At 66.4% G+C, this 46,808-nt stretch carries 47 protein-coding genes and 4 pseudogenes; 23 read left to right on the top strand and 28 right to left on the bottom strand.

The window, feature by feature from the left end:
* Positions 1 to 3: 3 nt before the first annotated feature.
* The 5 genes from VQ02_RS38780 to VQ02_RS22645 all read left to right on the top strand — a co-directional run bounded on the left by VQ02_RS38780 (position 4) and on the right by VQ02_RS22645 (position 5,953).
* The gene (locus VQ02_RS38780; RefSeq protein WP_083469381.1) at positions 4 to 360 is read left to right on the top strand and encodes a hypothetical protein; all 357 of its coding nucleotides are present in this window, start codon (positions 4 to 6) and stop codon (positions 358 to 360) included.
* Positions 361 to 440: 80 nt separating this feature from the next.
* Positions 441 to 836, top strand: coding sequence for a FixH family protein (locus tag VQ02_RS22660; RefSeq protein ID WP_048446484.1), 396 nt, complete (start codon positions 441 to 443; stop codon positions 834 to 836).
* Positions 833 to 2,287: an efflux RND transporter periplasmic adaptor subunit gene (locus VQ02_RS22655; protein ID WP_048446483.1), complete on the top strand. Its 1,455-nt coding sequence runs from the start codon at positions 833 to 835 to the stop codon at positions 2,285 to 2,287. Before VQ02_RS22660 ends, VQ02_RS22655 begins: the two co-directional genes overlap by 4 nt.
* Positions 2,284 to 5,457, top strand: a complete 3,174-nt coding sequence (locus VQ02_RS22650; protein ID WP_048446482.1) for an efflux RND transporter permease subunit — start codon at positions 2,284 to 2,286, stop codon at positions 5,455 to 5,457. Before VQ02_RS22655 ends, VQ02_RS22650 begins: the two co-directional genes overlap by 4 nt.
* 19 nt (positions 5,458 to 5,476) lie before the next feature.
* On the top strand, positions 5,477 to 5,953 hold the full coding sequence (locus tag VQ02_RS22645; RefSeq protein ID WP_048446481.1) for a DUF411 domain-containing protein: 477 nt from the start codon (positions 5,477 to 5,479) through the stop codon (positions 5,951 to 5,953).
* Positions 5,954 to 6,269: 316 nt separating this feature from the next.
* On the opposite strand, the gene VQ02_RS22640 is transcribed toward VQ02_RS22645, so the two are convergent.
* The gene (locus tag VQ02_RS22640; protein WP_048446480.1) at positions 6,270 to 6,671 is read right to left on the bottom strand and encodes a MerR family transcriptional regulator; all 402 of its coding nucleotides are present in this window, start codon (positions 6,669 to 6,671) and stop codon (positions 6,270 to 6,272) included.
* A gap of 100 nt (positions 6,672 to 6,771) precedes the next feature.
* Here VQ02_RS22640 and VQ02_RS22635 point away from each other — a divergent pair, with 100 nt between their 5' ends.
* The 4 genes and pseudogenes from VQ02_RS22635 to VQ02_RS35960 all read left to right on the top strand — a co-directional run.
* Positions 6,772 to 8,964, top strand: coding sequence for a heavy metal translocating P-type ATPase (locus VQ02_RS22635; protein ID WP_048446479.1), 2,193 nt, complete (start codon positions 6,772 to 6,774; stop codon positions 8,962 to 8,964).
* Positions 8,964 to 9,476 carry a signal peptidase II gene (gene lspA / locus VQ02_RS22630; protein WP_048446478.1) on the top strand — a complete coding sequence of 171 codons (513 nt, stop codon included), beginning with the start codon at positions 8,964 to 8,966 and terminating at the stop codon, positions 9,474 to 9,476. Before VQ02_RS22635 ends, lspA begins: the two co-directional genes overlap by 1 nt.
* Positions 9,477 to 9,564: 88 nt before the next feature.
* Positions 9,565 to 10,632, top strand: a complete 1,068-nt coding sequence (locus tag VQ02_RS22625; protein WP_048446477.1) for a L,D-transpeptidase family protein — start codon at positions 9,565 to 9,567, stop codon at positions 10,630 to 10,632.
* 35 nt (positions 10,633 to 10,667) lie between these two features.
* A pseudogene (locus VQ02_RS35960) lies at positions 10,668 to 10,862 on the top strand (cytochrome c biogenesis CcdA family protein); the annotation flags it as partial.
* Positions 10,863 to 11,203: 341 nt separating this feature from the next.
* Here VQ02_RS35960 and VQ02_RS22620 read toward each other — a convergent pair.
* From VQ02_RS22620 to VQ02_RS22600, 6 genes are all read right to left on the bottom strand, one after another.
* The gene (locus tag VQ02_RS22620; RefSeq protein WP_048446476.1) at positions 11,204 to 11,605 is read right to left on the bottom strand and encodes a type II toxin-antitoxin system VapC family toxin; all 402 of its coding nucleotides are present in this window, start codon (positions 11,603 to 11,605) and stop codon (positions 11,204 to 11,206) included.
* 1 nt (position 11,606) lies between these two features.
* Positions 11,607 to 11,849: a type II toxin-antitoxin system VapB family antitoxin gene (locus tag VQ02_RS22615; RefSeq protein WP_048446475.1), complete on the bottom strand. Its 243-nt coding sequence runs from the start codon at positions 11,847 to 11,849 to the stop codon at positions 11,607 to 11,609.
* A 128-nt stretch (positions 11,850 to 11,977) separates the two neighbouring features.
* Positions 11,978 to 12,151, bottom strand: a complete 174-nt coding sequence (locus VQ02_RS38340) for a hypothetical protein (RefSeq protein WP_167350782.1) — start codon at positions 12,149 to 12,151, stop codon at positions 11,978 to 11,980.
* Positions 12,152 to 12,435: 284 nt separating this feature from the next.
* Positions 12,436 to 12,870 (bottom strand): hypothetical protein, encoded by a 435-nt coding sequence (locus VQ02_RS38775; protein ID WP_048446474.1) that lies wholly within the window; start codon positions 12,868 to 12,870, stop codon positions 12,436 to 12,438.
* On the bottom strand, positions 12,860 to 13,114 hold the full coding sequence (locus VQ02_RS22605; protein ID WP_048446473.1) for a type II toxin-antitoxin system Phd/YefM family antitoxin: 255 nt from the start codon (positions 13,112 to 13,114) through the stop codon (positions 12,860 to 12,862). Before VQ02_RS22605 ends, VQ02_RS38775 begins: the two co-directional genes overlap by 11 nt.
* Before the next feature lie 63 nt (positions 13,115 to 13,177).
* Entirely contained in the window at positions 13,178 to 13,564 is a 387-nt protein-coding gene (locus VQ02_RS22600) for a hypothetical protein (protein WP_048446472.1), read from the bottom strand.
* Between the two features lie 292 nt (positions 13,565 to 13,856).
* Between VQ02_RS22600 and VQ02_RS35950 the strand changes: the two genes are divergently transcribed.
* Positions 13,857 to 14,795, top strand: coding sequence for an IS110 family RNA-guided transposase (locus tag VQ02_RS35950; RefSeq protein ID WP_245239822.1), 939 nt, complete (start codon positions 13,857 to 13,859; stop codon positions 14,793 to 14,795).
* Here the strand turns inward: VQ02_RS35950 and VQ02_RS40080 are convergent.
* Positions 14,771 to 14,989 (bottom strand): hypothetical protein, encoded by a 219-nt coding sequence (locus VQ02_RS40080; RefSeq protein ID WP_167350781.1) that lies wholly within the window; start codon positions 14,987 to 14,989, stop codon positions 14,771 to 14,773. The genes VQ02_RS35950 and VQ02_RS40080 overlap by 25 nt on opposite strands.
* Before the next feature lie 152 nt (positions 14,990 to 15,141).
* Here VQ02_RS40080 and VQ02_RS22590 point away from each other — a divergent pair, with 152 nt between their 5' ends.
* Both VQ02_RS22590 and VQ02_RS22585 read left to right on the top strand, forming a co-directional pair.
* Positions 15,142 to 16,281 (top strand): acyltransferase family protein, encoded by a 1,140-nt coding sequence (locus VQ02_RS22590; protein ID WP_048446491.1) that lies wholly within the window; start codon positions 15,142 to 15,144, stop codon positions 16,279 to 16,281.
* A 282-nt stretch (positions 16,282 to 16,563) separates the two neighbouring features.
* Positions 16,564 to 17,874 (top strand): IS4 family transposase, encoded by a 1,311-nt coding sequence (locus tag VQ02_RS22585; protein WP_048446490.1) that lies wholly within the window; start codon positions 16,564 to 16,566, stop codon positions 17,872 to 17,874.
* 27 nt (positions 17,875 to 17,901) lie between these two features.
* Here VQ02_RS22585 and VQ02_RS22580 read toward each other — a convergent pair.
* Positions 17,902 to 18,513, bottom strand: a pseudogene (locus VQ02_RS22580) (transposase); the annotation flags it as partial.
* A 63-nt stretch (positions 18,514 to 18,576) separates the two neighbouring features.
* On the opposite strand from VQ02_RS22580, the gene VQ02_RS22575 reads away from it, so the two are divergent.
* Together VQ02_RS22575 and VQ02_RS22570 are read left to right on the top strand one after the other, a co-directional pair.
* Positions 18,577 to 19,059, top strand: coding sequence for a hypothetical protein (locus VQ02_RS22575; protein WP_245239821.1), 483 nt, complete (start codon positions 18,577 to 18,579; stop codon positions 19,057 to 19,059).
* Between the two features lie 233 nt (positions 19,060 to 19,292).
* Positions 19,293 to 19,781 (top strand): hypothetical protein, encoded by a 489-nt coding sequence (locus VQ02_RS22570; RefSeq protein WP_048446470.1) that lies wholly within the window; start codon positions 19,293 to 19,295, stop codon positions 19,779 to 19,781.
* A 113-nt stretch (positions 19,782 to 19,894) separates the two neighbouring features.
* Here VQ02_RS22570 and VQ02_RS22565 read toward each other — a convergent pair whose 3' ends face one another.
* Positions 19,895 to 20,344, bottom strand: coding sequence for a thermonuclease family protein (locus VQ02_RS22565; RefSeq protein ID WP_157080758.1), 450 nt, complete (start codon positions 20,342 to 20,344; stop codon positions 19,895 to 19,897).
* Between the two features lie 485 nt (positions 20,345 to 20,829).
* Here VQ02_RS22565 and VQ02_RS22560 point away from each other — a divergent pair, with 485 nt between their 5' ends.
* The 9 genes and pseudogenes from VQ02_RS22560 (at position 20,830) to VQ02_RS22525 (ending at position 32,215) form a co-directional block, all read left to right on the top strand.
* Positions 20,830 to 22,362 carry an ISL3 family transposase gene (locus VQ02_RS22560; protein WP_083469379.1) on the top strand — a complete coding sequence of 511 codons (1,533 nt, stop codon included), beginning with the start codon at positions 20,830 to 20,832 and terminating at the stop codon, positions 22,360 to 22,362.
* A 139-nt stretch (positions 22,363 to 22,501) separates the two neighbouring features.
* Positions 22,502 to 22,789, top strand: a complete 288-nt coding sequence (locus tag VQ02_RS22555; protein ID WP_048446469.1) for a type II toxin-antitoxin system TacA family antitoxin — start codon at positions 22,502 to 22,504, stop codon at positions 22,787 to 22,789.
* Complete coding sequence (locus VQ02_RS22550) at positions 22,786 to 23,292, top strand: GNAT family N-acetyltransferase (protein WP_048446468.1); 507 nt, start codon at positions 22,786 to 22,788, stop codon at positions 23,290 to 23,292. Before VQ02_RS22555 ends, VQ02_RS22550 begins: the two co-directional genes overlap by 4 nt.
* A gap of 660 nt (positions 23,293 to 23,952) precedes the next feature.
* The gene (locus VQ02_RS22545; RefSeq protein WP_048446467.1) at positions 23,953 to 25,029 is read left to right on the top strand and encodes a replication initiator protein A; all 1,077 of its coding nucleotides are present in this window, start codon (positions 23,953 to 23,955) and stop codon (positions 25,027 to 25,029) included.
* Between the two features lie 1,728 nt (positions 25,030 to 26,757).
* Entirely contained in the window at positions 26,758 to 27,987 is a 1,230-nt protein-coding gene (repA, locus tag VQ02_RS22540) for a plasmid partitioning protein RepA (protein ID WP_048446466.1), read from the top strand.
* The gene (gene repB / locus VQ02_RS22535) at positions 27,984 to 28,994 is read left to right on the top strand and encodes a plasmid partitioning protein RepB (protein WP_048446465.1); all 1,011 of its coding nucleotides are present in this window, start codon (positions 27,984 to 27,986) and stop codon (positions 28,992 to 28,994) included. The genes repA and repB overlap by 4 nt, the downstream gene beginning before the upstream one ends.
* A gap of 89 nt (positions 28,995 to 29,083) precedes the next feature.
* Positions 29,084 to 29,202: pseudogene (locus tag VQ02_RS37460) on the top strand (IS5-like element ISMra2 family transposase); the annotation flags it as partial.
* A 1,243-nt stretch (positions 29,203 to 30,445) separates the two neighbouring features.
* The gene (locus tag VQ02_RS22530; RefSeq protein ID WP_053080506.1) at positions 30,446 to 30,940 is read left to right on the top strand and encodes a LexA family protein; all 495 of its coding nucleotides are present in this window, start codon (positions 30,446 to 30,448) and stop codon (positions 30,938 to 30,940) included.
* 15 nt (positions 30,941 to 30,955) lie between these two features.
* Positions 30,956 to 32,215: a Y-family DNA polymerase gene (locus VQ02_RS22525; protein ID WP_048446464.1), complete on the top strand. Its 1,260-nt coding sequence runs from the start codon at positions 30,956 to 30,958 to the stop codon at positions 32,213 to 32,215.
* A 43-nt stretch (positions 32,216 to 32,258) separates the two neighbouring features.
* On the opposite strand, the gene VQ02_RS39815 is transcribed toward VQ02_RS22525, so the two are convergent.
* The 18 genes and pseudogenes from VQ02_RS39815 to VQ02_RS22455 form a co-directional block, all read right to left on the bottom strand.
* Positions 32,259 to 32,390, bottom strand: a complete 132-nt coding sequence (locus VQ02_RS39815) for a hypothetical protein (RefSeq protein WP_280818961.1) — start codon at positions 32,388 to 32,390, stop codon at positions 32,259 to 32,261.
* Between the two features lie 71 nt (positions 32,391 to 32,461).
* The gene (locus tag VQ02_RS22520; RefSeq protein ID WP_048446463.1) at positions 32,462 to 32,686 is read right to left on the bottom strand and encodes a hypothetical protein; all 225 of its coding nucleotides are present in this window, start codon (positions 32,684 to 32,686) and stop codon (positions 32,462 to 32,464) included.
* Between the two features lie 274 nt (positions 32,687 to 32,960).
* Complete coding sequence (locus tag VQ02_RS22515; RefSeq protein WP_048446462.1) at positions 32,961 to 33,326, bottom strand: hypothetical protein; 366 nt, start codon at positions 33,324 to 33,326, stop codon at positions 32,961 to 32,963.
* 94 nt (positions 33,327 to 33,420) lie between these two features.
* A complete protein-coding gene (locus VQ02_RS37455; RefSeq protein ID WP_157080757.1) occupies positions 33,421 to 33,708 on the bottom strand; it encodes a hypothetical protein in 288 nt (95 codons plus the stop codon).
* 198 nt (positions 33,709 to 33,906) lie between these two features.
* Positions 33,907 to 35,187, bottom strand: a complete 1,281-nt coding sequence (gene repC / locus VQ02_RS22510) for a plasmid replication protein RepC (RefSeq protein WP_048446461.1) — start codon at positions 35,185 to 35,187, stop codon at positions 33,907 to 33,909.
* A 403-nt stretch (positions 35,188 to 35,590) separates the two neighbouring features.
* Positions 35,591 to 36,919, bottom strand: coding sequence for a hypothetical protein (locus VQ02_RS22505; protein ID WP_048446460.1), 1,329 nt, complete (start codon positions 36,917 to 36,919; stop codon positions 35,591 to 35,593).
* Between the two features lie 14 nt (positions 36,920 to 36,933).
* Complete coding sequence (locus VQ02_RS22500; protein WP_048446459.1) at positions 36,934 to 39,207, bottom strand: DotA/TraY family protein; 2,274 nt, start codon at positions 39,205 to 39,207, stop codon at positions 36,934 to 36,936.
* Between the two features lie 10 nt (positions 39,208 to 39,217).
* Positions 39,218 to 40,216, bottom strand: a complete 999-nt coding sequence (locus VQ02_RS22495) for a hypothetical protein (protein ID WP_048446458.1) — start codon at positions 40,214 to 40,216, stop codon at positions 39,218 to 39,220.
* Positions 40,213 to 41,223 carry a hypothetical protein gene (locus VQ02_RS22490; protein ID WP_048446457.1) on the bottom strand — a complete coding sequence of 337 codons (1,011 nt, stop codon included), beginning with the start codon at positions 41,221 to 41,223 and terminating at the stop codon, positions 40,213 to 40,215. Before VQ02_RS22490 ends, VQ02_RS22495 begins: the two co-directional genes overlap by 4 nt.
* A complete protein-coding gene (locus tag VQ02_RS22485) occupies positions 41,220 to 41,987 on the bottom strand; it encodes a hypothetical protein (RefSeq protein ID WP_048446456.1) in 768 nt (255 codons plus the stop codon). Before VQ02_RS22485 ends, VQ02_RS22490 begins: the two co-directional genes overlap by 4 nt.
* Complete coding sequence (locus VQ02_RS39390) at positions 41,984 to 42,445, bottom strand: hypothetical protein (protein WP_048446455.1); 462 nt, start codon at positions 42,443 to 42,445, stop codon at positions 41,984 to 41,986. Before VQ02_RS39390 ends, VQ02_RS22485 begins: the two co-directional genes overlap by 4 nt.
* Before the next feature lie 51 nt (positions 42,446 to 42,496).
* Positions 42,497 to 42,841: pseudogene (locus tag VQ02_RS39385) on the bottom strand (M23 family metallopeptidase); the annotation flags it as partial.
* An 89-nt stretch (positions 42,842 to 42,930) separates the two neighbouring features.
* Positions 42,931 to 43,329, bottom strand: coding sequence for a hypothetical protein (locus VQ02_RS35940; protein WP_083469376.1), 399 nt, complete (start codon positions 43,327 to 43,329; stop codon positions 42,931 to 42,933).
* The gene (locus VQ02_RS22475) at positions 43,326 to 43,985 is read right to left on the bottom strand and encodes a hypothetical protein (protein WP_245239820.1); all 660 of its coding nucleotides are present in this window, start codon (positions 43,983 to 43,985) and stop codon (positions 43,326 to 43,328) included. The genes VQ02_RS35940 and VQ02_RS22475 overlap by 4 nt, the downstream gene beginning before the upstream one ends.
* Positions 43,986 to 43,999: 14 nt before the next feature.
* On the bottom strand, positions 44,000 to 44,245 hold the full coding sequence (locus tag VQ02_RS22470; RefSeq protein WP_048446453.1) for a hypothetical protein: 246 nt from the start codon (positions 44,243 to 44,245) through the stop codon (positions 44,000 to 44,002).
* Positions 44,242 to 44,874 (bottom strand): YcbK family protein, encoded by a 633-nt coding sequence (locus VQ02_RS22465; RefSeq protein WP_048446452.1) that lies wholly within the window; start codon positions 44,872 to 44,874, stop codon positions 44,242 to 44,244. Before VQ02_RS22465 ends, VQ02_RS22470 begins: the two co-directional genes overlap by 4 nt.
* The gene (locus tag VQ02_RS22460) at positions 44,855 to 46,036 is read right to left on the bottom strand and encodes a type IV pilus twitching motility protein PilT (protein ID WP_048446451.1); all 1,182 of its coding nucleotides are present in this window, start codon (positions 46,034 to 46,036) and stop codon (positions 44,855 to 44,857) included. The genes VQ02_RS22465 and VQ02_RS22460 overlap by 20 nt, the downstream gene beginning before the upstream one ends.
* 4 nt (positions 46,037 to 46,040) lie before the next feature.
* Positions 46,041 to 46,808 (bottom strand): type IV secretory system conjugative DNA transfer family protein (locus tag VQ02_RS22455; RefSeq protein WP_048446450.1); only part of this gene is annotated, 768 nt, incomplete at its 5' end.

The following is a 46,808-nucleotide window of genomic DNA, read 5'->3' as shown; positions in this document are numbered from 1 at the left end:
AAAATCCCGGAGCGGTTCAGTTTGGCCTTGGCTCCGGTGACCGCGTCTGTGGCCGCCGCCAGCCCAGGCATGTCCGCGGCTGTGGCTTCTCATAACCTGAGCCCGGCGGAGCCGACTGATGCCATGGCCGCACTGGCCATGGACGACATGCCATGCTGCCCGCCCGACAAACCCGTGATGCCGGACTGCCAGAAGAGTTGCCCCCTGGCCGCCCTATGTCTGGCGAAGCTGGCCCCAGCCCTGCCGGCCATCGCGGGGGTTCCTGTCCCGGCGGCGCGCGCGCAGGTCCCGCCCTGGTGGATGTCCGCCGATTACCGCAGCCTGGCGCCGCCGCCGCCGTCTGAACCGCCCCGCGCCTGAACCTGAGAGCGCCGGCCATTGCGCTGGTCCATTCTGCGCGTCCACGCGTGGTTTTTCTCGTGTTCAGGAGACTTTTTGCCGTGACAACCTCCCCTTTTGCGCGTGCGGCTGCAGCCGCGCTGCTCGGCGTGGCGCTGACCGGCGCGGCCCGGGCTGACATCAAGGATTATGAGTTTCAGCTCGTCAAAAACGAGATCAAGCAGGGCGACGCGATCCTTGACGTACGCCTGGTCGACCAGCGTACCGGCAGGCCGGTGCCGAACGCGGTGATCTTCGCTACGCGCCTCGATATGGCGCCCGACAGCATGGAGGAGATGACCACCCGGATTGAGCCACTGCCGTCGCCGGAGCCGGGCGTCTACCGTTTCAAGGCCAAGGTGACGATGGCCGGCGGCTGGCGCCTTTCGCTCGGGGCCAAGGTCCAGGGTGAAACCGGCACGGTCGACAACAAGCTGGTGCTGAAAGCCGTCAAATGAGCCGGTCGGCCTGGCTGGCCGCGACCCTCGCCGCGCTTGCGGCGGGGGGCGCTGGCTATTGGGCGGGGCACGGGCGCCCGTCCGTTACAGTGGTTCTCGAGCGTGCCCGCACGGAACTTGGGTTGTGGTTGCCGCCCGCGGTCGCGCCGGTGCCGCCGACAGCGGCGCCGCGTGGTCCGGTGGTCTACTATCAGGATCCGGATGGCCAGCCGGTCTATCGCCTGGAACCAGCCCGGACGCCGGACGGCCGCGACTTCCGGCCCGTCCAGGCCAGCGAGGATGTTCGGTTCGACACGGACGACGATCCGACCCCCGTAAGCGCTGCAGAGCCGGTCGCCGCAGCCGGCGGCGCGTCCCGCAAGATCCTCTACTACCGCAATCCGATGGGCCTGCCGGACACCTCGCCGGTGCCCAAGAAGGACAGCATGGGCATGGACTACCTGCCGGTCTACGCCGGCGAGGAGAGCGACGGCAGCACGGTCAAAATCTCCCCAGGCAAGATTCAGCGGACTGGCGTGCGCACGGCCACCGTCACCCGGCAGGTGGTCCACCGCCCCCTTCGTGTGCCCGGCACGCTGCAGCTCGATGAGCGCCGGGTGACCGTTGTGGCGACCCGCTCGGACGCCTTTGTCGACCACGTCGCCAGCGTTACGACTGGCGACCGCGTGCGCAAGGATCAGCCCTTGGTCGCGGTCTATTCGCCCGAGATCAACGCCGCCGCCGCGCAGCTGATCGCCAACCCGGGGTTCGACGGCTCGCGCCGGCGGCTGCAGAACCTCAATGTGCCCGACGAAGTGATCGCCGAGATGGAGCGCACCCGCCGGGTGCCCATGGCGATTTCCTGGACCGCGCCACGCGACGGTGTGGTCCTGCAGCGCGCCGCCATCGAGGGTATGAAGGCCGCTGCCGGCGACACGCTGTTCCGGATTGGTGACATCAGCCTACTCTGGGTGCTGGCCGACGTGCCCGAGTACGACCTGGGCAGCGTGAAAATCGGCCAGTTGGTCACGGTGCGAGTTCGCGCCCTGCCCGGGCGCACGTTTACCGGCAAGATCGGGGTGATCTATCCCCAGGTGAACCGTGACACGCGGACGACCCGCGTGCGTATCGAGCTGCCCAACCCAGACAGTGTGCTGCTGCCGGAGATGTATGCCGAGGTCGAGATCGCCACGGGCAGTGACACCCCGGTGATTGCCGTGCCCGAAGATGCCGTAATCGATACTGGCACACGCCAAGTGGTGCTGCTCGACCAGGGAGACGGGCGGTTTGAACCGCGTGAGGTCACCCTCGGCGCCCGCGGAAATGGCGCCGTCGAAGTTCGCAAAGGCCTTGAGGCCGGCGCGCAGGTGGTGACGGCTGCCAACTTCCTGATCGACGCCGAAAGCAACCTCAAGGCGGCATTGCAGAGCATGGCCGCACCGCCAGCCCAGACCGTGGAGGGCACGCCATGATCGCGCGTGTGATCGCTTGGTCCGCCAGGAACCTAGTGCTCGTGCTGATCGGTACCGTGTTCGCGGTGGTGGTTGGAGCCTACGCCCTGCGCACCCTGCCGCTGGACGCCCTGCCCGACCTCTCGGACGTACAGACGATTGTCTACACGGAGTACCCCGGCCAGGCGCCGCAGGTGGTCGAGGACCAGATCACCTACCCGCTGACCACGGCCATGCTGACCGTACCCCGCTCCAAGGTGGTGCGCGGGTTCTCATTTTTTGGCGTGTCGTTCGTCTACGTGATCTTCGAGGACGGTACTGATCCCTACTGGGCACGCTCACGCGTTCTCGAGTACCTCAGCACGGCCGCCAGCCGCCTGCCGACCGGTGTGACGCCCGGCCTGGGTCCGGACGCCACCGGCGTCGGCTGGGTCTATCAGTACGTGATCCTGGCCAAGCAGAAGACCCTGGCTGAGCTGCGCTCGCTACAGGATTGGGTGGTCCGCTTCGGCGCCTCTCGGGCCGAAGGGGTGGCTGAGGTCGCGAGCGTCGGCGGCTTCGTCAAGCAGTACAACGTGGTGGTCGATCCCAACCGTCTGCGCGCACTTGGCATTCCGCTGACCAAACTGCGCGAGGCGATCCGCGCCAGCAACGCCGATGTGGGTGGCCGAACGGTTGAGCTGTCCGAGTTCGAGTTCATGGTCCGCGGCCGGGGCTACCTCAAAAGCCCGGCCGATCTGGACAGTATCGTCCTGAAAACCGAGGGCGGTACGCCACTGCGACTGCGCGACGTGGCTCGGGTCGAGCTCGGCCCCGATGAACGCCGCGGCCTCACCGAACTCAACGGCGACGGCGAGGTAGCAGGTGGGATCATCCTGCAACGCTTCGGCGCCAACGCACTCAGTGTGATCGAAGGCGCCAAACAGCGTCTGGCCGAGATGGCCAAAAGCCTGCCCGCCGGGACCGAGATTGTCTCAGTCTACGATCGCTCGCAGCTGATCAACGCCGCCATCGATACCCTGAACCACACGCTGATCGAGGAGAGCGCCATCGTCGCGCTGGTCTGCGTGATCTTTCTGCTCCACCTCAGAAGTGCCCTGGTGGCGATCCTGATGCTGCCGGTGGGGATCCTGATGGCGCTCGGCGCCATGCGCTTCTTGGGCATCGGGGCCAACATCATGAGCCTGGGCGGCATTGCCATCGCGGTCGGCGCGATGATCGACGCGGCAATCGTGATGATCGAGAACGCCCATAAGCACCTGGAGCGGGCGACGGCGGACCAGCCGCGCACGCAAGTGTTGATTGCCGCCGCGGCCGAGGTCGGTCCATCGTTGTTCTTCAGCTTGCTGGTGATCACGGTTTCGTTTCTGCCGATCTTCACCCTGGAGAGCCAGGAGGGACGACTGTTCGGGCCGTTGGCCTTCACCAAGACCTTTGCCATGGCCGCGGCAGCACTCCTGTCGATTACGCTAGTGCCGGCGCTGATGGTGCTGTTTGTGCGGGGCCGGATTGTCCCGGAACACAGAAATCCCCTTAATCGCCTGCTGATCTGGCTCTACCGGCCGGTGATCCGCGGCGTGCTGCGCGCCCGCCTGCTGACCCTTCTGCTGGCGGTTGTGGCGCTCGGCGCTACTGTCTGGCCGGCCCGCCAGCTCGGCACCGAGTTCATGCCCGAGCTGAACGAGGGCACGCTCATGTACATGCCGACCACCCTGCCCGGCGTGTCGATCACCAAAGCGGCCGAGCTACTGGCGACTCAGGACCGGATCATCAAGAGCTTTCCGGAGGTGGCTTCAGTCTACGGCAAAGCCGGCCGGGCGAACACGGCGACTGACCCGGCACCCACCGAGATGTTCGAGACGATCATCAACCTCAAGCCAAAGGACCAGTGGCGAGCGGGCATCACGCTGGCGAGCCTAAAAGCCGAGATGGACCAGGCTTTACAGTTTCCGGGAGTGTCGAACGCGTGGACCCAGCCGATCCGCGCGCGCATCGACATGCTGGCGACCGGCATTCGCACGCCGGTCGGGGTCAAACTGTTCGGCACGGATCTGGCCGCAATGGAAACCGTTGCCCGGCAGATCGAAACGGTGATCCGGTCCGTCCCAGGGACAGCCAGCGCCTATGCCGAGCGGGTGATCGGCGGCTATTTTCTCGACATCACCGCGGATCGCGAGGCTTTGGGCCGCTACGGCCTGATGGTCGGCGACGTGCAGGACGTGATCGCCATGGCGCTGGGCGGTGAGAGTGTCACCACCACGGTTGAGGGCCGCGAGCGCTACACCGTCAATCTGCGCTACCCACGAGCCTATCGCGCCAATCCCCAGGCGATCGCCCAGGAGGTACAGGTGCCGCTGCCGGGCGGCGGCACCGTGCCGCTCGGCGAGGTGGCTAAGGTCCAGTTGACCCGAGGGCCGACTTCGATCCGCACGGAGAACGGTCAGCTTGCGGTTTACCTGTTCGTGGACATCAGCGGGCGTGATCTCGGCGGCTACGTGGCCGCGGCCCGTCAGGCGGTGGCGCAGGAGGTCAAGCTGCCGCCCGGAATGAGTGTACAGTGGAGCGGACAGTTCGAGTACCTGGAACGGGCCGAGGCCCGCCTGCAGATCGTTGTACCGTTGACGCTGCTGGTGATTTTCCTGCTGCTCTACCTGAATTTCCGGCGTCTGACCGAAACCCTGATCGTGATGCTGTCGCTGCCGTTCGCGCTGGTTGGCGGTGTCTGGCTCCTGTGGTGGATGGGGTTCAACCTATCAGTCGCGGTGGTGGTCGGTTTCATCGCCCTGGCGGGCGTCGCCGCCGAAACCGGCGTGATCATGCTGGTCTACCTCGACCACGCCCTGACCGAGATCCGGGTGGTGCGACAAGCGGCCGGCCACCCGCTCACCCGCGACGACCTGCGCCATGCGATCATGATCGGCGCGGTCGAACGGGTGCGTCCCAAGATGATGACTGTGGTGGCGATCATGGCCGGGCTGCTACCCATCCTCTGGAGCACAGGTGCGGGCTCGGAGGTGATGCAGCGCATCGCCGTGCCGATGATCGGCGGGATGGTCTCCTCGACGGTGCTAACCCTGGTGGTGATCCCCGCGGTCTACGCTCTGGCAAAAGGACAAAGACTGCCCCCGGCCGGCGCGGACCGCGCGGGGACGAACGATGAGGCGTTGCGGCTGCCGCAGGCGGCCGAATGAGAGCGAATGGGAGTTGACGATGAGGAACGACATGACGCCATCCCGACGTACCGTACTTATGGGTTTGGCGGCGGGGCTAGGGCTCGGACGGGCGGCCCTGGCGCAAGGGCTGCCCACGGTCGCGGTGACCAAGGATCCAACCTGTGGCTGCTGTGAGAGGTGGGTTGTGCACCTGCGCGAGGCTGGCTTCACCGTGACGGTGGCAGAGGCGCCCGTGAACCCGCTCAAGATCCGCCTTGGGGTGCCTCGCGAGCTGGCCTCCTGCCACACCGCGCAGGTCGGCGGCTATGTGGTCGAGGGGCACGTGCCGGCCGGCGCGATCAAGCGCCTCCTCGTGGAGAAGCCTAAGGGCAAGGGGCTGGCGGTACCGGGCATGCCAGCGGGATCGCCCGGCATGGAGATCGATGGTGTGGAGCCGGACACCTACGATGTCGTCCTCTTCGGGTCGGAGGTCAGAAGCGTCTTCGCCCGGTACCGCGGCGCGGATTTAGCCTGAGATCCGCAACGTGAACCGGGGCGTGTCACATTGCCTTCGACCCGGACTGCGATTTCCATTAGGCTCGACGGATTGAAATAGTCCGAGAACTGCAAAGGGCTGATGATGCGTACGGAACTCCATTCCTGGGGTCAGAGGAACGCAGGGCGGCGGCGACGCGTCAGGCCCGCTGTTCAGGCGGCCGCGCGTCGCGCGTTCATCAAGGCGACAGTCATCATCCTCGCTGTCGCCTGCTGCGGAGTAGTTGCCAAGGGACTGTTCGTGAGCCGGGTGCTGATGACCCCCTACGTCGCTCGCTGACCCGGACCCAGACCTCTCACGCGGGTTCACCCAGCGGCGACAGGGTCTCGATGATGCGGCAATCGGCGACCGACCCGCAGCCGCATTGGCCGATGACCTCGCGCAGTTCCGAGGCGAGCCGGGTCAGGTCGGCCAGCTTGCGCTCCACATCGGCGAGATGCGCGCGGGCGATGGTGTCGACTTCGCCGCAGGAGCGCTCCCGGTCGTCCGCCAGAGCGAGCAGGTCCCGGATCTGCTCCACCGTGAAGCCCAGGGCGCGACCGCGGCGGATGAAGCTCAGCCGGCGCAGGTGCTCGGGCCCATAGAGCCGGTAGTTCCCGCTCGATCGCGCCGGCGGGGGCAACAACCCGACCTTCTCGTACCACCGGACCGTTTCGACACGGGTCTGCGTGGCCTCCGCGAGGCTGCCGATGGTCATGGAAGAGGCGGTGCGCACGGTCTTGACCCTGTAGCGACTACAGGGTGCATGTAGGGGGCATTCCCAGTCCGGACCAGGAGCCCGGCGAACGGAGTACACCATGAACCAGGTCGCCGGCGCGGACCGCACAGCCCTCTCAACGAACGGTCCGCAGGCCCTGCGCTACAGGGTCAAGGGCATGGACTGTCCGACCTGTGCCGGGAAGATCGAGACCGCCGTTTCCCGGCTGCCGGGCGTCGCGGAGGTTCGTGTGAACTACGGCAGCCAGGTCCTCGACCTCGCGCTCGACGAGGCCTCGACGCCGAGGACCGAATTGGAGGGGCGGATCGAGCGCCTGGGCTACGGCGTGGCGCCGCTTCCGACAGCCGCGGACCTGGCCATGGCGCAAGCCTCGGGCGGTGCCCCGCCCGCCGGGACCGAGGAGCCCGAGCCGCCGCTCTGGCGAAGCCGGAAGGCGCTACTGGGCATCCTGATCAGTGCCCTGTTCGCCGCCGGCTTCCTGGTCGAGCGGATCGCGCCGGGCTTGGCGGGCGAGTACGCCTACTGGCCAGGGGCGCTCGTCGGCCTCGCCTATTACGGCCGCCGCGCGGCCGTAGCGGCGTTCGCCGGCACGCCTTTCTCCATCGAGATGCTGATGTCGGTCGCGACCGCGGGGGCGCTTGCCATCCACGCCGCCGAGGAGGCCGCCATCGTCGTGCTGCTCTTCACGATTGGCGAGATGCTGGAGGTCGTGGCGGCGGGACGGGCGCGAGCGGGCATCAAGGCGCTCGCCGCCCTGGTGCCGAAGACCGCTCGCCTCGTCGACGAGGCCGATGGCACCATCCGCGAGGTGGCCGCCGCGTCGTTGGCTATCGGTCAGGTCGTGGTCGTGCGGCCGGGCGACCGCGTGCCCGCCGACGGGGTGATCACCGACGGCGCATCGAGCCTCGACGAGTCCCCCATTACCGGCGAGTCGGTCCCGAAGCCCAAGGAGGTCGGCGACCCTGTCTACGCCGGCAGCGTCAACGCCGATGGCGCGCTGCAGGTCCGGGTTACCAAGACGGCGGCCGACAACACCGTCGCCCGCATCCTGCACCTCGTCGAGGAGGCGCAGGCGTCGAAGTCGCCCACGGCGCGCTTCATCGACCGGTTCAGCGCGGTCTACACGCCCATCGCGTTCGTGTTCGCGGCCGCGGTGGCAGTCGTGCCGCCGCTGCTCGGCGCCGACTGGGGTACCTGGATCTATCGAGGCCTGGCGCTCCTCCTCATCGCCTGCCCCTGCGCGCTGGTGCTCTCGACCCCGGCGGCCATCGCCTCGGGACTGGCCGCCGGGGCGCGGCGCGGTCTGCTCGTGAAGGGCGGCGCCGCGCTGGAGGTTATCGGGCGGGTGCGCACGGTCGCGTTCGACAAGACCGGAACGCTGACGGCGGGACGGCCGCGGGTCTCGGATATCCTGGTCTTTGCCCCGGACGCGTCAGAGCGGTCGCTTCTCGGGTTGGCCGCCGCGGTCGAGAGCGGAAGCAGCCATCCTATCGCCCGAGCCATCCTCGACCGGGCGAGCGCGGACGGGGTGCCGCTGCGCCCGACGCGGGACGCCCGCGCCATCCCCGGCAAGGCGGTTCAGGCCACGGTGATGGGTCAGACGGTGCTCGTCGCCTCCCCGCGCCACGCCGCCGAGAGCACGCGGCTCGGCCCCGAGGCCGAGCGCGCGGTCGCGGACCTGGAAGCCCATGGCAAGACGGTGGTCATCGTCGTCCGCGGCGCCGAGGCATTGGGCGCCATCGCCGTCCGAGACGAGCCCCGCGCCGACGCGGCGGCCGGCATCTCGGCCCTTCGGAAGCTCGGCGTGCGCAGCGTGATGCTGACCGGCGACAACCGGCGCACGGGCGAGGCGGTCGCGTCCGAACTCGGGCTCGACGTGAAGGCCGAGCTCCTGCCCCAGGACAAGCTCGCCGAGATCGCGGCCCTGAAGGCGGCGGCTCCGGTAGCGATGGTCGGCGACGGCATCAACGACGCGCCGGCCCTCGCTGCCGCCAGCGTCGGCATCGCGATGGGCGGCGGCACCGACGCGGCCCTGGAGACGGCGGATGCGGCAGTGCTGAACGACCGGGTGGGCGACGTGGCCGCGCTGGTCTCCCTCTCGCGGGCGACCCTGGGCAACATCCGCCAGAACGTCGCGATCGCCCTCGGCCTGAAGGCGGTGTTCCTGGTGACGACCATCGCCGGCATCACCGGCCTCTGGCCGGCCATCCTGGCCGACACCGGCGCGACCGTCCTGGTGACGGCCAACGCACTCCGTCTCCTGAGGGCGTGATGATCTCCAAGTCAGGGTGGGGCGGCCGGGCCGCGATCGTGGCCGGGGTAGCAGTGGCCGCCGCGGCCATCGACCTCGGCGCAAAGGCAGCGGCCGAGGCGTGGCTGGAGGAAGGCGCCGTCAGGGGCGCGCTGCCCTTCATCGACCTGAGTTTGTCGTTCAACCACGGCATCAGCTTCAGCCTGTTCCCAGCGCACGATCCGTCCTCCCTGGCGCTGCTCCTCGCCATCCAGGGCACGCTCACCTGCCTCGTGGCCGGCTGGGCCCTGGCCGCGAGCGGCGGGCTCGAACGCATCGGGCTGGCCGCGATAGCGGGCGGGGCGGCCGGCAACTTCGTCGACCGGCTCATGGACGGTGTCGTCACGGACTACCTCGACCTGCACACCGGCAGCATCCGCTGGTTCACCTTCAATCTGGCGGACGTCTGGATCTCGACGGGCGTGGTGCTGCTCCTTCTCGACGGACTTCCCCTGTGGCGGGGACATCGCAGAGTCGGAGAGCCGATCCCGTGAGGGCCCCGATTGCACCCAACCGCAGCCGCAGCAACCTGTCATCAATCCTTCGAGCCCAGCCTCGAAGGCCGACCTCGGCGAGGCCGACATGCTGAAGACGACAACGCTTGGTCTGATCCTTCTCCTGGCGCTGTCCGCCTGCCAGGACGGCCAATACGCGGCCTCGACGCGCCACCTCGCGCCGATCCCGCCGGCGACCCTGGCCCTGATGTCGACCAAGGGCGTCTCGCCAGCGGATCCGATCTTGATGCGGGCCTACAAGAAGGAGTCCGAGATCGAGCTCTGGAAGCGCGGCGAGGATGGCAAGTACGCCCTCCTGAAGACCTATCCAATGTGTCGCTGGTCGGGCCAGCTGGGACCCAAGATCCGGGAGGGGGACCGGCAGGCGCCGGAGGGCTTCTACGCGGTCACGCCCGCGTCCATGAACCCGAATTCGAGCCTCTATCTCTCGTTCAACCTCGGGTACCCGAACGAATACGACCGCTCCCTGGGACGCACCGGTGCGCACCTGATGGTGCACGGCTCCTGCTCGTCGCGGGGCTGCTTCGCGATGACGGATGAGGCGATCTCCGAACTCTATGCCGTGGTGCGGGAGGCCTTCGCGGGCGGCCAGCGCGCCGTGCAGTTCCAGTCCTACCCGTTCCGCATGACGCCTGAGAACCTGGCCCGGCATCGGCAGGACCCGAACATCGCGTTCTGGAAAAACCTCAAGCAGGGGTCCGACCGGTTCGAGGTCACGAAAGCCGAGCCGAGCGTCGGCGTCGCCGGTGGCCGTTACGTGTTCGATGCCGGCGACGAGGCCACGGCCGGCGCGGTCGCGCGGAGGCAGGCGGACGACGAGCGGCAAGTCGCCGCCCTCGTGGCGGGAGGGACGCCCGCCGTCCGGTTGGTATACGAGGACGGTGGCCAGCACCGGTCGTTCCGGGAGACCATGATCGCGGCCGGAGGCGGTCTCGGCGAGGTGAGCCGCCCCGAGGCCCTGGCCGCAGGGCCGCGTGAGGTCGCCATGCCGGCCTCGGGCCCGGTTGCCGTCGCCGGCAAGCGCGAGCCGGTCCGGGGTGCGGTGGCACTCAAGCCGGCGGGGCCCGGCAGGACCGAGGCGGAGCGCCAACGCCTTTTGAAGATCTTCGCCGCGGCAGGGTCCGGTCAGGAGTGACGATCCTGCGTCCGTGCCTCGGCCGGGCTGAACCGATGGCTGTCGATGCCTCAAGCGTGGGCTTCCTGGCGGCCTTTGCGGCTGGCGCCGTGTCGTTCCTGTCGCCCTGCGTGCTGCCCCTCGTTCCAGGCTACGTGTCTTACGTCGCGGGCCAGTCGGCTGTCGGCGAGCGCGACAGCCTTCGCACGCTCGGCCTGAGCCTTTGCTTCGTGCTCGGGTTCACGACTGTGGATCGACACCGAAGTGGTACCCTGGGCTGGAACAGGAGCAAGCCCTTGGAGCTAAATTGGAAATACGTCTCTAGGCGGGGTCCCGATCGGCGCCGATCGGGACCCCGGCCGGAACCAATTTTTTGATTTTTAGTCAATGGTTTAGGCAGGTTTTTTGGTGAGGGCCGCTTCGGTGCCGATACACAGCCATCACACGCAAGGAGTGCCGACCATGATGCTCAAGGGCTTCTCGTATCTGATGATCGGTGTGCTCGTCGGCGGGCTGGCCATGACCGCCTTCGGCACGGCCACTCATCTCCTCGGCCTGTAGCTGATCGAGCCGAGGAACCGTCGATCAAGCGTCAAAGTGCGATCCTCAGGTCTGTATGGATGAAATCACGGCCTTTGAAGAGGATAGGGGAGCGGTAGTAGGCAGCGCACGCATAGGACAGGCAATCGGCGAAGTTGAGTTGCGCCGGATGGCCCCGCCCCTTGCCATAGATATCAAAAGCATCGACCGCTCTGCGGGCGATGGCGTCGCCAATCGAAACGACACTGATCCCGGCCGCAGCCAGGAATGCGTCGTACATCTCCTGTGCGACGCTGACCGGCACGCCAAGGATCCGCGCCAGATTGATCGTCGCTTCCAGACGAACATGCGGCGCGGTTTCCCGGCGCTTGGCGGCCTCGATACAGGCGAGGAAGCTCGCCGCCTCGGGCTCGTCAGCCAGGATAGCGACGACAGCGGAAGTGTCGATGAACACGTCAGCGCGTCCAGAGTGCGTCGCGTTCCGCCTCGCTCAACGGGGGAGCGGGCGGCCGGTCCGCCTTCGCCATGGCCGCAGCTCGGATCGCGGCCACGCGATCGGTCAAGGGCACGGCCTCTTCTGCGCGCTTGATCTCACGCTGCAAGGCGAGTTTGATGGCTGCGGTGAGATTGGGTGCGCCGCTCGTCCTCATGACGGTCTCGGCGAGGGTTCGAACCTCCTCATCCCTGATGCTGAGCATAGCGGCCTCCCGTCCATACAACTTCTGTATATGCGTATTGGCATCGACCGTCCATACAATACGGACGGAGCATCTTTCGCGACGCCGTGCGGGCGGCAAGGCATGCGGCGCCCTGCCCGACGCGAGGATCACTCCTCCCCGTGGAGGTCGAACTCGGTGACGACGTCGGCCGGGTCGCCCTCGAACTCGTCGGAGGTGACGACGCCGTAGCCGGCCTCGGAGCGGAACACGGTGACCGGGACCATCAGGGAGGCCGCGAGGCTGTGGGCGTAGCGGTTCGCGAGGGTGAGATCGGTCGCCATCGGGGTCTTTGCTCCGGCTGGAGCGGGGGCGATCCCCGCTCGACAGCGGCCCCTAGAGGCCGAGAGCGGCCGCGATCACCGCGTAGGCGAAGCCGAAGCGGCCGCCCGCGAAAGCGGAGCGGACCCCTTGCGGGTTGATCGGACAAGGCCGCGACGGCCTATCGGGGTGGCGGACGAGAGAGCGGGGTCGTCCACGCCGGCGCGGGCCTGACCACGACATGCCAGCGATATCGAAAGCGATGTCACGCCCCTCGGCCGGTCTGCCTGGCACGGTCGCGGGGGGATCAGCGCTCGCGCGGAACCATCCGGAGCTGGCGCGCGCGGATCGCCTCGCCCATCGTCCGCAGCACGACCCGCATGAAGGCAGGGCTGAACCGGCCGTAGGCGTAGCGAAGCGGATGCGTCTCCAGCGGGACCAAGTGATACGAGCCCGGCATCACGTCGCTGTTGGCCTCGTCGAGCATGATCCAGCAGGGGCGGTCGCCCGGCAGCTTGAGGCGCCGGCGCTCGATTTCCGGGACCGCGACAGCGGACCGGCCGGGCAAGGGCTCCTGGGTCGTGATCGGGAACACCACCACGGCGCCTTGGCCGACGTCCACCGGCACGACGAGGCAGACCGGCCGGTCCTTGCGCCCTTCGATCTCGCCGCGGTCGTGCTCGCGCGGCCAAAGGAAGCTGTAGCGGACGACGAGGCCGGTTTCCGGAGGTTCAGTCGTCACCGCCGTGCTCTCGTTCGTAGGCGTCGGCGGCCCGAAGGAGGCCGTCACGAAGGTCGTCCGGCATGGTGTCGAGGGTGAAGGCGCGGCGCGGGTCGCTCGGGCCGCGCAGGGCCTCGTAGTGCTCCAGGCTCATCAGGACGAACCGCGGCTTGCTGCGCCGGGTGATGACCACGGGCGCGCGTTGGGCTGCGTCGGTGACCTCGCCAACCTGTTTGTTGAGATCGGCGGTCGAGAAGGTGCGCATGGAAGGCCTCCAGATCCATGAAATCCATATAACATGGATCTTGCAGAGTTTGATGGGTCGGGCTCACAAGTCGAGATCCTCCTGGAGGAAGCGGGCCGGGATCGCTTCCTCGGCGCCCTCCCATACGATGCGGCCGCCCTGCCAGATCGTGACGTAGCCGCCGCCCTTCGGCATTGGCGCCGGCGGTGCTGCCTGGAAGTTCCGGCAGCCGAACTCGCCCACCGTGGCCGAGAAGGCGGGCCTTGGATTGTTGCCGATCAGGACGCGGTCGCAGGCGCCGGTCGGGCGCCGGACACGGCGGCGGGAGTGGCCGAGGCGGAACGCCTCGTAGGCCTGCCGCTCGCCCTCGGGCGGCGGCCTCCAGTGCCGGCAGTGCTTGCACTGGCCCGGACGTGTCCCGACGGGCTCCTCGAGCGCCGGTCCGCCGTTGTGTCCGAAGCCTCCCGTCACGACCGGTCCTCCCGCGAGGGCGCTAGCGCCAGCCAGGCCCGGAGGTCCTGGCGCATCCGGCCGATCTGGTCGTTGATGACGGTGACGCCGTGTCCGCGAAAACGGAGGACGATCAGTTGGAGCCTCCTGTCTGTCGCGGTTGATCTACTCTGCGCCCGCGGACGGCATCCCGCGAGCCTCCAGGGTGTCTGAGCCCAGTTCCCGGATCGGGAGCCGTCCGCGCCATGAAGCATCAGCCTGAACAGTTGATTGGGACAGCTTCGGCCGATCCCGCAGGACAGGAGCAGGGATCATGATGCAAGACGCCTTCGTCGGAGTTGATGTCGCCAAGGACTGGCTCGACGTTCACCATGTACTCAGCGGCGCACGCCGGATCGCAAATACAGCTGCCGCAGCACGAAGCTTCGCCGCTGCATGTGCAAAGCAGGGAGCATGGGTCATCTTTGAAGCAAGCGGTGGTTATGATCGCGTGCTGCGTGATGCTCTCGAAACTTGCAATGTCCGGTTCAGTCGCGTGAACCCGCGACAAGCTCGCGATTTTGCCCGGGCCATGGGAGTGATCGGGAAAACCGATCGCGTCGATGCGCGTATGTTGGCAGAGTTAGGGATACGGCTGCGGCCTGCACCGACACAGCCCCTCGCCGCAGCCCGACGCGCCCTTCAGGCCCAGGCGACCCGCCGTCGCCAACTCGTCGAGATCCGCAAACAGGAGGCCACAAGGCTCCAGCAAACAGCTGACCGCCAAGCCCGCGCTGACATCGTGAGCTTGATTGCGGTTCTCGATCGCCGCATCGCGAAGGTCGAGGCGCAGATCAATGACCTGATCAAAGCCGATCCAGAACTCCGCCCTCTCAACCAGCGCCTTCAAACCGCTCCGGGTGTCGGTCCGATCGTTGCCGCGACATTAATCGCTGAGCTGCCTGAACTCGGGCAGCTTGATCGCCGTAGCATCGCTGCCCTGGCGGGCTTGGCACCGATCGCGCGTGACAGCGGCAAGCGTGTCAGCCCACGCAGCGTCGGCGGTGGCCGGCCAATTGTCCGAACAATCCTTTACCTCGCAGCCCTGCAGGCCTCGCGGCGGTGTGCCGTATTCCGAGACTTCCGCCAGCGCCTCCAGTTGGCCGGAAAACCGACCAAGGCGGCACTCACCGCTACTGCCCGCAAACTGCTTGTCACGCTGAACGCCATGCTCGCCAACGGTACCGATTATACCCTGGCCGCCGCGATCTGATTACAGTTGCCGGGAAACCCGGGGCGGTTCACCCGCGTCACCGCGCCAGCGAGTTCCACTGCCTCCTCCACGAGATCGAGGCGGCGGTGCCGCCCGACCTTGATGTGCATCTGGTACTCGGCGACGCACAAGACCAAGCTGATCCGCGATTGGATGCGCACGAAGCCCGACGATTTCCACGCCGCGACGCGCATGACGCGGACGCGGACGCGGCGGGACTCGAAGCGGAGCTCCCGGTGAGACGGTAAACGCGGTCTTGCCGATCTCCGCGCGGTTCGAGTGGACGGCCCGGGGCTGATCTTTACGTCTCCCTGCGAGGTTGGTGCCAGCCCTCATGGAGACGCCGATGTCCGCCCGCTCCAACACCGAACCCGCCGCCTCGGTCCGGCCGGACGATCCGGTGCGCCCGCTCACCGCGGCCGACACCGGCCGCCTCGCCTGGGTCGACGTCGCCAAGGGCATCTGCATCATCCTGGTGGTGATGATGCACTCCACCCTCGGGGTCGGCGAGGCGATGGGGGGCGAGGGCTTCATGCATCACATCGTGGAGTTCGCCAAACCGTTCCGGATCCCCGACTTCTTCCTGCTCTCGGGGCTGTTCGTCGGCCGGGTGGTCGACCGCGACTGGCGGCTGTTCGCCGACCGGCGCATCGTGCACTTCGCCTATTTCTACCTGCTGTGGCTGGTGCTCCAGTCGGCGGTGAAGTACGGCCACATCACCGAGGGCGCGGGGCCGGGTGCCTTCCTCGCCCACCTCGCCTTCGGGCTGGTCGAGCCGTACTCGACCCTGTGGTTCATCTACCTCCTGGCGGTGTTCTCGGTCGCCGTGAAGCTGCTGCGCCGGCTGCCCTGGCCGGTGCTGCTGATCGGCGCAGCGCTGCTGCAGCTCGCACCGATCAACACCGGCTCGACCCTGATCGACGAGTTCTGCGAGCGCTTCGTCTACTTCGTCGCCGGGTACCTCTTCGCCGCCCGGATCTTCGCGCTCGCCGACGCGGTGCGGGCGCGGGCGGGGCTGGCGCTCCTCGGGCTCGCCGTCTGGGCGGTGATCGAGGCCGTCCTCGTCTTCACGCCGACGTGGCTGACCCGGCACCCGACGCTCGCGAGCCTGCCGGTGATGAGCCTGATGCTCGGCGCCGCCGGCGCGCTCGCCATCGTGAGCGCGGCGGCGCTGCTGACCAAGGTCGGCGGCCCGGTCACGGCGGTCCTTCGGGCCTGCGGCGAGCGCTCGATCGTGATCTACCTTGCCTTCTTCCTGCCGATGGCGGCCCTGCGCACGGCGCTTGTGAAGAGCGGGGTGATCGAGAATATTGGTCTCGTCTCACTGCTCGTGACCGTCGCAGCGGTCGCGGTGCCGCTTGTCATCGAGCGGGCGGTCTACCGCACCCCGGCTTATTTCCTGTTCCGCCGTCCGGCCGCTCTCCACCTCGTCGGCGAGGACGCCCCTCGCCCGGCCCCGCGCCTCGCCTCAGCGCCAACGGCCTAACCGACCCCCGTCACCCTGCAGGCCGTACGCGGCGGTGCCTCTCGAGGCGCCGCTCTCGTTCGCGCGTCCGACTATGCGCTTCGTGGCTCTCAAGTCGGAAGCTCAATTCGAGCTTTCGACGAAGTGCGATATCATCGCGGCGCCAGCGAACTCTGAGAGCCATGCCTTTTAAGGTGCAGTTCTGGTAATTATATCCCTGCGATGTCTGAAGCATTGCAGGGATCCGATCCGCTCTGGTCTGCTGTCATCGAGCGGTTTGAGAAGTATGCGCCGACGAGCCTGATGGCCCGCACGGCTCTGGAACACGCGCTGCCAGCCGGCTGGATCGACGACGTGTTCGACCAGCATCGCCAGCGGCAATACACGCGGGAGTTGCTGTTCTCCACCGTCGTCAGGCTGATGATGCTCGTCGCGCTCGGCCTGCGCTCCTCCCTGCATGCGGCGGCCCGCGAAGCCGAAGACCTGACCGTCTCGCTTCCCGCCCTCTACGACAAGGTCAACCGCACCGAACCCGCGCTGCTGCGGGCCCTCGTGCGCAGCAGCGCGGCCCGGTTAGCCTCGGTGATGACGGCCGCGGGCACCGGCCATCCGAGCCTGCCGGGGTTTGCGTTGCGCATGCTAGACGGCAACCATCTGCCCGGCAGCGAGAAGCGTCTGAAGCCTCTGCGTGCGCTTCGCGGTGCCGCCCTGCCGGGGCTGACCCTGGTCGTCTACGATCCCGATACCGGCCTGGCCGTCGACCTGGTGGCGGCCGAAGATGCCTATGCCGACGAGCGGATGCTGGCCCGGGCCCTCCTGGACGCCGCCGCGCCTGGTCAGGTCTGGGTCGCCGACCGGCACTTCTGTGTCCGGACCTGGCTGGAGGGTCTGGTTGCGGCGGGCAGCCACTTCGTGGTGCGCCAGCACGGCAACCATCCCCGCCTTTGCGCGCAGGGGGAGTGGCAGGCGTGCGGCTCCTGCGAGACCGGCACACTGCGCGAGCAGAGCATCACGCTGGAGGGGAGCCAGATCCCCTGGCGACGCATCGCGCTGAGCCTGACGACGCCGACGACGGAGGGTGATCGGACGATCTGGTTGTGGAGCGACCTGCCCGCGAGCGTCAGCGCGGCGCAGATCGCGCAGGTGTACCGGCGTCGCTGGCGGATCGAGGGGCTGTTCCTGCGCCTGGAGCGGGTACTGCACAGCGAGGCCGGCCGCCTGGGTCGCCCGCGGGCCGCTTTGCTGGGGTTTGCCTCGGCTGTTCTGGCTCATAACGTGCTGAGCCTTGTGAGCGCGTGCATCGAGAAGGTGCATGGGCCGGAGCCGCGGGTCTCGGTGTTCCACCTGAGCCGCCAGATCGGTGCCGGGTACGAGGGGCTGATGGTGGCGCTGGGGCATGCTCCCGTGTTGACGGGGCGGGAGGATGCAGCCGGCGTCGCAGCCCGCTTGCTGGCGTTGGCGGAGCGGGTCGACCCCAGACGGATTGCAACCAGCCCGCGTGGTCCCAAGCGCAAGGTCGACAAGCCCTATGTGGCGGCGACCGCGGCCCGTGAGCATGTGGCGACCGCCAGGGTGCTCGAAAAGGCTAAGCTAATGGCTAAGAAAGCACCTTAAAAGGCATGACTCTGAGAGCCTGTTTGACTATGAGCATCTGTATTGGTGTCGCTGATAGGCCTGTATGAGCCGATGGCAGTTGGCGATACTGATGCTGTCCTCAGCCGCCGCTGGGCTGTGCTCCCAGTGGCGGGTCAGGCGGCGATAGCGCGTCGAGAGCGTGTCAAACGTCGCTTCGATGCGCCAGCGCAATGGCAGCGGCTGGAAGCCCTTGGCCTGCGCCTCACGGGTGGAGACCTGCACCTCCACACCGTGGCGGGCGGCCGCCTCGTCCATCCGTGCGCCGGTGTAGATCCCATCTGCCTTCACCCGCACCGGCGCCCAGCCCGCCTCAGCGGCGCGGTCCAGCACCCAGCCCGCCGCTTGCGTGTCGTGGACGTTGGCCGCCGTCACCACCGCGGCCAGGACGAAGCCGCGCGAACACGTCAGCACGTGGCGCTTGATGCCCCGCACCTTCTTCGTGCCGTCGGTGCCGCGGATCCCCGCCTGCGGGCCGGATACGACGCTCTGCGAGTCCAGGATCGCCGTCGAGGGCTCGGCGGGCCGACCGCGCTGGCGACGCACCGCCCGCGTCAGCAGGGTGGCGACCTCCGACCAGATCCCGTCGGCGCGGAAGCGGTCGTGCCAGGTGCGCACCGATGTATTTTGTGGCTCGCTGATCCGCTGTGATCGCCCGGCCGTTCGAGCGAAAGGACCTTCGTGATGCCCGCACTGTCCGATCGTCAGCGGGTCGAAGTAGCGATCCCGGCCTATCTCCTCTTGGCGCTGACATCGGTGCCGGGCGTGTTCGTCGCGGCCGAGCCGGACTTGGCGGCGAAGGCCGAGTCCGACATCGCGGTGATGCGCACCGACCTGACGCGGGCCTGCCTCGAGCCGTTCAACGACCTCGTCGGCAAGAAGCAGTACGCGCTGCTGCGGCGGGTCGAGCGGATCGGCAAGGGCGTGATCGCCGAGTGGACCGACCGGCCGGCGCTGAGCCTGATGCTGACGCTCTGGTACTTCGTGAAGGACCTGACCGACCGGGAGGTGCTGATCCTGTGGGAGGGCTCGGCGATGGCGCGGGCGGCCGACAAGCTCCTGCCGATGTTCGAGCACGGCTTCGAGCAGCAGAAGCGGGACGCCTCGGCCCAGAAGCAGGCGGGCCGGCTGCTGGCGCGGCTCCAGGCCGAGGGGCTGTACGCCTGAAGCGTCGCTATTGTGCACCGCAACATTGTGTGCGATGAGATCGGCGTGGAACCGCGATGGCGTCGCGGTTTCGCAGCCCTCTTTGGGCGTTTCCTCCCCAGACTTCCGGCCGCCCCTCTCGGGTGGCCTTATTTTTTGGCCGATCCTGGCAGCCCAGACCAATCCACGATGAGGAGCTTGGCTGATCGGTCCTGGGCAGACCATGAAGATGGTCGAGTGGATCGGGGGGATCGTTGCAAGACACCGCGGATCAGAAGCGCCGGATCGCCGACGCGCTGCGAGCCGGCAGCCTTGCCGATCGCGAGCGCCTGACGGCCTTTGCGGTCGACGAGGCGTCGGTAGTCGGAGCCAACCCGTTCCCTTCGACGGCGGGCGCGGCGCGCCAGCGCTGGGGGCTACGCGTGATCGAATTCGAGGCGATGGCCGTGTCATCGGCCGGCCTGCCGTGCCTGATGGCGGCGCTCGCGGGCCTGCCCGTCGGCGAGCCGCTTCGGCAGGAGATCCTGCGCTCGCCGACGCACGTCCTGTACGTGCTGAGGCATGGCGAGAGCGGCTCGATCGTCGGGGCGGTTCTGCACGGCAAGCCGGGCGAGGCCCTGCCGCCATTCGTCGAGCCTCAGCCTGCGGCTAAGGCTGCGCCTGAGATCAGGAGGGCCCCGGCCAAGCGGTCGTCGCGCAAGCGGGTCGCACCCGGTCAGCTCGATCTGTTCGCGATCGGGTGAGCCTGGCGGCGGACCGGGGTGTTCTCCGTCATGGAGGCCCGGCCCGCGTGTGACGCCAACCGAGCGGCCGACGGGCGGCAGGCTGGTGTGAATGCCAGGCCAATGGCCTCAAACTAGGACCGTTCCCCCGCTTGGGTGGGCGACGTCGGCCCCCTGCCCTGTTCCGGGCACCAATGAGCGGCGCGCTGCTGGTAGGCGTCGAAGCCCGGTTTGTAGGGGATGGCGAGCCCTTCCCGGATCAGGATGTCGGCCACGTTGCCGGCAGGCGCTACGATCGACGCGAGAGTGCGGCGATAGCGGTCGGTCCGGCCGGACCGCTCGATCCTGACTGGCCCCTCGAGGAGCTGGCGCAGGCTACCAGAAGCGAGGAGGCCCTTGGCGAGTTCGGTGTTGCAGCGGGGTTTGGAGATCTCCGGGGCGTCCGGTTCGACGAGGCGGATGCGTTCCCCGGCCAACTCGACGGTGTCGCCGTCGATGACGCGGATGAGTTCGCCGTCGACCGTCTCGGCGTGCGCTGGGAGAGAGGCCAGGGCGAGCAGGCCTGCGAGGGCGAGGGGTTTCATGAGCACCAGCCTATTGCGGCCCTCTACATTTCCGGCGGGCCGCGCGAGGTTGATCGTTACCCGAAGGGCCGAAACCGCGCAGCGGGTTCGGGGAGCCGCCGCGGCGGCGAGTAGAGCCCGGTCCCAAAGGGACGCGCCGGCAGGATCACTCGGGTTTGAACTTCCCGTCCGGATCGAGTCCGGCCCGATCAATGAGCACCTGGGGGGCTTCCGGATGTGGATCGACACCGAAGCTGGACCCTGGGCTGGAACAGGAGCAAGCCCTTGGAGCTAAATTGGAAATACGTCTCCAGGCGGGGTCCCGATCGGCGCCGATCGGGGCCCCGGCCGGAACCAATTTTTTGATTTGCAGTCAATAGTTTAGGCAGGTTTTTTGGTGGGGGCCCGCTTCGGGTTCATCCGCACTTTCGGTGCTGGTGGAGGGGATCGGGCGTTGATGCGCATGGCAGCCGTAGGGCAGCACGATGCCGATCTCGAACCCGTCGATGCCGTCGGTCCCGGACGGCCTTCACGTCGATGATCTGACGCTGAACACAGCCGGGTTGCTGATCACCGCCCATACCACCGCTCACCAGGCGGCCTGTCCGAGCTGCGGCCGATCCTCGACTCGCGTTCACAGCACGTACTGGCGAACCCTCAAGGACCTGCCGTGGCAAGATCGGACTGTGACGTGGCACCTGCGCGTGCGCCGCTTCCGCTGCGGCCACTGCCCGGGGCGGATCTTCGCCGAACCAGCAGTGGGGCTGGGTTCACGCAAAGCGCGTCGAAGCGAACGATTGGCTGAGGCGCAGACCGATATTGGCATGGTGCTCGGCGGCGAGCCCGGTGCTCGTTTGTCGCGACGACTGGCGATGCCGGTCAGCGGCGACACGGTTCTGCGCCTGGTCCGTCGACGCGGCATCGCCTCCTCGCCGGCGCCGCGCGTGGTCGGCATCGATGATTGGGCGTGGCGGCGCGGTCAGTCCTACGGCACCATCGTCTGCGACCTGGAACGGCGGCGCGTCATCGACCTGCTGCCTGGTCGCTCTGCGGCACCGGTGCGGGACTGGCTTGCCGCCCATCCGAGCGTCGCCGTCGTCAGCCGTGACCGCGCCGGACCCTACGCCGAGGCTGCGCGCACAGGCGCCCCGGCGGCGATGCAGGTTGCAGATCGCTGGCATCTGCTCGTCAATGCCTCCGAGGCACTGCGCAGCATCGTCGAGCGTCACCAGTCCGAGATCAGAGCCGTGGCGAGCCACTCCAGGCCCGAGCCTTCTCTGCCTCCTGATCCAGCAAAGACCGAGCCCGTCCCGGAGACGAGCAGCCGGCGACGTGATCGCTGTGAGGCAGCCTTACGGCTCTATGGCGAAGGTCAACCGACCAAGGAGATCGCCCGCCGTCTCGGAGCATCTCGTAACGCCGTGCGTCGCTGGATCCGGGCTGGCCAGTTCGTGCCCTACCGTCGTGCCCCAGGTCCGAGCCAGCTCGACCGTTACATCTCCGTCGTCGAGGCGCGCTGGCAGGAGGGTCAGCGCAGCGCCACCTGTCTCCATCGCGAGTTGTGCGCGCAGGGCTTCACGGGCGGCTACGACATCGTCCGGCGCTGGGTCGCACGGCAGCAGTCGGAGGCCCCGGCTCGACCGCCCTCAGCCCGGATCCCCTCGACACGCCGCATCACCCGGTGGCTGACGGGCGATCCAGCCGTGCTATCGCCCGTGGATCGGGCCTTCACCCAGGCACTCTGCAATGCGGCTCCGCGCTTGAAGCGGGCGGCCGAGGATGTACGCGCCTTTGCCGATCTCCTGCACCAGGACGATCCGGCCGGACTGACACCTTGGCTGGAGGCTGCTGCCAGCGAACTCGGTGGCTTCGTCACCGGGCTTCGGCAGGATGAAGATGCCGTGCGCGCGGCGATCGCCGAGCCCTGGAGCAACGGCCACGTTGAAGGGCAGGTCAACCGCCTCAAGCTGATCAAGCGCAGCATGTATGGTCGAGCCAAGTTCGACCTGCTCCGCCAGCGAGTGCTGCATGCCGCCTGACCCAGGTCCCCCAGAGCTTGGCTGGACAAGCACCCGTCAGCACCGAAAGTGCGGATGAACCCCGCTTCGGTGCCGATACACAATCATTTTTTGCATGTTCCGGCATTTTGCCGTACAATGTAGGTAAGGATGGTGACGTATGCGACCGAGAAAGGACCCTGAGACCGCACGGCTGGAGGCGCGTATCCCGGTGCAGGTCTATGACACGATGCTGCGCGCAGCCGAGCTGCGCGGCATGACGCTGACCGGCTTCGTCATGGCCACCGCCGGCGAGGACGCCAGGCGCGTGGTCGAGGAGGCCGAGATCCTGCGGATGGCGCAAGCCGACCAGGTGCGTTTCGCGGAAGCCCTGATCGATCCGCCCAAGCCCAACGACCGGCTGAAGCGCGCTGCCAAGCGCCACGCTGCTCTGATCCAGCCACGGTGACACACCCCTTCGTCATCGAGCCCCTGTCCAAAGATCATGACCGGACAGGCTTCACCTGCGGCCATGAGAGGGTCGATGCCTACTTCCGGCAGTCCGTCTCCCAGGACGTGAAGCGCAAATACGCCACCTGCTTCGTGGCGCGCGAGGTTGCGACCGGCCGGGTGGCCGGCTTCTACACCCTGTCCTCGAGCAACGTGCCGCTTAAGGACGTGCCGGACGCGCTCGCGAAGAAGCTGCCGCGCTATCCGACGGTGCCGGCGGTCCTGATCGGCTGGATGGGCCGCGACGAGGCCTTCCGCGGCTCAGGCCTGGGCGAGGCGCTGCTGTTCGATGCGATCCGCACTGTCGCCACCGCGCCGATTGGAAGCCACGCCATCTTCGCCGACGCGATCGACGAGAAGGCCGCCGGCTTCTACGCGGCATTCGGCTTCATGCCGCTGCTCGAGCAGCCGATGCGGCTGTTCCTGCCGGTCGCAACCGGCCTCGCCCTACTTGATACCTAAAGATCTCCACCTACCATACCCGTAAAATATAATACTCAACCGACGCGGTTCCGGCCAATATACACACCCAGGCCTTCAGCTGCTGGCGATGTTCCCGGTCCGGGATCTCGCGCTCAAGCATCCCCCGCATGCGAATGTCAGCCGGTGCCTCCCGATACCAGGGGTCGGCGACTTGTCGGCTAGGCCGGAGATGACCGAGGCGATCATCTGTCGGTGGCTGTAGCAGGGCGGGTAAGACGGTCAGGTAGGGCCTCTTGATACGCAGGGGCCTCTCTATCAACACCGGGCGCGCGGGCTTCTCGTGATTGCTCCGGCGCGCCGTGTACCGGACCCGCTGACTAGCTTCCCCATTACGCTGGAATGGTAGACGAGTAGGGAGGCAGCGAAACACGCCGGTAGGAGTTTCGCAACGTACGGAGGTGACAATGCACGGCCTACACCCATGAGCCGTCCTATGATAAGCACCCCCGCGCCCGACCTGGTTCGGGCCGACCCGTAGATGGTCCCCTCCTCCCATTGCCCGAAGGCTGCTTCTCGACAGCTGGAAGGGTTTGCGATTGGTGCGGAGTCAATGGTCCAAGCGCTCGTAGCGACGGCTATGAACGAACTCTTCGCCAAACGCGGCCTATCGCTCAGTGCGATTTCGAAAGAGGGCCAGCCATGAGCCCGAAACGCAGCAACGATCTCGACCTGGTCGTCCCGTTCGTCACATTCAAAGACCAACGGGAGACGATGGAGCGGCCGTTTTTCTCGATTTCTAAACAGAAGCGCGTCAAGCCTATCGAATACACCTCGCCGGATGGCCAGGTGCATGTGCGCGTCCTCGCCGTGCCCGAGGTCGGCATGGCGACGATCTGGGACGCCGACATCCTGATATGGGCGGCGTCACAGCTGATCGAGATGCGCCGCCGCGGGGTGAACGACATCCCCCGCAAGCTCGACTTCATGCCTTACGAGCTGCTGAAGGCTATCGGCCGCAAGACAGGCGGCGATCAGTACAAGCGACTGAAGGAGGCGCTGTCTCGTCTCGGCTCGACGCGCGTCATCACCAACATCAGAGCCAACCCTCGCACTCGTAAGGACAGGGAATTTAGTTGGATTAGCGACATCACCGATATCGTGGACGAAAAGTCGCAGTCAAGCCGGGGAATGTCGATCGTACTGTCCGACTGGTTCTACGAAGGTGTACTTATGGATGGCGGGGTGCTAGCCATCGACGCAGCCTATTTCGACATCACTGGCGGGCGCGAGCGCTGGCTCTATCGTGTCGCCCGCAAACATGCTGGTGGTGCTGGCTCTGACGGGTTTGCGATCAGCCTACCGACGTTGTTTGAGAAATCGGGAGCCGAAGGCACTTATCGCCGCTTCAAGTTCGAGGTGGCGAAAATCGCACGCGAGGATGCCTTGCCGGGCTTCGCGTTGCGCCTTGAGGAAAAAGGGCGCGCCGAGCCGCACCTGCGCATGATGCGACGCGAGCTCGCGGACTATGCGCCTGTTCCTGAAAAGCCGAAGGCAACTCGGCGTCGCAAGACATCGGCTGTCCCTGATATCCCACTGTTCCGGCAACTGACCGACGAGACCGTGAGTGCGTTCAAGAAGGCGCATCCTGGTTGGGATGTATGGGGCGTGAAAGCCGAGTTCGACGCGTGGATCGAGGACGACCCAAACCGCGAGCCCGGCCACTATGAGAAGGCGTTCTTGGGGTTCGCCGAGCGCTTCGTTCGAGCCAGCGACTGAGCGTTCCCGAAAAACGAGGGACAGCGCTGAAATCGCCCTCGCGCCGAGTGGAAAGCCCTCTGACCAGGGTGATTCCTTGCTGGTGAATCGGCTTTTCGGGAACGCGACCATAGAGGTCACTCCCTGTTCGGCTCTTTGGGAACGGCGTCGCCTTATCGGGAATGGATACGCGGCTTTTCGAGAACGCGACTCACGTCCGATCCGGAACGAATCCACGTCTTTTCAGGAACACCTGACTGGGGACAAGTTGTTGATAGACGGCGAGGAATCCCGCTGCCCAAAGCCCTTAACCTTCTAACTTATTTATAACGTTCTAAACGGAGGGAAAGCGGGGATACCGGGGAGAAGCGGAAACGATTGAGGCATTCGGCATGACCGAGCCGTCTCCATGCCATCCTCGATAAGACGGATCGTCATCAAACTAAGCCTTCATCAGCAGGGGCCACGCGATCGGGGGCTACCTGCAAGATGGTGATGGCTCGTAAGGATATGCTCTTCGCGGCAAACAGCCGGTTCTGATCCGGATAAACGTCAGGGAGCGCATACCCGCTTCAATGCGTAACGGAACGAGGCTCCAGCCGCGTGCTGACAGATCCACTGCCCTGAGTCGGCGTAAGTATGCATCCGGTAGGTCCCCGGGATTGCCGGCAGAATTGAGTGTGATTCAGCCCCGCGGATATGTCCATTGGGCCGAGCCATGGTCCCGACTCCGACGACACTGCCTATGCAGGTTTAGTTCTAGGAAGAACATCAGCAGGGACGGCCGTTAGATGCTCTGAATGGGCATGGGCGACGTTTGAGGGCTTGGAAGCTACAAGGCTGAGCGAACCACCTCACGAGTGTTTCGAGACCTCATAGACGCTGGAGAATGGCCGTATCCGGCGGCAGAGTGGCCATCAACCAGTCCCTCACGCCATTCCGTAGCAAATAGATTATCGGCCGGATCGCCCGTTGCTGATCCGGTGACGCCAACAATTATCCAGCCGACCTGTCACGAGTGGCAATCGAAGGCAGCCGCCTTCGCCGTAACCGCATCCTTCGCTGAGGATGCGGCGTTCCCGATCGACGATACCATCAGGGCTACCATCGGAAAGAGATGCCAAACCCACTGGCCATCGACTGGGGCCACCATCACTCACGACTGATCGGGAACGGTCGTGTCGCAAACGCGCAGCGTCCCGCGTTCGCTGGCCGTGGCCGTACCTGCCGACCTTGCCACCTCCCTCCAGAACCAGGGTATAATCCTCAGTGCCTTCGCCTTCAGGCTGGAAGTTGCAAACCAGCGATGGCTCCCCGATCCAGCAGTTCGAGGCGACCCTGATTGTTCAGGCTATTTGCTGGTACCTTCGCCACGCTCCGCGCTGCGGCAACACCGAGTGGCGCTCCTGTAAATGGGCATGGGGATCGATCACTCTACGATCACCCTAAGTGCCCGGTGATCGAGGATGCGGGCAGACGCCTCGTGGCGGGTGAGCTAGCAGGGTATCTCTCGATGCCGGATCCCTCTGATCGACATGCAGCGAGAATCGCGGCGCGGAGCGCCACCCCGGTCGGCCGGAATGGGCGGACTTGCATCCTGTGATCCTCAAAGGTGCTGTCCGGGTGGCGATCCGCAAAGCTTGTGCGAGGCTTGCGTGAAGCCCGACCTTTCACACAGCATTGATCCTCATTCGTCGTTAGCGGTGATACGGTTGATTCCACCGTTTCACCGTGAATGAGTCGTGGGCTATGAATCAGCACGTCCAGCCGAACGGGCCGCGGGGGCCTGAGCCGAATCAGACGGCGGGCCATGATGCTCGCATTCTCGGAGCGAAGCTGCGCGAGATCGCGTCAGTTGTCTTCTCCCCATCGGAGAAGAAGACTTTGCGTCGCTTTACCTCAGGCGAGGTGTCCCGCATCCTTGGGGTGAGCGACAGCCGCATCCGGCAGCTTTCACCAGACCTCCTCGTCTCGGAACCGGAGATTGCACCAGGCGGCCGTCGCCTGTTCACGCTGGCCGACATCCACGCATTGCGCGCCCACCTTGGTGAGATCGATCGGGTCGGACGGCGCTATCTGCCCCATCGTGATCCTGCGAAAGGCGAGCACCTGCAGGTCATCGCTTGCGTGAATTTCAAGGGCGGCTCCGGCAAGACGACAACGTCCGCGCATTTAGCCCAATCATTGGTCCTGCGTGGATACCGTGTGCTTGCAATTGATCTCGACCCGCAGGCCAGCCTCTCGACCTTGCTAGGCGTCCGACCCGAGAACGAACGGGAGCCCTACCCCACCATTTATGACGCGATCCGTTACGGTGAGGAGCGACGCACACTCGGCGACGTGATTCGGCAGACCTATTTCACCGGCCTTGATCTCGTAGCAGCCGATCTTGAGCTAGAGGTTTTCGAGTTTGAGGCGCCGATGCATTCGGCACGACGGAAGACGAACGATCCCGAGCCGCCGTTCTTCGCGCGCATAGGCCTTGCGCTCAACGAGGTGGCTGATCGCTACGACATCGTTGTAATCGACTGCCCGCCGCGCCTCGGCTACCTGACCATCGCAGCACTCTGCGCAGCCACCGCGCTGCTAATCACGATTCATCCGCAGATGCTCGACGTCTCGAGCATGCGCCAGTTTCTCACGATGATGGATGAGATCATGGAGCCGGTGAGGGAGCAAGGCGCAGCTCCGACCCACGACTGGTTCCGCTATCTCGTAACCCGCTTCGAACCTCAGGATACGCCGCAGACGGAAGTGGTCGCGATGCTGCGCGGCTTGTTCGGCGAGCGCGTCCTGACCAAAGCCATGCTGCAATCAGCAGCCGTATCGAATTCCGGCCTGCGTGGTCAGACCGTTTACGAGACCCCCCTACGACGAGACGAAGTGACGGGATCAACCTACCGGCGGGCACTCGACGCGCTTGATGCCGTCAACGGTGAGATCGAGAGTCTTATTGCTCGCACCTGGGGCCGCGCATGAACCAGAAGAAGCGTCTCAGTGCTATCATGGGCACGCCCATCCAAACGGAAACGCCGCAACAGGCGTCTCCTGAAAGTTCAATGGGTTACGCCCCTGTAGCAGGTGCTACAGCCCCCTCCCCCGCTCCAGAGAAGCGCCCGGCTGCGGCGCGTTCCATGGCGGCGATGTGGGCGGCCTCCCGACCTGGTCCCGTAGACGCGGACGGCACGGTCGTCGAGCTCGACCCTGAACTATGCCTGCCCTCGGCGATTGCCGATCGGGTACCGGACGCAACGAATGACGCCTTCAATGCTTTCGTCGAGCAGATCCGCGAGGAAGGCCAGCACACGCCGATCCTCGTGCGGCGGCATCCCCGGCAGAGCGGACACTATGAGATAGCCTATGGGCGCCGCCGGACGCGTGCCGCACAGGTTCTTGGAAAGGCTGTGCGCGCCGTTGTGCGGGACCTGAGCGACGCCGAATTGCTCGTCGCGCAGGGCTCGGAAAACTTGGCCCGCGAGGACCTGAGCTACATCGAGCGCGCGCACTTCGCTCGGAATATGGAGCAGGCCGGCGTTGCCCGAGATGTGATTTTGAAAGCGATGGGCGTGCACCGCCCCGACCTCGCAAACTATCTAGCGGTGGCCGAGGCAATTCCCGCTGCAGTGCTCGCTGCGATTGGACCGGCCCCAAAAGTCGGGCGTCCCCGTTGGCTCACGCTCGCCAGCCGGATCAAGGTGGCACCTGCCGAACGGGTCGATACTGCTCTCTCCTCTCCAGATCTCATCGGCAAGGCCTCAGATGAGCGATTTTCGCTAATCCTCTCCGCCCTCGCCGAGTCGGCGCCGCGCAAGAAGGCCCGGGACGAGATCGTGAAGGATGCCAGGGGGGTGAAGTTCGCGCGCGTCGAGCGGAGTTCCAACGCGATGCGGGTGACATTGGACGAGAAGGCAGAGCCGGGGTTCGCCGACTATCTCGCTGAACGCCTCCCGGAGCTTCTCGCCGCTTATCGACAGAGCAGAAGCTGAGGGAACGGCGGATCGGCCGAATGGTGTCTCGATCTCCCGGCGGACCCAAGGTATCTCTGCAAAACGGAGTTATGGGCTTTGTCGGCGTGATGAGCCACTTTGAACTCCTCGATGCGCAGTGGAGTAGTTCGCTCCGCTGTGGCCGCCGCAGAAGCCGCGTATTGGCTGGCCGGCTGAGGATCACCGTCGGATCCTCAACGGCACGCTCTAGATACTGCGCACGGACGCGCCGCGGGAGTATCTGCCGCTGTATCAAACGGACCCATGCTCAGCATCTGCTGGCCGGCGCAATTCTGACGCCAGATTGCCACGCGGTGACGAGTGTCCTGTCCTTCATGAGCCGTACGTAGGAGCGGCGGTTCGTGAACGTCCATCGCATCCTCAACCGCTTGGCGTGGTGTACACGCAGCGGCCACCCTATCCTGCTCTGGCCTTGGTTACTGCGTTCGCCCACCGCGCCATGTAGTCCTGGCGCTCGACGACACGATCAAGCGCCGCTGTGCAAACGCATCGCGGCCTTGTGGATCTACCTTGATCCTATTCGTTCCTCGGACGGTCACCTCGTCAATGCGAGCGGACTGCGCTGAATGAGCCTGAGGTTGGTCACCTCAATCCACTGAGCAGGTTTATCTGAGCGCCGCCGTTTCTGACCGCGAGAGTTCCAGCCGAGTTCGCCTGTCGCGAACAGTGATGTCGGCACAGGCCGTTGCTCGACATCGGTCGTCAACTCGCCCACGAGCCGCCGCGCTGGCTGCTTGGTTTGAATCTCGCTCTGTTGGGCGACAGCGGCTTATCGGCCCTGGTGTTCCTCGACGATGCGCCGCGCCCACATCACGGCCGTCCTCGGCCTGCAGATTGACGCAGCACGCCGTAACTCCGCGTGGTACATGGAGTAATGGATCGCCGAAGTCACCTCTCATGATGTGCGCAGCCATTCCGGCGTCAAAGTGGGGAGGCAGTGGGCCGATAGGCAATCGCTCGCACTACGCCATCCCTGCTTGCTCTGTTGTCACTCATTAAATTACCGGCTGCACGGCTCCTAATTCGGCAAAGTCAACGGATCGCAGCAGCCGCTTGGTGTTCCAAGCCACGTCCAGCCTTCGTCGACGCTCTGGCTGCTGGGCGATCTGGCGCGAGCAGACTGTGGCAATGTAACCGCTCTGGTCTGATCGACCAAAACGCATCTTCTGCTTGTCGGTACCCTGGGCCTATGGCCTCTGCCACGACACGTAAGGCCAACGTCGCATTGGCGCCTTTATCCACTGAATTCACACCCTCCGCGGCGTATTTTTGCTTGACACGTCGCGACTCTCGACGGTTCGCGCAACTCGTGCGCTTGATATTCGTTACGGATTTCAAGACGGAGGGTTGGCCCGATGCGGCAGAGCAAGCGGACGTCCTGGGGTGGTCCACGGGAAGGGGCGGGGAGACCTCGAGCGGAGCCCACCAAGGTGGTGCGCCTGCCCGTCGACATCGCGGATGCCGCCAGGCGGGCTGCGGCGGCCCGCGGCGGCTCTGCGAGCGGGATCGGCGCCTTCCTGAAGGGGGAGGTGCGGACATCAGCGAGCGCGCCCCTGGTGACGGCCTCGGTGGCGTGCGGGTTCCCGTCGCCGGCCGAGGACAGCCTCGAGCGTCCGCTCGATCTCAACGAGCTGCATGGGATCGGCGCGCCGTCTGTATTCCTAGTGCGCGTCGCCGGCGAGAGCATGACCGGCCGGGGGCTGTTTCCGGGGGACATCGCCGTGGTCGACAAGGCGCGCCGGCCGCGGTCGGGCTGCATCGTGGTCGCGTGCCTCAACGGCGACTTCACGATGAAGACCTACCTCAAGCGTGGCGACGAGGTGATCCTGAAGGCTGAGAACCCGGCGTTTCCGGACATCACCGTTCCGGAGGAGGCGGATTTCCAGGTCTGGGGGGTCGTCACCGGCTCGTCGCGCGTGTTCTGAGGCGGCGATCCGCGTATGCCTGGCCTCGTCGCCCTGGTGGACTGCAACAATTTCTATGCGAGCTGCGAGCGGCTGTTTCAGCCCGAGCTGAATGGCAAACCCGTCGTGGTGCTCTCGAACAACGACGGCTGCGTGATCGCCCGGAGCAACGAAAGCAAAGCTCTCGGGATCAAGATGGGAGATGCTTACCATCTGCGAAAGCGCGAGTTCGCGGATTGGGGCGTGCAGGTCTTCAGCTCGAACTACACGCTCTACGGGGACATCTCCGCGCGGGTGATGCGGGTGCTCGGCGAGTTCACCCCGGACCTGGAGGTGTACTCGATCGACGAGGCCTTTCTCGGGCTCGCGGGCTTCGGCGATCCGGAGGGCCACGGCCGGCGGCTTCGGGCGACGGTCGCAAGCCAGACGGGGATCCCCGTCTGCGTCGGCATCGCGCCGACGAAGACGCTTGCCAAGGTGGCCAACAGGACGGCGAAGAAGGATCTGGCGCGGGGCGGGGTCTGCCTGCTCGACACCGAGGAGGCGCAGACGGACGCGCTCTCCAAGCTCGCGCTCGACGACATCTGGGGAATCGGGGGCCGGCTGGCGCCGAAGCTCGTGGCGCTGGGGATCACGACGCCGCTGGAGCTGCGGGCGGCCGACCCGGTGATGATCCGCCAGCGCTTCAACGTAGTCCTGCAGCGGACGGTGCTGGAGCTGAAGGGGATTGCCTGCCTCGACCTCGAGCGGGATAGCCCGGACTCGAAGACGATCTGCTCGGCGCGGAGCTTCGGGCGGGCGGTGGAGCGGTTCGAGGAGTTGGCCGAGGCGCTGACCACCTACGTGTCGCGCTCGGCCGAGAAGCTGCGCCGGCAGGGGCTGGCAGCCGCGGCGATCTCCGTGCTGGTGTCGACCAACCGGCACAAGCCGGAGGAGCCGCAGTTCCATGCGACGCGGCATGTCCGGCTGACGATCGCGACGGCCGATTCGGCGCGACTGATCCGGGCGGCGTTGTGGGGCTTGCGGCAGATCTACCGGCCGGGCTTCCGCTACAAGAAGACGGGGATCCTGCTCCTCGACCTCGTTCCGGCCGGGGCCGTGCAGGGCTCGCTGTTCCTGCGGCCGGACGATCGCCGGCGGGTGGAGCTGATGCTGGCGATCGACGCGATCAACCGCCGCTACGGGCGGGATCGGGTCCGGTTCGCCGGCACGGGCCTGGAGCGGGGCTGGAAGCTCAAGGCGGAGTTTCATTCGCCCCGCTACACGACGCGCTGGGACGAGCTGCTGCGCGTTTGAACCGGGGGTTGGCGTGCGGTGGCGCGGCACCTATCCCCCACGCTCAATGCCCGTTGAGCGAGAGGTAGATGTTCAAGATGCCGATGAACGCGATCATCAGGCCGATCGCGCCGATCAGCCAGGTTTGTATCTTGACCTGCGCTTCGAGCTTGGCGTTGACCTCCTCGATCTTCATCGCGCCGTGCTCCTCGGAGGTGTCGCCGTGTGGCAGCTAATCGGGGGAGGTGCGACCTCCCCCTGCGGCGGTCAGTGACCGAACAGCTTGAGGTACACCGGGGTTAGCCCGATGATCGCGAGCATCAGCGTCATCGTACCGAGCAGCCAGAGCACGGCGTTGAGCTTGGCCTCGAGGCCGGCGTTCGCTTCCTTGATCTTCACCGCGATGTGCTCCTCGAGCGCCTCGACCACTTTGGTTGCCGTATCGTCGTCCAATTTAAGCGATTGGAACGCTTTGAACAATGTGAGCTGCATGGTGCCTCCGCCTCGTTGATCGAGGCCGGGGATGCAGCGCGGGCTTCGGCGACGGCGGTCCGGGATCGCGCAGCGACCGCGGGAGCGGGCGACGGGGGAGCCGATTTGCGGTCAGCAAATTGGGGGGACCGTCGATCCTGGAGGGGCGGCGCGCACCCGCGCTAGGGTTTCGGCTCGATCGTGAGGCGGGAGGCGGGCTGCCGGCAGGGCAAGGAGGCTCAGGAGTGCAGGCAGGACGATAGCCGGCCGGGGGAGGGGAGCTGGGTGCCTCGGGTCAGGGGGATTTGCCGAAGTCCCAGATCGGCACGCCGGGGGATTTGACCGGCGACAAGCGGAAAGAGCGGGTTACAGGGAAGCGGATGAATTCCGCGTTCACGTCGAGAACGGCCTTGGTCAGCGGCAGGAGGGCGCCGGTGTAATCGCCGCGCAGGGTGCCAGCAGTTGGGTGGACGCCGAACAGGCGCAGGGTGTCCCAGCCGAGGTCGGCGGCCTGGAGGCCCCACTCCTCGATCCAGGCCGTGCAGCGGGGGTGCGTCTGGTACCAGTCGATGCTTCTGAGGCCGGGGCAGGGGGGCTGGTCGTGCGAGAGAGAGGCGAAGCCGCGGGACCAAGAGAGCACGAGTTCGAGGGATGATGTCATGGGCGGGGTTTACCCCACCCTACGACCGGTTGCAGCACCTTGTGGCGGGTAGCCCACCGTCAGAAATCCATAAATAGATCTCTGATATCCGACCCTACATGCGAAATATGAATTTCGTCGTCGGGATCATAAACAAAAAAATACCAACTCCAAACATAAATACAAGTGGCTTTGCGATTAGAGCAGCCCTGAACTGTTCCTTAGCTTCAAATTTTTTAAACTTTTCATATTCTTCCCAATCTTTTGGCGCAAGAATTCCAAATTCGTTTGAGTTCTCAAAGTGAAACTTTTCATAGGGTATACCATATTTAATCTGAGCTTTGTAATATAAATGCGCAGCTAGTAACATCAAACTCAGTCCGGTGATCCACATCCAGAACATGATCGCCTCTCTCTATGCCTGAACTACAGCCAACCACAAGGTTGATATATCCAACCCTATGTCTACACATCATGCAACAGAAGACGCAATTACGCTACTGCACCGTGCATTGAGATTAGAGATCCGCCATTAGATTATATCCAATGATTCGGCCTTATCTCAAATGTTTCAAACATATGCTCTAACAAATCAATTATCTCATCCTACCACAACCTGCGGGTTAAGTCGCCCCCGACGCAGAGCCTGGAGAACCGGCCCGAGCGAATATTTTCCGTCGCGCTTTCGCTCGGTCAGGGTCCGCAGGTAGCCGCCGTGGCTCTTGATGCTGCCGGAGCGCTCCAGCATCGCCGCGAGGGTGATCGCTGCCGCCTCGGGCTCCATAGCGTCCTGGGCGTCGCTCCAGGCCGCGGGGCTGATCCCGAGCATCGGCCGGATGAAGGCGGCCGTCTCGATCAGGTCGTCCCACGTTCGGATTTGCGAGCGGGCGTAGTCCTGCAGCTGGGGGCAGGCCTCGAGCACGGAGTGCAGCGGATAGGTCGACCGGATCGCGTTGTGAGCGGCTGGGGCGGGATCCCTGCTCGATTCTGGGGAGGAGGCCGGCTTCTTCTCACCCCCGAATGCCCATTCACTATCAAAATGCTCTGCCTTTGAATTCTGTATGTGCCGCCCGATCTGGCTGGCACTGCCGCCCATTTTTTTGGATTCTTGTCGAGAGATCAGGGCCCTGCTCACAGCCAGAGCGAGGGCCTCGAGCGCCTCGCCAAGGGCTGTCACCTCGGCGGGCTCCGGCCGGCGGGGACGGGCAGCGACCAGAGCGTTGTAGCGCTCCCGCAGCTCGGCCGTGGTCGGCTCTCCGGGGTCGCTATTGCCGTCGGCGACGTCGAGGGCGTCGAGGAGCTTGGCGCAGTCTCGACGCAGCAGGCTGACCGTCTCGCGCGCCAGCCTCTGGGCATGGGCCTCGCCACGGACGGCATCGGCAAGGGCGGCGATCTCGGCCGCCCGCAGGGCGAGCGGGGTGAGGTCGAAGCCGTAGGCGTGTGTGATCTGTCCGCCCTCGCCGCGGCGCACGAAGCGCTTGCCGTTGGGGCTGTCGCGCCGGATCACCAGGCCGGCCTCGACGAGGGCCGAGAGGTGGCGGCGAAGCGCCGACTCGGAGAGGCCGCGCGCCCGATCGGACAGCCGGCGGTTCGAGGCGAAGACGACCAAGTCGGGGGTGTCCTTCGTCGGAGCCAGCATCGCCTCGCGCAGGAAGCTGACCAGGGCCTGGAGCACGACGAGGGTCGAGGCCGACAGGCCGAGCCTCGTCCGCGCGGTCGTCAGGTCGTCCAGGACGCGCCATTTCTCGGCGACGATGCCGGCCGGGCGGTCCGCGGCGGCCTCGGCCTGGGCGGCGATCTGCGCAGCCGAGAGCGATCGCGCGCCGAACGGCGCGGTGATCCGCCCGACCGCCTCACCGAGGCGGCCACTGTTCTGTTCCATATGCCCGATCCCTCTCTGGTCGGGCCGCGACAGCTCGTGAGGTCACCCCATAGGGGCGGCCTCCTCCAGGCAAAGCCTCTCCATCACAAGAAACGACGTTTCTCGCTTGACGCCCGGGGGCGATCTGTGGCTTGTAGGAGTTGGTTTTTCGGCTCCTACAGCCTTCTTGTGATGGTCACTCGGCCCCTACCTCCTTGCAGGGAGGTGGGGGTCGATGGCTTTTCAGGGGTGCTCTGCGGCGGCGGTGAACTCCTGGTGGCGATTCGCAGGCCAGAAGCCGGAGAATTGGCATCTCCCGCGCAACGGCGAAGATTGTCAACTCGAATCGAACCCTTGGTGTGATCCAATCGTAGTTTCCACTGAGATCTGCCTTTGTTAGGCCCTTTTCGGGTTGGACTCTCGATCACGCCGGCAACTCAACGTCGAGTGTGAACGAACAGTCCTTGAGCGTAGAGATGACCTTCGCATTCTCGCTGGATCCGTTGCGGGAGCCGGTCCTGCCCTGGATGCGAAGGGCGGTGATTTTCCGGACGGCCTTGTAGATGTGGCCGGGCGGTCTCGCCGGGAGGGAGAGGGTGCCGATCGCTCCCGCCTGCACGGCGGCTGCCCGGAAGCGCCGAGCCGAAGTTCCCGACAGCTCTGCGGGATAGACGACGTGGATGAGGTTGTCCGCGGCGTGGCCAGGCTTACCTTCCACCAGAGCCTCGACGCAGCGCGCGATCACGAGCGCGGTGGTCAGCGGCGAGGACGGGCGGATGCAGACGATCCCCCGGGCCGAGATGGCAGAGCGCAGCTCGAACCCCTCGATGAGCGAGACGCTCTTGAGGCCGGCGATCTCGGCCGCGTGAGCCGCGAGGGCCTTGCGCCCAATCTCACGCTTGTCGTCGGGGAGATCTTGGATCGGCCTGATCGCTTTCCGGAGAGCTGCCCCTTCGGCCGATGCGTCCCCGTCGGCGGCGACCTCGTGCCCCTCGATCTCGTACTTGCCTTCGACCAGGCGGGCGAGCGCGACCTCGTCGAGGAAGGCGGCGTAGATCTCGAGCGGGTTCTTCTCGCGGCGTGTGGCGATCGCCATGGCGAGCGGCATCAGCTCCTTGTGCAAGGCTTCGGCCTCGGGTCCGAGGCGCATGTCAGCGATGGCGGCTGCCAAGGTCGAGGCCGCGACCCGCAGGGGCGGCTGCGGCACGGCATCGAGATCGATGGAATAAACCTCGGTGTCCCGGCCGAAGGGCCGCGCGATCTGGGAGATTTGCCGGGAGAGCATCGCCGGCTTCCTGGGGACCTTGTCGTCGGAGAGTTCGGACTTTTTCCGGGCGACGGGCTTGGGGATGCCCTCGACGACGATGGCGCCCATGCCGTTCATGCAGGCCCCGAACACGAGGTTGCCAATCGCCAGGGCCTGCCATTCCAGGTCGTCGCCTTCGATCGCCACGCCCTGAACCAGATCCTCGCGCCGCAGCCAGACCTGGCCGGTCTTCGCCAGGCCGATCGGCCAGGTGGCGTCGCCGCGCCGGCGGGTGGTCGCGTCGCGGTAGCCGCGGCGTCCGAGATGGTGCGGCACGCGCCCGGGCGCGCGCCAGCTGCGCCAGCCGTAGGTGAAGTGGCGCAGGAAGCGGTATCCGGCATAGGCCAGGATCGCCTCGGGCACGAACGGCGCGGCGCACAGCGACACGGACAGGACGGTCGCGATCCCGAAATGCCACGCGACCTCTTTAGGGGTGTCATCGTTCATCGATCACGCTCCCTTCAGCCTTGTTGCTCGCCGCGGATCTTCGACAGCATGGTCCGGCCGGCTTTTCTCGAGAGAGCCCGCGTGCCGGCGGGGAGGGCGCCGGCGGCCCTGTTCGCGTTGCTGCCCGGGATCCGGTTGGGTGAGTTCGGCATGACGATGCCGGCCGCGGCGACTGCCGCGGTGCTGCCGGCACGCCGCTCGATCTGCGCCCCGATCCAGGACAGCACGGTCTCCGGCAGGGCACTGATCTGCCCGGCCGACAGCATGACGATCGAGAACAGGACGACGGCGTAGACGAACAGCCCGGCGGTCCCAACCATCGCGTAGGCGATGGTTCCGTCGGGCGAGAGCATCGCCAGCGCGCCGCGGAAGAACACGTTGGTGATGTCGATGCCCACCCGCATCAGTAGGAGCGAAGCGAGGAGGCCGACGACGATCAGGGGAGGGCGCAGCAGGATGCCGAGGAAGAACATGTAGCCTTGGCCGCTGTTGCCGACGAAGCTGTCGGAGCGGGCCGGCATGAACTTGGTCAAAAGCCAGATTGGCACCGCGATCATCGCCTCGGCGACGACGAGGAACCAGTTGAAGGTGCCCATCAGGAAGTGAACGATGACGACGAACGGCACCAGACCGACCAGCATGAAGGCGGCAGCAAACAGGATCGTCGCCAGGAAGTAGAGGAAGCCGGAGGCTTTTTCTGCGAGCTGTTGCCCAACCTGCGCGGCCGGGTTTTTGACGAAGCCTAAGCCCCAGCCAATAAAATCAGAACCGACGGCGGATCCGGTCGCGAGGAGACCGAAGTTGGCGATGCTCTGGCCGATCTCCTGCACCTCGAGGATCGGGTCCCTCCAGGTCGTGCTCTCCGGCCGGCTGATGACCCCGAGCACGCCCGAGTAGATCGCGGACAGCGCCCTGGCGAACATGCGCGGCGGGTCGGACTGCGCCGCCGGGTCGTCGCTGGTGATGCGCGCGACGCTGCCAGTGCCTTGGGCGGCGATGAAGCCGGAGAACGTCCCGACATAGGTGACGTTGCGCTGCGCCTCCTGGGAAAGCGCCCAGTAGGAGCTGTGGCCGAGCGAGGGCATGTAGGTGTGGATCGCGGCCGGGGGCACCGCCGTCACCGAGGCGCTCGGGCCGGCCGAAGAGGCGAGGAGCTTTGCCTGGACGAGGCTCATCGAGCGCTGCCACATCGCGGCGGACAGCCACCCGTTCTCGGTCGAGTTGTCCAGGTAAGTGCGCAGGGCCTGGTTGAGCTGAGCGTTGTCGCCCTGGGACAGGCTCTGGCTGACGCTGGTATAGGCTGCGTCGATCGCGTCCTTGATACGACCCTGGATCGCCTCCTCGTCGCGGACCCCCGACATGATGGTGGTGGCAATCCCGCTCGCGGCGGCGTTGAGGCTGCCGATCGCCGCCTGGAACGCGCGCTGGCTCTGCTGCTCGGCCAGCGCGATCAGCAGCGACGTCGTCGTGGCGTCCTTCGTGTCGGCGAGGTTCACGTTGATCTTCTGGTGCTCGTAGACGACCGAGCCACACAGGTTGTTCGATTTGCGAAAATACCCTTTCTCGTCAACGAAGAAGTAGGTCGTCGTCTGCGTGCTCCACGATCCGAACAAACCCTTGTCTATGGCGGTATCCTCTTTGATTACGGCCGCGTTTTTTCGGCCCGCCACGTTCGCGGCATAGAGCATCAGCGATTGGGCACAGACGTGACCGTAGAGGCGGGCTTCGAGCACCTTGGCGAGCTTGCCGCGCAGGGCGAAGTCGCCGAGCGCCTGGGTCGGCTGGGCGAGCGTCCCGTACATGCCAGTGAGCTGGGTGCCGGCGACCCGGGTCCAGAGGGTGTCGCCGAAGCCCGAGCCCCAGACGGCGATCTGCACCACCAGGATCTGCACCAGCGACAGGCCGGATTTGATCGGCAGGCTGAGGATCGCGCCGGTCATCACCCGCAGGATGGTGTACTTGGCCGAGGACCCCCGCCCGAAGGCCTGGCCGTCGTTGGCGGTGTCGGCGACGAGCGAGTAGAGCAGGTAGCAGGCGAGGATCGTCGAGACGATCAGGCAGCCGACGTTGAAATATCCCAAGGCGACCGTGAGCGGGCGATCGTCCGAGCAGGTCGCGGCGGTCCACACCCCGTCGACCACGCAGCCGAGCAGCTTGCGCAAGTTGATGAGCGCCAGGTCGTTCTGGACCGGGGTGAAGATCTCCTTGCCGGTGGTCTGGGCCTGGGCGGCGCCGGTCGCGGCGAGGGTGCCGAGGCTGCCGCCGGCGGCGATGATCCTGCGGAGCATCGGAGATCCCCTAGAGGTTGCCGCCGGCCTGGGTGGCCAGGATGGTGCCGAACACGGCCGAGGTGCGGGCCTGCTGCTCGATGAGCTGCTGGCGCAGGCTCAGCGACATCGAGCGCATCCGGGCGAGCTCGATCAGGAGCCCGTGCTCGGATTGGCCGGCAAGGCCGGCCGACCACGCCTCGTGTTGCGGCCCGCCGCCGTACTGGCTGATGAGCGCGTCGAGCTGGGCGAGCGGCGAGCCGGCGGAGGTGCCGGTCTGGTGGTCGTCGGTGGACGACATCGCCCGGACGGCGCTGAGGGAGACGAGTGCGGGCGAGCGCAGGGCCTCGACCTTGCGGGCGCGCAGCATCATCACGTCGGCCTCCGCGCCCGACATGTTCGCCGTCGGCTTGGGCATCGGCATGCCGGCCATGGCCTCGATCACCTTCTTGCGGTCGTCGTCGCTGGCGGCGGGATCGAACAGGACCGCGCTGTCGGTCTTGGTCGGGTTCTGCAAGCGGTTCCGGGCCGCCTCCTGGATCGGGGTGTTCTTGCCAGGCGCCACGTCGAGGCTGCGGTAGGTCTCCCGGCCGCTCTTGGGGACGTTGCCCATCGAGCGGCTGGTCGCGTTCATCAGGTCGATCGAGCCGCAGGCGTTCACGCCCTGGCCGGTGTCGATCCCGTACTGCTCGCGCGCGTCGACGAGGGCGCGGCGCTGGGCGACCTGGGACAGGGTCGAGGCGACGGCCTGCTGGGTGTTGCTGACGAGGTTGACCTCGCGCTCGCCGTTGGTCGAGGTCTGGGCGGTCTGCACCTTCATGGCCGACAGCAGCAGCTCGAGGGTGATGCTGCGCTGCGCCGCGACGGCGGTGCCCATGGCGGTCACACCCGTGGTCAGGGTGGTGGTCGCGCTGTTGTGGCCGGCAATCCAGATCGGATCGGCGACAAAGCAGGTCTGCGCCAGAGCCGGCGAGGCGAGGCCGGCCGCGAGGGCGGCGGCGGAGACGGCGAGGAGGACGGGCTTCATCATGGCGCCTGGAAGCTCGCGGGGGTGAGGGGACCGCGCTCGAGCGCGGGCACGCTGTTCGTCATCCGGGCGTTGACCATGGCGAGCAGCAGCGCGGCGGCGGTGGCCTCGGTGCGCATGCCGCGCTTGATCTGGTGGGCGAGCAGCGCGAGGTTGGCCGCCTCCATCCGGACCGCGTCCTGGATGATGCCGCGATCGTGCTGGCCGGCGACACCGGCGGCCCACGCGGCTCCGCCGTCGTTGCCCTGCCAGTGGGTCGAGAGGTTCCGGGCCTGCGCGATCGGGCCGTTGGGCCGGTAATCGGCGGCGATGTCGGCGAGCACGACCGCGGTCATCGAGCGGTAGGTGTCCTTGCCCGTCTTCTCCAGCCGGTCGCGGTCGCTGGTGGCGGTGGCGGCCGTGCTGCGCGGCTGCGCGTCGGGCGAACCGACGACGGTGTTGATGAACTTGCCGGCCGCCTGCGCGTCACCGCTGTAGAGCGCGGCGCCGTCCGGGGCGTCACCGGAGCGGACGTCGTTCACCCAGTCCTTCGGGTCGGCGTAACGGCCGGGCTGGGCGCGCACGGGCGTGACGATCTGCTGGCGGGCGGCGGCGGAGCCGGTCATCGCCGTGTAGAGGGCCTGCGACTTGGTGTTCGATCCGCACGGGTCGTAGCCGACCGAGCCGTAGCGGTGGGTGGCCAGCGCCACGGCCTGGCGCTGCTCCTGGGTGACGACGGTGGTGGCGAGCGCCTCGCTCGAGGCGCGAAAGCCGTTCGAGACCTGATCCGAGCCGGCCGCGGACTGCGCGGTGAGCACCCTCACGGCCGACAGGAGGCGAGCGCGCTCGGCGATCTCCTGGGCGATCAGGCCGGCCTGGGTGGTGGTGATGGCGCCTGTGATCGCCGTGGTGAGAGCGGAGGTGGCGACGTTCACGCGCGCCTCGACGCCAAAGCAGGTCTGGGCCTGCGCCGGGGTGACGGCGCCGATCGCCGCGGCGGCGAGGCCTGAGAGGAGGATGTGACGGGTCACGGGCTGCCTCCCTGGCGGCTGTCGCCGCCCATGCCGCCGACGATGACGCCGACGAGGCCGGCCCGAGCCCCGCTCATGATCGCGCCGTGGCGGCGGGCCATGACGAGGGCGGCATCCTGCTCGGCCGTGGCCGGATTGGGTTTCACGGTGGGCAGGGGAGCGACGACGTCGAGGTAGTCGGCGGCGGTCATCACCTCTTCGGCGCCGTAGTCGCGGTTGAGCAGCCAGGGCGCGGCGTCGGAGTCGCCGGCGCCGAAGCCGCCGGGCTTGGCGCCGCGGCACCAGCCCGTCTCCTGCTCGGAGGGCGAGCAGTAGAAGGTGCGGCGCTGCGCGAGGCTGTCGCCCTTGCGCTCGGCCGCATCACCGCCATTGGTCAACCAGCGCTGGTCGGCTGCACGGAAACTCTGCCGAACCTTGTCGGCCGAGGCGTAGCTGTCGCGCTCCTGGCTGATCCCAAGCGCTACATCGCAGGCGGCGTAGCCCGTACCGGTGTCGTAGCCGTACTGGTGCTGGATGCGGGCAAGCCGCAGGGCATTGTCCTGGCTCACCAGGGTCGATGCGGCGGCCTCGGCCGCGGCCTTGTGCCCGTTGGTGGTCTGGAGGGCCGTGGCGCTCGACTGCGCGCCGGAGACCTTCATGCCGGACAACAGCCGCTGCAGGGAGATCTCCCACTGCGGGTAGAGCCCTTGCGCCTGGACGGGGGACACGAGGGCCACGGCCAGGACGGCGCCGGCCGGAAGGAGGAGGGAGAGCTGGCGCCTCACGGCCGGACCTCCACGGGACGGGCATCGAGGGCGTAGAGGGCGACGAGCTGGGCCAGCGCGGCATCCATCTGCGCGTCGTAGTCGAAGGTGTTGGCGGTCAGCTCGGTGGCGTTGATGCGCGCCAGCTCGATGTAGAGGCTGCGGTTGGGTTGGTTGGCGACCTTGACCGCGTGGTCCTCCGACCCGGTCGATCGCTCCGCTGCGGCAGAGATGGAGGCCTGCCGGGATTGGGTATCGGAGCGGGACACGGTCTCGCTGGGAGCGGCATCGTTGGCGCCGGGCGCGCAGGTCTTCGGCAGGGTGGTGTCGCGCGGCCCGCCCTCCATGTCCGGATACTTGGTCGAGATCGGGATCTGGCGTGGCAGGAACCGTTCGGGATTGACGTAGTACCAGGCCGCCGGAAGAGCTGCCTTGATCGCGTCGGCAGTCAGGGGGCTCGCGCCCTTGCCGGAACCCATTCTCCAAACGCGACCGTTAGTGCCCGTCGTTGAGATTGTGCTGCCTTTAAGCAACGTGCCGAGGTGAAGGTGAGGGGCACAGCTACCCATGCCTTCGCACCCCATCGTGCCGACCTGATCACCTGCAGCAACTCGCCCAGACTGCCCCTTTTGCAGGGTCGTCGTATTCATGTGTAGATACAGAAAGCGCGTATCTCCAGACGTAACATCAGCGATAACGCCGCCGCCCTTGAAGTTATAAAATGAGACTGGACCGGCCGAACCAGAGAAAATCTTTGTTCCAAACCCCTGACTGTTTACGATGTCCAAACCCTGGTGATAGCCGTTCGAGGCACCGCGCCGACCGGTTCGATCGACGCCGTAGGGCGACGAGACTCGCTGACCGCCTGGGCTCATGATGTCGGCGGTAAGGCATGTCCCCGCAAATGCAAGGCTTCCATGAAATGCCATCGCGATGCAGGACAGGACAAACGTACCAGGGCGAATCATCGAGCACCTCCGGGATTTGTTTTGCAAAGCTCATGAAGAGTATTGTTGAATAGTATTTTTGTAGGGCTCTTAACGAAGAGCGAGAATGAATCGTCATCAATATCACCCTCGATCAGATGCTCTGGAGGGATAGATTTGTCATAGACACACTTGACGTCAACCATGAGGTATTTACCCTCCTTTTTAATATTTTTTATTGGGCAACGCCCCTCTCCTCCCCCAAGGCGCTTGATGATGCGATTTTGCTCGATTTTCAGAAATGGCGGACTGCAATCCAGTCCATGATTGGACGAGTGTCCCCACTCTCCGACAGGCAAAGTGAGCTTCTGGGCTTGCACTGAGCCGACGGCACCGAGAAACAAGGCAGAGGACAGCAGAGCGACACGAGCGATCATCGCATAATTCCCTCAAATCCGGTGCCGGTCGTGGTGCCCGACGACTGCGGAATGACGATTGTAGAAGAGACGCCCGGCTGATCCGTATTCTGCGGCAGGACAGCAGGAGGCGATGATTGCAACGCCTGACTGAGATTGATTGATCCCAAGGTGTTTATTTGGTCGTCACGCAACCTCTGATAAGTGCCTATTCCAGTGATGTTTGGTATGGAAATTGGCATGATCGATCCGTTGAGCTGTCGAAACAAATCGCCGCCGATTGAACTCTGGAAGCTCCCCATCTGCCGATTGATACTGCTAATCGTATTTTGAAGCTGACTGTCGAGGATCTGGCACACTTGGCGCTTGGCAGCGTCCATGACCCCCGAAAATGCGTTGATCGCCGCATTCGTAACGACACTCTGTATGTCAGGGATGAGGTTCGAGAGATCGAACCGCTTCAGCAGGTCGCCGGCGATGCAGGAGTTCTGCCCGGTGAAGAAGCTCTGCGGATTGACCTTGGCGGCGTCGATCAGCGCGATCTGGCGCTGCACGGCGGCGTCGGCTGCCTGCCGCACTAGGCAATTATTGCCCGTCGACTGCGCCAGGGCCGGCGCAGGTGCTGCCAGCCCGAGCCCGCCGACGGCGGCGGCGACGAGGATGAGGGAGGACCGCATCCGCGGGGTTCGAGCTAGAACGCCGGCCATTTGCCACCTTCGATGAATTTCGCCCAGACGTACTTGAGATACCGCATCGGGGTCATCTTGCGATGATTGCAGTAGGCGAGGAACGCCGCGTACATCCCCATCGCGATGAACGTGTAGCGGCTCAGACCCGTGATGATGAGCAACGGGAAGAATATCGCGATGCTGCCGTGAATGCCGAAGAAGCGCAGCGGCACGGCGGACCAGCGCCAGGGGAGGTGACCGTCGCTCATGCGGGCTCCTTCGGATGCGTGATCGGGGTGCCGGGCGCCGGCTGGCCGGGCGGGCTCTTGCGCGCACGGCCCCAGACCCGGGCCTCGCCGAGGTCGAGGTGGCAGAAGTTCGGGTAGATCCCGACGCCGCCGCGTCCGCAGAGCGCGCCGGCCACCGCGACCGCGTCCGGCGCGTAGCCGACGGCCTTGAGGTCGACGGCGCGGCCGGCCAGATGCAGGGACGCGCGTGCCGCTCCCTCCAGCCCGGCATTGTGCTTGGGCGTCCGGTAGCCCGAGGTGACGATCAGCGGCACGGCCGAGCCGTGGACGGCGCTCATCGCGCCCTGGACCGCCGCCAGGAGGTCGAACAGGCGCGGGTCGATCCAGACCGCCGAGCTGGCGTCGCCGACGTCGCGCAGCAGCCAGGACAGCAGCAGGAGGTCGCGCGCATTGTAGCCGTCCGGAGTCCGGACGATCGCGCTCACCTCCTCGCCGGTGCCCTCCCGCCGCAGCCACAGCCGGACAGGCGCCATGGCCACGGGACCGGGGGCCCCGGCGAGCGCGGCTGCATAGGCGCGGTCGAGCCCGGGCAGGGTGGCCGCGAGGGTGCCGGCAAGGCCGGTGAGGAGGCTACGCCGCGAGACGGGCATCGCGGTATCCGTAGCGGTCGAGGACGCGGCGGGCGGTGGCGACGTCGATCACGCCCCGCTCGAGCGCGGACATGACGGTGACGCGCATGGAGCGGCCGTCCTCGCCGCGCGCGATGATGGCGCGCAGCGTCTCGACGGCCTCGGCCATGCCGGCGCGGGCCACCTCGCGCCGGACCGGGTCGGTGAGGACCTGCCACTCGCGAAGGCAAACCCGCCCGCCGCCGACCTTCGGCACGAGGAGCTGCGACACCAGGAGGTGGGTGCTCGACAGGACGTCGTGGAAGGCCTGGACCTGCAAGTCGGCCGGAAACTTCAGGGTGAGCCGCCGCAGGATATGCGCCACGTCGTTGGCGTGCGTCGTGGTGTAGATCGGGTGGCCGGTCTGGGCCGCCTCGACGCTGGCCAGCACCGTGTCCATGTCGCGCAGCTCGCCCACCATGATGAGGGCGGGCTTGCGCCGCAGGGAGTTACGCACGCCGGCGGCGAACGACGGCAGGTGCAGGCCGATCTCGTGCTGCATGACGGTGCAGCTCGCCGAGGGCACCCCTTCGAACACGAACTCGATCGGCGCCTCGTAGCTCAGCACGTTGCCGTGGATCGGCGTCGGCTCCTCGATCACGCGGCGCATCAGGGCGGCGATCGTCGTGGTCTTGCCCGAGCCGGTCTCACCCGCGATGATGACGGCGCCTTGCGCCGGGGTCGACTCGGCGACGATCTCCGGCTCGGTGCCGTTCTGCTCGACGGTCGGGGGCTCGGCCGGGATGTGGCGGCAGACGATCTGCACGCCGACGTCGCCCTCGTAGTAGCCGGCGGTGACGTTGATGCGGAAGCGGTGCCCGATCGGCTCGGCATGGCGGTCGCTCGCGTCCTGCTCCAGCACCGTGATCGCGCGATCGAAGTCCTGGCCCGAGTAGAGCTTCGACATGATCGAGTCGGTGGTGGTCAGCTCGGTGGCGATGCGCGCGAGCGTGGTCGGCTGGAGCCAGACCTGGGTCAGGGCGCAGAGGTGGCCGTGGACGGAGGCGAGCACCGGCCGGCCACTTTGAAAGATGACGTCCGAGGCTCCGATCGCGACGGCGTGGACGAGGAGGCGCGTGACCTCGTCGCGGCCATGCACGGTGATCGGCTCGTCGGGGTAGCGGGTGGCTCCGGTCCAGCGCATGGGCCTATTCCGCCGCGGCCGTGCGCAGGAATTTCGGGGCGACGACGATCTTGAGCAGGCGCTGGTCGACCGCGGCCGAGCGGCCGTCCTTGCCGATCTTGAGGGCGGTGGCGCGCACCTTCACGAGCGGCAGGCTGACCGCGCCGGCCGCGGCGAGCTCGCCGTAGCGGCGCATGCCGAGGAAATCCCGGTCGAGGCGGGCGAGGCCGTCGTCGAAGGCGGCGCGCGCTTGGGCGATCCCGACCTCGAGGCCGCCCTTGTAGCCGATCTCCCAGTTCGCCTTCTCGGCGTCGCCCTTGGGCAGGGTCCAGGTGGTGCGGCCCTCGGGGGGCGGGGTGACGGTGAGGTAGTCCCGCCAGTTCGGCGGGATCACGGTCACGCGGGCGTCGCGCACGATCTCGAAGGATCCAAGCGTGGTGACCAGGAGCGTGCGGGTCGGGGTCTGGCGCACGTCGCGCAGCTCGGACACCACCGGGGGCACGATGTCGGGTCCGATCATCACGGCGGGGAAGGGGTACTTGGCCTCGAGGCGGGCGGCGATTGCCGGCGTGTCGAGGTAGGCGGCGATCCGCTGCGACTCCTGGAGGTAGCCGTCCTGGATGCCGGCCGAGCGGCCGGTGCGCTGGACCACCTTGGTCGGGCGGTTGGCGTCGCCGAAGACCCCGGCCGAGTAGCGCTGGAAATCGGGGTTCGACGGGTGGGGCGGGGCAGGGGGAGCCGAGCTGTCGCCGACATTCGGCGGGAAGGGCTGGCTGTCCCCCCCGGGCAGGTA

Origin of the sequence: Methylobacterium variabile, from assembly GCF_001043975.1 — a bacterium.
In the GTDB taxonomy this organism is placed as follows: domain Bacteria; phylum Pseudomonadota; class Alphaproteobacteria; order Rhizobiales; family Beijerinckiaceae; genus Methylobacterium; species Methylobacterium variabile.
Note: the sequence above shows the minus strand (reverse complement) of the source record. Positions and strands in the feature narration are given on the sequence as shown.

Coding starts and splice junctions, on each gene's coding strand:
- VQ02_RS35950 (WP_245239822.1), top strand. CDS start 13,857: ATGATGCAAGACGCCTTCGTCGGAGTTGATGTCGCCAAGGACTGGCTC.
- repC (WP_048446461.1), bottom strand. CDS start 35,187: ATGGAACAGAACAGTGGCCGCCTCGGTGAGGCGGTCGGGCGGATCACC.
- VQ02_RS22515 (WP_048446462.1), bottom strand. CDS start 33,326: ATGACATCATCCCTCGAACTCGTGCTCTCTTGGTCCCGCGGCTTCGCC.
- VQ02_RS22525 (WP_048446464.1), top strand. CDS start 30,956: ATGCCTGGCCTCGTCGCCCTGGTGGACTGCAACAATTTCTATGCGAGC.
- VQ02_RS22500 (WP_048446459.1), bottom strand. CDS start 39,207: ATGCTCCGCAGGATCATCGCCGCCGGCGGCAGCCTCGGCACCCTCGCC.
- VQ02_RS22560 (WP_083469379.1), top strand. CDS start 20,830: ATGCCGTCGGTCCCGGACGGCCTTCACGTCGATGATCTGACGCTGAAC.
- VQ02_RS22635 (WP_048446479.1), top strand. CDS start 6,772: ATGAACCAGGTCGCCGGCGCGGACCGCACAGCCCTCTCAACGAACGGT.
- VQ02_RS40080 (WP_167350781.1), bottom strand. CDS start 14,989: ATGCGCGTCGCGGCGTGGAAATCGTCGGGCTTCGTGCGCATCCAATCG.
- VQ02_RS37455 (WP_157080757.1), bottom strand. CDS start 33,708: ATGTTCTGGATGTGGATCACCGGACTGAGTTTGATGTTACTAGCTGCG.
- VQ02_RS22520 (WP_048446463.1), bottom strand. CDS start 32,686: ATGCAGCTCACATTGTTCAAAGCGTTCCAATCGCTTAAATTGGACGAC.
- VQ02_RS22495 (WP_048446458.1), bottom strand. CDS start 40,216: ATGATGAAGCCCGTCCTCCTCGCCGTCTCCGCCGCCGCCCTCGCGGCC.
- VQ02_RS39815 (WP_280818961.1), bottom strand. CDS start 32,390: ATGAAGATCGAGGAGGTCAACGCCAAGCTCGAAGCGCAGGTCAAGATA.
- VQ02_RS22565 (WP_157080758.1), bottom strand. CDS start 20,344: ATGAAACCCCTCGCCCTCGCAGGCCTGCTCGCCCTGGCCTCTCTCCCA.
- VQ02_RS22470 (WP_048446453.1), bottom strand. CDS start 44,245: ATGAGCGACGGTCACCTCCCCTGGCGCTGGTCCGCCGTGCCGCTGCGC.
- VQ02_RS22640 (WP_048446480.1), bottom strand. CDS start 6,671: ATGACCATCGGCAGCCTCGCGGAGGCCACGCAGACCCGTGTCGAAACG.
- VQ02_RS39390 (WP_048446455.1), bottom strand. CDS start 42,445: ATGGGTTCCGGCAAGGGCGCGAGCCCCCTGACTGCCGACGCGATCAAG.
- VQ02_RS22590 (WP_048446491.1), top strand. CDS start 15,142: ATGTCCGCCCGCTCCAACACCGAACCCGCCGCCTCGGTCCGGCCGGAC.
- VQ02_RS22605 (WP_048446473.1), bottom strand. CDS start 13,114: ATGCGCACCTTCTCGACCGCCGATCTCAACAAACAGGTTGGCGAGGTC.
- VQ02_RS22465 (WP_048446452.1), bottom strand. CDS start 44,874: ATGCCCGTCTCGCGGCGTAGCCTCCTCACCGGCCTTGCCGGCACCCTC.
- lspA (WP_048446478.1), top strand. CDS start 8,964: ATGATCTCCAAGTCAGGGTGGGGCGGCCGGGCCGCGATCGTGGCCGGG.
- VQ02_RS22505 (WP_048446460.1), bottom strand. CDS start 36,919: ATGAACGATGACACCCCTAAAGAGGTCGCGTGGCATTTCGGGATCGCG.
- VQ02_RS22555 (WP_048446469.1), top strand. CDS start 22,502: ATGCGACCGAGAAAGGACCCTGAGACCGCACGGCTGGAGGCGCGTATC.
- VQ02_RS22650 (WP_048446482.1), top strand. CDS start 2,284: ATGATCGCGCGTGTGATCGCTTGGTCCGCCAGGAACCTAGTGCTCGTG.
- VQ02_RS22645 (WP_048446481.1), top strand. CDS start 5,477: ATGAGGAACGACATGACGCCATCCCGACGTACCGTACTTATGGGTTTG.
- VQ02_RS22575 (WP_245239821.1), top strand. CDS start 18,577: ATGCCCGCACTGTCCGATCGTCAGCGGGTCGAAGTAGCGATCCCGGCC.
- VQ02_RS22625 (WP_048446477.1), top strand. CDS start 9,565: ATGCTGAAGACGACAACGCTTGGTCTGATCCTTCTCCTGGCGCTGTCC.
- repB (WP_048446465.1), top strand. CDS start 27,984: ATGAACCAGAAGAAGCGTCTCAGTGCTATCATGGGCACGCCCATCCAA.
- VQ02_RS22475 (WP_245239820.1), bottom strand. CDS start 43,985: ATGCGGTCCTCCCTCATCCTCGTCGCCGCCGCCGTCGGCGGGCTCGGG.
- VQ02_RS35940 (WP_083469376.1), bottom strand. CDS start 43,329: ATGATCGCTCGTGTCGCTCTGCTGTCCTCTGCCTTGTTTCTCGGTGCC.
- VQ02_RS22585 (WP_048446490.1), top strand. CDS start 16,564: ATGGCCCGCACGGCTCTGGAACACGCGCTGCCAGCCGGCTGGATCGAC.
- VQ02_RS22615 (WP_048446475.1), bottom strand. CDS start 11,849: ATGCTCAGCATCAGGGATGAGGAGGTTCGAACCCTCGCCGAGACCGTC.
- VQ02_RS22545 (WP_048446467.1), top strand. CDS start 23,953: ATGAGCCCGAAACGCAGCAACGATCTCGACCTGGTCGTCCCGTTCGTC.
- VQ02_RS22460 (WP_048446451.1), bottom strand. CDS start 46,036: ATGCGCTGGACCGGAGCCACCCGCTACCCCGACGAGCCGATCACCGTG.
- VQ02_RS38340 (WP_167350782.1), bottom strand. CDS start 12,151: ATGGCGACCGATCTCACCCTCGCGAACCGCTACGCCCACAGCCTCGCG.
- VQ02_RS22655 (WP_048446483.1), top strand. CDS start 833: ATGAGCCGGTCGGCCTGGCTGGCCGCGACCCTCGCCGCGCTTGCGGCG.
- repA (WP_048446466.1), top strand. CDS start 26,758: ATGAATCAGCACGTCCAGCCGAACGGGCCGCGGGGGCCTGAGCCGAAT.